This is a genomic window from Microbacterium sp. LB12, assembly GCF_037150835.1.
GTDB lineage: Bacteria > Actinomycetota > Actinomycetes > Actinomycetales > Microbacteriaceae > Microbacterium.
This window is the reverse complement of sequence record NZ_JBBCPF010000002.1, coordinates 1-56091: the sequence shown is the minus strand read 5'-3', so window position 1 is coordinate 56091 and position 56091 is coordinate 1. Positions and strand designations below refer to the sequence as shown.

Sequence of the window (56091 nt, the reverse complement as noted above, 5' to 3'; positions counted from 1 at the left end):
CGCGGGCGGGCACACGGCCCCGCGGCGCTGATTACGCTGGGGCCATGAGCACGCACATCGCCGCAGAGCCCGGTCAGATCGCCCCCATCGTCCTGTTCCCCGGCGATCCGCTGCGGGCGAAGTGGATCGCCGAGACCTTCCTCGACGACGCCGAGCTGTACTCCGAGACGCGGGGGATGCTCGGCTTCACGGGCACGTGGGAAGGGCATCGCGTCTCGGTGCAGGGCTCCGGCATGGGGCAGCCGTCGATGGCGATCTACGCCAACGAGCTCTTCGACGCGTACGGCGTGCAGACCATCGTGCGCGTCGGCTCGTGCGGCGCACTGACCGAGCGCGTGAAGATCCGCGACATCATCATCGCGAACGGTGCGAGCACCGACTCGGGCATCAACCGGGTCCGCTTCCACGGTCTCGACTACGCCCCTGTGGCCGACTTCTCGCTGCTGCGCGCCGCGGTCGAGGCGAGCGAGGCAGAGCCGACGGAGTCGACCGTGCACGTGGGTCAGCTGTTCTCGAGCGATCAGTTCTACAGCACCCGTCCCGAGCTGACGGAGCCGTTCGTGCAGCACGGCATCCTGGGCGTCGAGATGGAGGCCGCCGGTCTCTACACGCTCGCCGCGTACTACGGGCGACGCGCCCTCGCCATCTGCACGGTGTCGGACCACATCGTCACGGGCGAGGAGACCACCGCTCGGGAGCGTGAGCAGACGTTCGGCGACATGATCCGCATCGCCCTGCGCGCCGCGACCGCGTGATCGCCGGGCGATGCCGCGGGACGGGATGGGATGATCGAAGCACCATGAACTCCACACCGCGGCTCGATCCCGCCCTCGTTCCGGACGCCGCGGACCCGGACACCGTCTACCTCGCGTTCGTCGAATGGGCGGAGTCGACGGGCATCAGCCTCTACCCCACGCAGGACGAGGCGGTCATCGAGATCGTCTTGGGCAACAACCTCATCCTGTCCACGCCCACCGGCACCGGGAAGTCGCTCGTCGCGATCGGCGCGCACTTCGCCGCCCTCGTCGCAGGCCGTCGCAGCTACTACACCGCCCCGATCAAGGCGCTCGTGAGCGAGAAGTTCTTCTCCCTCGTCGATGTCTTCGGAGCCGAGAACGTGGGCATGGTCACGGGCGACTCCTCGGTCAACGCGGATGCCCCGATCATCTGCTGCACGGCCGAGATCCTGGCGAACCTGTCGCTGCGCCAGGGCACGGATGCCGACGTCGGCCAGGTGGTGATGGACGAGTTCCACTTCTACGCCGACCCCGACCGCGGGTGGGCGTGGCAGGTGCCGCTGCTCGAGCTGCCGCAGGCGCAGTTCATCCTGATGTCGGCGACGCTCGGCGACGTGACCGAGCTCGCGGCCGACCTCACCCGTCGCACCGGACGCGAGACGGCGACCGTCACCGGTGTCGAGCGACCGGTCCCGCTGCACTTCTTCTACGAGACCACGCCGATCCACGAGACGATCGACGATCTGCTGAACACGGGGCAGGCGCCGATCTACATCGTGCACTTCTCCCAGGCGGCGGCGATGGAGCGGGCGCAGGCACTGTCCAGCACCAAGGTCGCCACGCGCGAGCAGCGCGACGAGATCGCCGCGCTGATCGCCGAGTTCCGCTTCACGACCGCTTTCGGCAAGACGCTCTCACGTTTCCTTCGGGCCGGGATCGGTGTGCATCACGCCGGCATGCTGCCGAAGTACCGGCGGCTGGTCGAGCAGCTCGCCCAGCGCGGACTGCTGCGCGTCATCTGCGGCACCGACACCCTCGGCGTCGGCATCAACGTGCCGATCCGCACGGTGCTCCTCACGGCCCTCACCAAGTTCGACGGCACACGGATGCGGCAGCTGAACGCCCGCGAGTTCCACCAGATCGCCGGTCGCGCCGGGCGGGCCGGCTACGACACGGCGGGCACTGTCGTCGCCCAGGCCCCGGAGCACGAGAGCGAGAACGCCGCGGCCGTGAAGAAGGCCGGCGACGACCCGAAGAAGAAGCGCAAGATCGTGCGCAAGAAGGCACCCGATGGGTTCGTGTCGTGGGGCGAGCCCTCGTTCCGCAAGCTCATCGACGCGGTGCCGGAGACGCTGACCTCGCACATGCAGATCACGAGCGCCATGATGCTCAACGTGATCGCGCGGGGCGGCGACGTGTTCGCGAATATGCGCGCGCTGGTATACGACAACCACGAGCCGCGGAAGCGCCAGCGCGAGCTCGCCCTCCGCGCCATCGGCATCTACCGCACGCTCCGCGAATCGGGCATCGTCGAGAAGACGCCGGACGGCGGCATCCGACTCACGGTCGACCTGCAGCCGAACTTCGCGCTGAACCAGCCGCTCTCCCCCTTCGCCCTCGCCGCGTTCGAGCTGCTCGACCCGGATCCGTCCGCCGGCACCGGGACCGGCAGCTACGCGCTCGACATGATCTCGATCGTCGAGTCGACCCTCGACGATCCGCGTGCCGTGCTCAGCCAGCAGGAGTTCCTGGCGCGCGGCGAAGCGGTCGCCGCGATGAAGTCGGAGGGCATCGAGTACGACGAACGCATGGAGCTGCTCGAGCAGATCACGTATCCGAAGCCGCTCGACGAGCTGCTCACGGCCGCGTTCGAGACGTTCAGCTCCGCCCAGCCGTGGATTCGCGACTTCGAGCTGCACCCGAAGTCGGTCGTGCGCGACATGTACGAGCGGGCCATGTCGTTCGGGGAATATGTCGCGTACTACAAGATCGCGCGCTCCGAGGGCGTGGTGCTGCGCTACCTCTCCGACGCCTACCGTGCCGCGTCGCAGACCATCCCGGAGGAGCTGAAGGACGAGGACCTGCGCGACCTCATCGAATGGCTCGGCGAACTGGTCCGCCAGGTCGACTCCAGCCTGCTCGACGAGTGGGAGGAGCTGATCGCCGGCGTCGACAACGGCACGTTCGACCGGCACGGCGACGACGAGCCGATCGTGCCGCCCGCGCCGAAGCGCCTCACGAGCAACATCCGCGCGTTCCGCATCCTGGTGCGCAACGAACTGTTCCGTCGGGTGCAGCTCGCGGCGCGGGAGGATGTCGCCGCGCTGGCCGAGCTCGATACGGCATTCGGCGACTACGCGTGGTCCGATGCTCTCGACGGCTACTTCGCCGACCACGACGAGATCCTCACCGGAGCGGATGCCCGCAGCTCGAAGCTGCTGATCCTCACGGAAGGCCCGACCTCCTGGACCGCCCGGCAGATCTTCGACGACCCGGCAGGCGATCACGACTGGGGCATCTCGGCGACGATCGACCTGGCCGCATCCGACGAGGCCGGTCAGGCCGTCGTCACCGTCACCGGGGTGGATCGGCTGTAGCGCCTCAGGCCTGCATGACAGCGAGCACGTTGCCCGCCGGGTCGCGGAACCACGCGATGTCCGGACCGCGTCCGTCTCCGCGCACGATGCCGCGCGAGTCGGACGGGAACTCGTCGTCGCCGTAGATCTTCGTGTTCACGCCGCGGGCGATGAGCTCGTCCACCGCGGCGTCGACATCCGCGACCGGGAAGTTGAGGATCGTGAAGCTCGCCGGGGTGTGATTCGGTTTCGCGTACACGAGGATCGACCCGCCGCTGGGGAGCCGCAGGTCGAGGAACCCCATCGCATTGACCTCGACGTCGAGCCCGAGGGTCGTGCCGTAGAACTCTTTCGCGGCGTCGATGTCGTCGACGCTGAAACCGCTGAATGCGTTGTCCACTGTGAAGGCCGCCATGACTCCAGCATCCGCCGTCTGCGGGCGGTTGTCGAGGCCTTCACCGTGCGATGCGGATCGTCAGGCGATCGGTCACCCGCAGCGGGTCGAACAGCGCCCCCAGCCGGACCCGCACGAGCAGCGCGTGGAGCGCCAGACACGTCGCGATCACCAGCGCCGTCAGCACGATCGGTCCAACCGCCTCGACCACCGGAGTGGTCCGCCATCCCGTCGCCCGCAGCCCCGCGTCGAGGAGCGCGAGCGGCATCATGTGCAGCACGTAGATCGGCAGGGTGCGCCGACCGATCCAGCGCAGCAGACGCGCCAGCACCCCCGCGAACCGATCGACGAGCACGCTGACCGCCACCCCGAACGCCACCGCGATCAACGCCAGGACGGGCCACACCCCGGGCAGCAACCGGATGCCGAGCACTGACACCAGCGCGAGGGCACCGACGTAGACCGCGGCCAGCACGGCGGCGACGCCCGGGCGCGGCACAGCGGCGAAGCGCTCCACGATCGCGCGCAGCCGCAGCCCGACGAGGAAGAAGAACACGTTCTGCACCAGCTGCCACAGGTTGCCGAGGTCGGGGATCACCCCGGCTCCGGCGGCCGCGGCGACCACGAACGCGAGCGGCAGCACCACCGCGGTCGGCACAGCGCGGGTCAGCCGTCCGACCACGAGATACACGGCGAGCGCGAGCAGGTACCAGAGATTCGTCGGGCTGACCGTCAGTTGGGCGAGCAGCTGCCATCCGTCGCTCGCGTGCGCGGTGTCGAAATCCGGCGTCAGCGCGAGGACGGCCGTCTGGATGAGCACCCAGACCACGTAGAGCAGTGCGAGTCGGGTGGCCCGCCGCCGCCAGGAGCCGCCATCGCTGTCGAGCACCGCGCGGGCCGCGAACACCCCGGAGACGAGGAAGAACAGCGGGATGCGCAGCGGCAGCAGCTGGGCGTTCAGCATCACCCAGGCATCCGTCACCGGGCCCGCGCCCGGGCTGTGGATCGCGACCTTCGTGACCACATGCCAGAGCACCACCAGGATGATGCAGAGGCCCTTCGCCACGTCGGGCCAGCCGACGCGAGAGGGCACCCGCCCGCTCACACCGCCGCGCGCACGAGGCGCGACACCAGGTCGACATAGGTCACGCCGGCGGCCGCGAACATCCGCGGCGCCTGCGAGGCGGCCGTCAGCCCCGGCATGGTGTTGACCTCGTTCAGCACCGGCCCGCGCTCGGTGAGGAAGAAGTCCATGCGTGCCACACCGTCGCAGCCGAGCGCGTCGAACACGGCGATCGCGGCCCGTTTCAGGGCGGCGGTCTCGGCCGGGTCGAGCTGCGCCGGCACCGTGAAACGCGCACTGCCGTCGTACTTGGCGGCCGTGTCGAACAGCCCCGTCGCGTGGATCTCCAGCGGCGGCGCCGCCCACCGGATGCCGCCCTTCTCGCGCAACACCGCCACGTCGACCTCGCGCCCCCGCACGACCTCCTCCACGAGGATCCTGCGGTCGAAGCGCGCCGCCTCCCGCAGCGCCGCGAGCAGCTCCCCCTCCTCGGTGACCAGGCTCACCCCGTGGCTCGATCCGGCCGACACCGGCTTGACCACCACGGGGCCGTCGAACTCGACGTCGCCGATGTCGTCCGCCGCGATCAGCCGACCGCGGGCGGTGCCGAGTCCGACGGCCTGCGCCACCAGCTTTGTGGTCCACTTGTCCATGCCGATCGCTCCCGCGCGCAGGCCCGATCCCACCACACGCACCCCGGCGAGCGCGCACAGGGCGGCGAGGGCGCCATCCTCCCCGAGGGCACCGTGCACCGCGGGGAAGACCACGTCGGTGCGGGTGAGCAGCGGCAGCGCGAGTGCGAGCGACTCGGCGACCGATCCCCCGTGCGGGCGCCCGTCGATGCGCCACATCCCCTCGCGGTCGATCGTCGCGCAGGTGACGTCGTGGTCGCTCATGCGCAGGGCCGCGGCGACCGCGGCCGCCGACGCCAGCGACACCTCGTGCTCGGCATTCTGCCCGCCGCCGATCACCAGCACTCTCGTCGTCATGCCACGCTCCTCTGCACGCGCGGACCGATGCCGGTGACGACGGTGTGCGGGATGCTGTCCGCCCAGCGCGCCCACTCCTGCACGCTCGGCACCGCGCCGCCCTCCGGACCGAACACGGTCGCGACCGTGCCCCGCGGGAAGGCCGCCGAACCCGTGTCGACCACGATCTGATCCATCGACACCCTCCCCACGATCGGATGCCGCGTCCCCCCGATCTCGACGCCCGCTCCCGGGCGCAGCTCGCGCGGGATGCCGTCGGCGTACCCCACACCGACCACGCAGAGGTGGGTGTCGACCTCGGTGTGGTGTGTGCCCCCGTAGCCGACGGCGGTGCTCGCGGGCGCGAACGCGCTGTGCACCACGGGCGCGGTCCACCGGGCGGCACCCGTCAGCGCGGTCCGCTCGGAGGGGTCGATGCCGACGAGCCCCGCGCCGATCCGCACCATACCGAAGTGCGTCGCCGGATCGGTCAGCGCGCCCGCCGTGGCCGCGAGGTGCACGATCACCGGCCCGAGGCCTGCCCGCAGCACGGCATCCCGCCCCTGACGCATGCGCAGCACGGCCGCAGTGTTCGCCACCGGGTCCCCCTCATCCGCGCGCGGCAGGTGCCCCATCACCCCCACCACCTCGACGCGGCCCCGCCCGGCGCGGGCGAGCCGGAACAGCTCGGGCCACTCCTCGAGCGGGCAGCCGCCGCGCGCCATGCCGGTGTCCAGATGCAGGTGCACGCGCACGGGTTCATCGGCGTCCGCGATCAGCTCGCGCAGTTCCCCCGGCGAGCCGACCGCGATGTCGATGCGGTGCGCGGCCGCCGCGGCAGCGTCGACACCGGAGGGATTCAGCCACGACAGTATCGGCACGGTCAGGCCGGCATCGCGCAGCGCCACGGCCTCGGCGACCTCGGTCACCCCCAGCCATTCCGCTCCGGCGTCGACCGCGGCCTGGGCGACGGTCGCAGCGCCGTGCCCGTAGCCGTCGGCTTTGACCACGGCCATGATCGGCACCGAGACGGCCTCCTGCACGCGCCGCAGGTTCTCGGCGACGGCGGCGGGAAGGGTCTGCAGCGTCGGCGCGTGCAGCCGGGTGCGGGCGGTGCTCTCGCGGGTGAGAAGGGGGATCATCGCTTCGTCCTCGGGTCCTGGGTCGGGTCGGCGAGCATCTCGGGGCAGCCGTCGTCGACCGCCTCGGGACGCAGCTCGTAGTGCCACGATTCGTTGGCGTAGATCTGGCAGAGGCCGTAGCGCCATCCGCGCTGCACGAGCCAGTCGAGGGCGGGGAGCGGGCCGAGGTCGAACGCGTCCCCGGTGACGTGCTCGGAGGTCTCCGGGGTGGCGACCCACCGGCGCGCCTCGCTCTCGGAGCCGTACTGCACGATCGCGTCCTGCAGCATCCGCTCCTGCAGCGCCGGAGAGCGCCAGCCGCTGTTCACACGCAGGGTCACGCCGTCGCGCTCGGCGTCGGAAGCCGCGCGCTGGAGCGCGGCGAGCAGGGCCGGGTCGAGGTTGCCCACGGCGACCCTGTCGACGTCGAAGACCGTCGGCTGGTCGCCGTCGCGGATCACGCCGTCGGCCTCGCTCGGGACGCCGACGGAGCCGGAGATCCGGTCGGCCGGGGATGTGCCCGCGGCCGGGGACGGACGGCTCCCCGGGGTCGCGGCGAACGCGACGGACAGCGACTGCTGCACCGCGAACACGAGGATGACGATCGCCGCGAGCGCGACCGCGGCGATGGCGATCCGTCGTCGGCGGCGTGCTCTCGACGGGCGGGGGTGGGTGGGGGTGTTCATGCTCCCAGTGAAGGAGCGCGGCCGTTGCCGGGGCGTATGCGCTTTTTCATACGATGCCGATATACCGCTGTGCGTAGGATCACAGCCATGCGTGTACTGATCGTCGAGGACGAGCCCTACCTCGCCGAAGCGGTACGCGATGGACTGCGCCTGGAGGCGATCGCTGCCGACATCGCGGGCGACGGCGACACCGCCCTGGAACTGCTCAGCATCAACGCCTACGACATCGCCGTGCTCGACCGCGACGTGCCGGGACCCTCCGGCGACGACATCGCCCGGTGGATCGTGGCATCCGGCAGCGGCATCCCGATCCTGATGCTCACGGCAGCCGATCGCCTCGACGACAAGGCGACGGGCTTCGAGCTCGGTGCCGACGACTACCTCACCAAGCCGTTCGAGCTGCGGGAGCTGGTGCTGCGTCTGCGTGCCCTCGACCGCCGCCGTCAACGCCACAGGCCACCGGTGCTGGAGGTCGCGGGGCTCCGACTCGATCCGTTCCGCCGCGAGGTCTACCGCGACGACCGCTACGTGGCGCTCACCCGCAAGCAGTTCGCCGTGCTCGAGGTGCTGGTCGACGCGGAGGGCGGCGTGGTCAGCGCCGAGGAGCTGCTCGAGCGCGCCTGGGACGAGAACGCCGACCCGTTCACGAACGCCGTGCGCATCACGGTCTCCTCGTTGCGCAAGCGCCTGGGCGAGCCGTGGCTGATCCTCACCGTCCCCGGTGTCGGATACCGGATCGGGACGGATGCGGATGCGTAGGCGCCGCGGGATGAGCGCCCGCCTCAAGCTCACCCTCAGCTACGCCGCGGTCGTGGTGGTGTCGGGCGGGCTGCTGCTGGGCGCGGTCGCCGCCTATCTGCTGCGGTACGTGCCCGACGTGCAGATCGACGCCGGCTTCTTCGTGCCGAACCGCTCCGACCTGATCCGGGCGTTCGTGCCCGTGGCGGCGACGGTCATGGTGGTGCTGCTCGCGCTGGGCCTCGGTGCCGGATGGCTGCTCGCCGGACGGATGCTGGCGCCGCTGGAGCGCATCGGCAATGCCGCCCGACTCGCCGCGCAGGGGTCGCTGTCGCACCGGGTCGCTCTGGAGGGACCGCGCGACGAGTTCCGCGATCTCGCCGACGTGTTCGACTCGATGCTGGAGCAGCTGGAGGCGCACATCGCCGAGCAGCAGCGGTTCGCCGCGAACGCCTCGCACGAGCTGCGCACGCCCCTGGCGATCTCGCAGACGCTCCTGGAGGTCGCGCGTGACGATCCGGATCGCGACGTGGATGCGCTGATCGCCCGGCTGCGGGAGGTCAACACCCGCGCGATCGATCTGACCGAGGCGCTGCTGCTGCTGAGCCGTGCAGACCGACGCACGTTCCCGCGCGAGATCGTCGACCTCTCCCTGCTCGCCGAGGAGGCCGTCGAGGCGCTGGTGCCGCTCGCCGACCGGCGCGGGGTCGCGGTGGAGGTGGGCGGGGCGCCGGCCCCGGTGCTCGGATCGTCGGCGCTCCTGCCGCAGCTGGTCACGAACCTCGTGCTCAACGCGATCGTGCACAACCTGTCATCCGGCGGCGCCGTGGCGGTGCGCACGCACTCCATGCCGCATGCCGTGGCGCTGGTGGTCGAGAACACGGGCGAGCATCTTCCCGCGCATCGCGTGGCCACGCTCGTCGAGCCGTTCCAGCGCGGGGCCGAGCGCACCCGCGGCGACGATCATGCCGGGGCCGGACTCGGACTCGCGATCGTCGACCGCATCGCCCAGGCGCACGGCGGCACCCTGGTGCTGACCCCGCGCCAGGACGGTGGACTGATCGCGACAGTGTGGCTGCCGCATCCGTATCCGCCCGGCCTCGGTTCCTGACCCGCCTCGCCACGCCGTCGCTTGTCGGGCGGATTCCCGGATGTCGGACCGGAATGCGGTTGCTGACCCGACGCCCGTGAATCCACCCGACAGGTGAACGGGTGAATTAGGCTCGCCCCAGGAGGGGGCACCTGCGCGGCACCCGTCTCGCAGAAGGACACGACATGACCGGCCCCCTCGTGACACCCACGGTGGCACCTCGGCCGACTCGGCCACTGCCGCGGCAACGACTGCTCCCGGTCGTCGTCATCACCGTGCTGGTCTCGCTCGCGGTCATCGCCGCGCTGGTCGTCCCGGTCGTCGTGCGCGGCCTCACCCCCTCCGTCTCCGCAGAGGAGCGCACGGTCCGCCTCACGAGCGACACCGCCACGGCCACCCTGGTGCTGCCGGGCAGCTGGTCGTGGCGGAGCCACTTCGGCGATGAGTCCCGCGGGGTGGCCGGCAGCCCCGACCGTCGCATGACCGTCGAGTTCTCGCTCGTCTCCGACTCCGACGTGCAGGCCGCACTCGACCGTGTCGCGCCGGGTCCGCTCGGCCCTGTGAGCGAGGAGACATTGACCGACGGGCCGGCCGGCGTGGGGACGATCCGGCACGCGCGTGTCCTGGATCAGGACGCGCTGGTGGGCGTGATCACCGAGGGTCCGGTCATCCTCACGTTCGTCTCCTCCCCGTCGCCGCGGTACGACGCCGAACTCGCCGATCTGCTGGCGACGATCGAGGTCACCCGATGACGTCGCGCCGGACGCGCTCGGCCCGGCTGCTCGCGGGGATCCTCGGCGCGACGCTGCTGCTCTCTGCCTGCGCGCCGGACGCGGTGAGCGGGTGGAAGCCGCGGCAGTGGACCGTGAGCGGCACCATCGTGGCGACGCCGACCCCTGAAGCCCCGGGGAAGGCCGCGACGATGGACATGCGGCTCAGCAACGACGAGGTCGGCATCGATGCCCGCTGGGCGGCGCTCCCGGGAGATGCGGCGTTCACCGCGGCGGTCGAGCAGGTCGTGCGCGAGACGGTCGCCGCGCAGGCGGCACGCAGCGGTCGCAGCTACCGCCCCATGGTGCACCCGGCCGGGGCGGGTCTGGGTGCGCGCGGCTGCACCCCGGAGGCGACGAGCGCACCGGCCGCCGAGGTGCTCGACGGCCGCACAGGCACCGTCGTCGTCTGCACGGTCGTGCTGGCCCGCGGTCCGTTCTTCGCCGAGCGGCTACGCATCCTCACGGCCTCCGCCGACGGCGTCGCCTCCGACACCTCGACGACCCTGTACACGAATGTCAGCACGGGCGAGATCGCGACCGAGGCGGAGCTGTTCACCGACCCGGCGTCGCTGTGGCCCGCCTACATCGACACCCTGCGTCGGGATGCCGGCAGTCTCAGCCTGCTGCCCGTCGCCGACCCCACCGACGAACAGCTCGACGTGCTGCGCGCGGCGCTGCTCTCGGCTCATCTGACCGACGGCGAGGTGATCATCCCCGTCCCGGACGATCTGTCGGCGACCGAGCTCGACGGCTTGGCCGCGTGGCGCAAGCGCTCCCGGGAGAAGCCCGAGTCGGTCGCCCTGAGCGCGACGCAGGCGGCGGACGCGCTGACCCCGTTCGCGCAGGCGCTCCTCGCCGCGGAAGGAGACTTCACGGGAACGCCGTCGGCGGGCTCGGGGTTCGAGCACACGCCCTGCGATCTGGTGCCGTGCATGGCACTCACCCTCGACGACGGCCCGTCGAAGCTGACCCCGCAGTTCCTCGACGTGCTCCGCGACGAGCAGTCGGCGGCGACCTTCTTCATGCTCGGCAGGAACGCCCAGTCGTATCCCGACACCGTGCGCCGTGTCGCGGCGGAGGGCCACCAGATCGGCAACCACACCTGGGACCATTCGTACCTGACGAAGCTGACCCCGGAGCAGATCCAGGATCAGCTGGGCCGAACCGCGACACTGCTGCGCGACCTGTCCGGGCAGCAGGTGGGCACGTTCCGCCCTCCCGGCGGATTCGTCGATGACGAGGTGGTCGCGGCCGCCGGCGAGCCGGCGATCCTGTGGAGCGTCGACACCCGTGACTGGGCGGGCCCCGCCGATGACGACCTCGCCCGCTACGCGATCGACACCCCCGAGGTGTCGTCGATCATGCTCATGCACGACATCCAGGCGGTGTCCGCGCGGGTCTTCCCGCGGGTGGTCGCCGGTCTCCGCGACCGCGGGTTCTCGCTCGTCACGATCGACGCCCTGTTCGGCGGTGCGGTGCCCGGCGGCATCGTCCGTCACGGACCGGTGGTCTGACCCCCGGTCACCAGGGGCTGGGTTCGTAGTCCTTCAGGAAGACGCCGTGGATGTCTTCGCCGGCCTCGCCGCGCACGATCGGGTCGTACACGCGGGCGGCGCCGTCGACCAGGTCGAGCGGGGCGTGGAAGCCCTCCTCGGCGAGTCTCACCTTGGTGTAGTGCGGGCGCTCGTCGGTGATCCAGCCGGTGTCGACGGCGGTCATCAGGATGCCGTCCTTCTCGAGCATCTCGCCGGCGCTGGTGCGGGTGAGCATGTTGAGCGCGGCCTTCGCCATGTTGGTGTGCGGGTGCCCGGGCCCCTTGTAACGGCGGGAGAACTGGCCCTCCATCGCGGAGACGTTCACGACGTACTTGCGGTGCGCATCGGAGGCCGCCATCGAGGCGCGCAGACGGCTGATCAGCAGGAACGGCGCGGTCGTGTTGGCGAGCTGCACCTCGAGCATCTCGAGCGGGTCGACCTGCTCGATCGACTGCACCCAGCTGTTCACGCGGTTCACATCGGGCACGAGGCCACCGGCGTCGATCGCAGTGCCGTCGGCGTGCTTCTCCAGCGAGGAGGATCCGGGGGCCATCGCGAGGCGCGCGAGGTCTTCGGCCGTCAGCGCCTGGCCGCCCTGCTCGGCGACCGTGCCGCCGAGCGCCGCGACCGACAGCAGCGGATGCGCGTCGACCGAGGCCTGCAGCGCCTGCGGGTGCGGATCGGCCGTGTGCCCGAAGGTCTCCATCTCGGGCAAGGGGCCGTCGGGGAGCGGCTGCAGCTCGGCATCCGCGAGCAGCGAGTAGGCTCCCGGCGAGCGCCGCACGGTCTGCGCGGCGTTGTTGATGAGGATGTCGAGCGGGCCTTGAGCGGCGACCGAGTCGGCGAGGCCGATCACCTGGGCGGGGTCGCGCAGGTCGATGCCCACGACGCGGAGGCGGTGCAGCCAGTCGGCGGAGTCCCGCAGTGCCGAGAAGCGCCGGACGGCATCGCGCGGGAAGCGAGTGGTGATCGTGGTGTGTGCGCCGTCGCGCAGCAGCCGCAGTGCGATGTGCATGCCGATCTTGGCGCGGCCGCCGGTGAGCAGGGCGCGCTTGCCGGTCAGGTCGGTGCGGGCGTTGCGCTTGCCGTGGCTGAAGCGGGCGCAGTCGGGGCAGAGCTGGTGGTAGAACGCGTCGACCACCGTGTACGGCTGCTTGCAGATGTAGCAGTTGCGGGGCTTGAGCAGCTCGCCTGCGATCGGCGCATCCACGACGCTGGTGGCGAGGTCGTTGCCGCGGGTCTCGTCGTCGATGCGGTCGGGCGCTCCCGTGGCGGTGCGGGCGACGACGGCCTTGTCGGCCTCGGCGATCGCATCGCGGATCTGCTTGCGGCGCACGCGCTTCACGTCTTTGAACATCGCCGCCGTGGCCTGACGTACCGCGATGAAGTCGGGGTGCTCGTTGTCGATCCGGTGCAGCTCGCGCAGCACACGCAGCGTGGTCGCGAGATCGTCGGGGTCGATACCGGCACCCGGGTCGGCGGAATCCCCGAGTTCGTCGGGGGTCAGGGGTGCATCGGTCATTGTCCCGATTTTACGCGAGAGACCTGGGCGTTGCTCCATCCCGTGACGCGGGCCCGGCGATGGCGCAGACTGGCTCCATGACCGAACCCGATCCCCATCTGCTCGGCCCCGGGCTGCTGCCGACGCCGTTCACCGCCGACGAGATCCGCGACGCGACCGGATCGGGCAAGACGATCCACCTGCTGCTGGAGGGTCCGGACGGCCCCCTCGGCGAGCACGTCAACCGCTTCCACGACACGGATGCCGACGGGGCGACGCTCGACCGCTGGGCGGCGGAGGATCCGAGCGCGGTCGTGTCGAGTCGAGTGACCTGGGCCGAGCTCCAGGGCCATGCGGCGTTCGATGCCGACACCACGAGCGTCTCGACCGTGAGTCTCGAGACGCCGCTCGGCGCGCTCACCTGCCGGAAGTACGAGACGGGCGACGGGGTGTTCTGGTTCTCGATCGCGGATCCGGGCATGCCCGTGCAGTACGAGTCCGACGGCATCCGCACCACGGTGCTCAGCATGCAGCAGGACTGAGCCCACCCCGCCGACACAGGACGAAGGGCGGGCCCGTCGTGCGGACCCGCCCCTCGCGTGCGCTCAGTGCCCGGCCGCGCCGACCACCACGAACTCGTTGGGCGCGACGTCGAGTGTTGCCTCGGCCGACACCTCACCCGTGTGCAGGTCGATCGCGAGGATCCGGTTCTTCGCCGGCTCGGTCACGTAGGCGATGTCGCCGACCACGCGCAGGCCGGGGTGCGGCTGCTGCCATTCGGTCGGGCTCTCCCACGGGGCGATGACGGGCCACGACTCCTGTCGCACGCCCGACTCGTCGAGCACGTTCAGGGTGCCGTCGGCGCTGAGCACGATCACGTCGTCGTGGCCGCTGCGGCCGACGCCGCGCCAGGTATACTCCACGCCGTCGGGCAGTGCGACGACCGAGAGCTTCCGGGAGGCCGTGTCGATCCGCACGAGCTGCGACAGCAGGTAGCCCTCCTGGTCGGGGTCGGTCTTGTAGTCGCCGAACGCGATCGCGCTGGTGTCGGTCACGTAGGCGTTGCCGGTGCGCCCGAACTCGTCCGGCGCATCGAGCTTCGTGAACGCGCCGCTGTCGAACAGCAGCACGCCGTCTTCGCAGCCGAACATCACGACCTCGCCCTTCACCGCTCCCTCACCGTGCACGCTCGGGCACTGCTCGTCGCGGGCCAGCTCCGTGCCGTCGGCGTCGAGGTGCCGCACGCCGCTGCGCGACTCCGCGGTGCCGAGGGTCGACAGCAGCGTGCCGTCGGACAGCTCGATCGCGACGCCGTGGTGCGCGGCCTCCGAGGAGATCGTGTCGACCTCGGGCAGGGTGCCGGTGCCCACGGCATCCGTGTCGAACACCCGCACCTCACCGGTGCCGTCGTCGAACAGGGCGGTGCGTCCGGCATGGGGGGTCGCGTGCCCGGCGGCGACGGCCTCGAACAGCTCACCGGTGAGGGCGACCGTGCCGGAGGCGAGCCCGGTGTCGAGCACGTGGAAGCCGTCGGCGGCGGTGACGAAGACGTGACCGTCGTGGTCGCCGGCGTCGTTGACGCGCAGGAAGCCGTCGAGCTCGACCTGCCCGATGGTGTCGAGGGTCTCGCCGTCGAGCACGAGCACGCCGCCGTCGTGGGCGATCGCGACGCGGGTGTCGCTCTCGTGGTGGGTGTCGGCGGGCGCGTCGGTCGTCTCGGCGGAGGGCGCGGTGGGCGCGGTGGTCGCGCATCCGGTGAGCGCCACGGCGGCGAGGGCGCCGATCGCGCCGATCGCGAGGCGGCTGCGGGGTCGGGACATGGATCGTCTCTCTTTCTTCGGGGTGGGTGCGCGGGTGCGCGGTGACGACCGTGGTCGTCGAGGGTCAGCCGACCTGCTGGAGGAACCAGGGGTCGAGGTCGGGGAAGGTCCGGGTGAGGCGGCCGTCGCCGTGGTCGATCTCGTGCACGGATCCGGTCGCCGGATCGCTGACGTAGGCGTGCTGCGCATCCGCGATCAGGTGCACGCGATCACGCAGTGCCGGGTCGTGGAGGGACGCCGCGAGCAGCGGTTCCGTGCGGGCGATCACGGTGCCGTCGGGCGCGAGCACGCGCACGCGACCCTCTGCGTCGAGCGCGACGGTGCGGTTCGCATCGTCGCCGAGCGCGACGGCCCGCACGAGCGGCACGTCGGAGGGGATCAGACCCCAGCGCCGCGCGCGCACGTCGAGCAGCCATGCCCCCTGATCGCCGGCGACTCCGGCGAGGTCGGGTCGATCGGCACGGCCCGACAGCTCCGTAGCACCCTCCGCTTCCGCCGGAAGCGGGATGCTCTCCCCGGTCACCGCGCCGCCCACCTCGCGCGTGAACAGTGCGGCGCCGTCGGCGCATGTGAACACGACCCCGACGCGGGTGACGTCGGCGTCGGATGCCCCGTCACAGGGGACTTCCGCTCCGGCGACCGTCGCGCCGCCGGGGCCGATGATCGCGATCGACGCGGCTGCGGGCACGAGCAGGTGTCCGGCGAAGGACACGACGGGCCCCGCCGCATCGACCGGCATCCGCGGAGCATCGTCGAGCCCCGCATCGAGTTCGTCATGGGCGAGGACGATGACCTCACCGCCGTCGAAGCCGAGCGTCGCGCGCTGCTCGCCGCGGGCGACGGCGACGGCCCCCTGTCCCGTGAGCGTGCCCACGAGGTGCGGTTCGCCGCGGAAGGAGTGGGTGTGGTCGCCGTGCGGCACGGTCCAGCGCGCGGTGTCGAACACCTCGACCTCCGTGTGAGCGCCGGTGTGGTGGGCGCGGTAGACGAGTCGGCCGTCGCCGAAGACGGCTTCTGCGCGACCCGGCGCCAGGACGGCGCGCTCCTCGGTGTCGAGGTCGAGCAGCGTCAGCTCGCCCTGCGCGTCGGCCGTGACGAGCGCGAGCGCCGGGGAGGCGACCTCCGCGGCGGAACCCGCATCGATGCCGTGTGAGTCGGGCGCGGACTCGGACGGCCCGGGTTCGTCGGGTGTGGAAGGAGCACATGCGGCCGCCGCGAGGAGGAGAGCCAGAGCGGAGGGGAGGAGCGCAGCGCGGCGCAGCGTGGAGAGGTTCATGACTCTGTCACCTTATTGAGAATGATTCTCAATCTCAAGTCGAGGACGAGAACGCTCCTCCCGCAGTACCCACCCGAACGTCGACGCCCCGGCGTAGGGTCACACCATGAGCAGCACAGCATCCGATCGACGTCACGGAGTGGTCCCGTCCTATCTGCTCGCGCGCCTGGCCGAGTCGGGACGATTCCCCAAGGCTGCGGCCGCCGCGCGGCAGACGCTCACCGCCGGGCGCCCGCCGTTCCGCGCCCGCATCGACCTGTCCATCGACGAGAACGGCGACCTCGTCGCGCAGCTGTCCGACGCACCGAACCGCACCATCAGCGATGCCGGCAACACGCAGCAGCTGCCGGGCGCCGTCGTGCGCAGTGAAGACGACGCCCCGGTCGACGACGTCGCGGTGAACGAGGCCTTCGACGGACTCGGCGCCACGTTCGAGATGCTGCTCGCGGCCTTCGGGCGCAACTCCCTCGACGATGCCGGGGCTCCGCTCGACGCGAGCGTGCACTACGGCGTCGACTATGACAACGCGTTCTGGGACGGCGAGCGCATGGTGTTCGGCGACGGCGACGGCGAGGTGTTCCAGCACTTCACCGGGTCGCTCACCGTCATCGGGCACGAGCTCGCGCACGGCGTGGTGCAGCACACGGCGAACCTCGAGTATCAGGGGCAGCCGGGCGCGCTGAACGAGTCGATCGCCGACGTGTTCGGCGCGCTCACCGAGCAGTACGCGCTGGGGCAGAGCGCCGCGCAGGCCACCTGGCTGATCGGCGCCGAGATCTTCACCGACGCCGTGCAGGGTGCGGCACTGCGCTCGATGATCGCGCCCGGCACGGCCTATGACGACGACGAGCTCGGCAAAGACCCGCAGCCCGACCACATGAGTGGCTTCGTGCGCACGACCGAGGACAACGGCGGGGTGCACATCAACTCCGGCATCCCCAACCGCGCATTCGCCCTGTTCGCCCACGACCTCGGCGGAAACGCCTGGGAGCGCGCGGGCAGCGTCTGGTACCGGGCGCTCACGGGTGGGCTGTCGAGCACGGCCACGTTCACGCAGTTCGCCGACGCCACGGTCGCCGCGGCGGGCGGCTTCGACCGGGCGACGGTCGCCGCCGCTCGACGCGCCTGGACCACCGTGGGAGTCTATGAGGATGAGCGAGTCCCCTCCACCGACTGACGCGCAGGTGGTGATCGCGGTCGTGCGCACCGGCGGCATCGCCGGCATCCGCCGTCAGTGGCGCGTCGAGGCCGAGGCGTCCGACGCGCAGGAGTGGATCACGCTCATCGACAGCTGCCCCTGGGAGCAGGACACGGAAGCCGGCTCGGGTGCGGACCGCTTCATGTGGAGCATCCGCACCCGCACACCCTCGGAACGACGGGAGCGCGAACTGCCCGACTCGGCGCTCGACGGCCCCTGGCGGACGCTCGTCGAGGCCGTGCGCGCTGCAGCCGCCTGACCCTCACGCCTGACGACACGGCATCCGAGCAATCGGGTGTGAATCCGGCCCACCGCTGCGCGCGGGGGTTCACAATGGACTCCATGGGACTGTTCCAGCAGAAGCCTGAAGAGGAAGAGAACCAGTGGGTGCTGCCCTCTGAGCCGCTGGAGCGCGACGAGGCGGAGGTGCTCGACACCGCTCCCGTCGTCGACCCGCTGTCGATCGGCCTCGGCGCCGAGACCAGCGGCGACCTCAGCTCGATCCTGTTCCCGGTGGCCCCGCCCCCGCCCGCCGCGACCCCGATCGAGAACAGCGAACCCGACGACGACTGACCGCCACTCGGCGACAGGGCACCCGTCCGCGCGCGGCTACGGTTGAGGGATGACGATCACCGCCGCCGCAGACGGCTCCGCCCTGGGCAACCCCGGCCCCAACGGCTGGGCCTGGTACATCGACGACGCGAACTGGGCGGCCGGCGGCTCCCCGCACGGCACCAACAACCAGGGCGAGCTGCGGGCCGTGCTCGAACTGCTGCGCGCGACCGCCGGCACCGACGAGAAGCTGCTGATCGAGTGCGACAGCCGCTACGTGATCGACTCCGTGACGAAGTGGATGCCGGGGTGGAAGCGCAAGGGCTGGCGCAAGTCCGACGGCGGCCCCGTACTCAACCGCGACTTGCTGGAGGGCATCGACGAGGCGATCCGCGGTCGCGATGTGGAGTTCTCCTGGGTCAAGGGCCATGCCGGGCACCCGCTGAACGAGGCCGCCGACGAGCGCGCGAACGCCGCGGCGAAGGCCTACCAGCAGAAGCAGGAGCCGCGTCGCGGACCGGGCTTCACGCGCGCGACGAGTGCCGGAGCGACGGTGGCCGCAGCGGCCCCGATCGCCGCGGCCGCTCCGACCATGACCGCATCCGCACCCGCATCCGCACCCGCACCCGCGCCCGCCGAGCAGCAGCTGTGGGCCGAGGCCTCCGACCTGCTCGACGGCCTCGACGCTCCAGACTCGCCCGACGACGACCCGATCGAGCTGCGCATCCCGCTCTCCCCCGACGAACACGCCCGCCTGCGCGACCGGGCCGAGGCGCAGGGCGTGACCCTGGAAGAGGCGCTCCGCCGCCTGATCTGAGCGGCTCTGCCAGCGCCGCTCCGTAGACTCGGCGGATGACGGAATGGCAGGTGACGCGACGGTGAAGGCCCGTACCGTCTTCGGCCTGCTCCGTCTCAGCGCCGCCGCGCTCTGCCTGGTCGCGCTCATCCACCGGCTCGCCTGGGGTCTGGCGTCGAACACCATCGCGAGCCAGAACTTCTTCGCGTACCTGACCAACCAGTCGAACATCGCGTTCGTGGTGCTGCTGACGGTCGCCGGCATCATCGCGCTGCGCCGCGTGAAGGATCCGCGGTGGCTCACGGTCGCCCTGGCCCTGGTGCTGACCTGGACGATCACGGCGGGACTGGTGTTCGCGATCCTGGTCTGGCAGGCGGGCGTCCGCGGCATCCGCATCGATGTGCCGTGGTCGGATCAGGTGCTGCACTTCTGGCTGCCCGCGGCGACGGTGGCGGCCTGGGCACTGGCGCCGGGGCACCGCTCCGTGCCCTGGCGGGTGGTTCCGGTCACTCTCGCGTATCCGGTGCTCTGGGGCGTCTTCACGATGATCCGCGGGCCGCTGATCGGCTGGTATCCGTACTACTTCCTCGACCCGCGACAGGTGAGCGGACCGGCGGAGTTCCTCGTGTCATCCGCGATCGCGCTGGCCACATTCGCGGCGGTCGCGACGCTCCTCGTGCTGATCAGCCGGATGCCGCTGCCACGGAGGCTGCGCACGGATGCCCCCGACGCGCCCGAGCATCAGCCCGTGGAGAGTCCGGTCGACGCGCGCGTCGGTCAGAGGTAGAGCGCGAGCGAGGCGAGGGCCGCGTCGAGGGCGGCATCCTCGTCGAGGTCCGCGAACTCCACGGCGGCCGCCGCGCCGACGATCCCGACGAGCACGTTCTCTCCGGTCACGGGGCGCAGGTTGATCCAGGTCGGGATGGCCGCATCCGCACCCACCGCGTGCCAGATCGCCTCTTCGTTGTCCCAGAACGGCTCGTCCCACCGCAGCCAGATCGTCTCGATCGCTCCCATGCCGAGGGCGGCGATCGCGCCGCGGTTCGAGAACGGCAGCGGCGGGTCGAACTCGATGCCGCGGTCCTGGAGCACGCCGAGCGGGGCGGTCACGACCACGCGATCGAACGACAGCGCCTCGCCCGTGCCGAGGCGCACGCTGACTCCGGAGTCGTCATAGGCGATGCGGGCGACCGGGGAGTTGAGCCCGACCTGCACGCCTTCGAGCGCCTGCTCGACGAAGGGGGTGAGGCTGTCGCGGGCGGCCTTCGGGTCGCTCGTCGGCAGCGGTGGCGCGAACCAGCTGGAGAGTTCGTCGGCGCCGGCACCGGTGCGCGCGGCGAGGATCGCGAGCAGTGCCGCGGTCGCCGGGTCGGCGGGGTCGATGTTCGCGGCGGCGAGGGCGTCAGCCACCGAGGAGTCCATGGGCGCCGCCTGCGCCGTCGCCAGGGCGGCGTCGAAGGGGGCCGGGTCGACCGGGTCGATGTCGCCGTCCGGGGTGCGCCACAGGTCGCCGGTCAGGTCGGCGATGCCGATCTGCCCGCTGTTCAGGCGATCCAGCAGGTCCGCGTCCTCTTCGCCGAACAGCCAGGCGCCGAGCTGCACCGGCACCGGCCAGGAGTCGTCGACGCGCGAGTCCACCCGACCGCCGACGCGGTCCCTCGCCTCGAAGACCGTCACCTGCATGCCCCGCTCGACGAGCAGAGATGCGACCGTCGCGCCGGCGAGCCCCGCTCCGACCACGGCGATGCGCTCCCCGGAGGTGGCCGGGACCAGCACCTCCTCGGCTGCGCGCTCGCCCGAGCTGATCGCGCCGCGCAGGGTGCCGGGGGCGTCGGGGTCGGTCGCCTCACCCGCGAAGAACAGCCGCTTGTCGACCGGACGGGCCAACGCGGAACGCGTGTCCGACAGCACGCCGACTGGGGTGAAGCTGACGGCGCCGAGCGCGAACGGGTCCTTCGTCCAGGTGCTGCGGATGCTGTCGGCGGGTGCGGGGACACCGGGCGGCGGCTCGGGCGTGCGCGTGCGAGTCGGCGTGGGAGTCGGTGCGGGCTCCGGCGTGCAGGAGACGAGGAGCACGGAGGCGACGCCGGCTCCGGCGCCGAGGAGCAGAGTGCGTCGCGTGATCCTCATGGTGTCGCCACTTTATCCCGACCGCTCGCCTTCCGCCTCGGATGCATGCCGCCCGGTCGCCCACCCCACCCGTTCACAACTCCTCAATAACGTGGCCCGAACGCCAAGAACCGGCCGGATCCGTGCGGATCCGACCGGTTCTTCCTGAGTTGTGAACGCTCAGACGGCGAGCAGCTCCCGCTCCAGGCGGGCGAAGGAGGCCTCCATGCCGTCGGCCATGCCGGTGGCGAGGATCATGTCGCGCGTCTCCTTGTCGGGGTACTCGATGAGCAGCGTGACGAGGGTCGCGCCATCCTCCTCGTAGAGGTTGAGGTCATTCAGGGTCTCGGTCGGCAGGCCCTGCATGCGCTCGGTGCTGACCGAACGGCGCGGGGCGTCGATCAGCAGCGCCTCCCCCTCGAACCCGAACGGCTGCCCCTCGGTGTCTCCAACCGGCGCCCAGGAGTTGCGGTACGACTGGCCGACCTCGGTGGCGGCGACGCACTCCGTCATCTCCCAGCCGTCGGGACCGAGCATCCACTGCCGGATCAGCTCGGGCTCGAAATGCGCGCGCCAGACGAGCTCGCGCGGGCCCTCGACCAGCCGCGTGATGCGTACGTGCGTGTCGTCGAGCAGCTCCACCCGCGTGCCCTTGCCCTGCGCGTACTCGCGGAGGTCCTGCAGCACGGTGTCGAGCTGGCCCATCGCCATCTTGATGCCCTCGACCTGGCCCATCTCGACGACCTGCTCGAGCGCGTCGACCGAGTCGAAGTAGCTGGTCGTGACCATGCGGGTGCCCTCCGCGGTCGGTGCGAACGTGAATGACATCCGCTGCGCAGGGAAGCCGTCGATGGGGTTGCCGTCGTCGTCGACGAACGAGTCGAGTACCTCGAACCCGTTCGGGGCGTCGATGGAGAGGAACTCCCACGACCCGGACGACTTCTCCCCGCGCGGACCGTTCATCGAGTAGACGGCGCGACCGCCGACCGTGTGGTCCCAGGCGGTGAACGTGGCCGGCCATCCGGGAGGCCCCCAGAAGCGCTCGAGCTGGCGCGGGTCGCTGTAGGCGTCCCAGACGCGCTCGACGGGGGCGGCGAAGTCGGCGACCACGGTCATGGTGAGGTTGTCGGCATCGGTGATGACATCGGTGACGGGCATGTCAGTCTCCTTGTTCGGTGTTCGTGTTGTCGGTTCTGTCGGATGCGCCGGTCGAGGGCGCCTCTGCCAGCAGGTCGTCGAGTCGGGCGATGCGCGACCGCCACAGCTCTTCGTATCGGGCGAGGAGCGCCCTGGCGCGGGCGATCATCTCGGGGTTCGCGCGGACGAGCCGCTCGCGTCCCTCGGCGCGCTTGACGATGAGGTTCGCGGCCTCGAGCACGGCGACGTGCTTCTGCACCGCGGCGAAGGACATCTCGTATTCGGAGGCGAGGGTCGAGACGGACTGCTCACGCTCGATCGTCCGGCGCAGGATGTCGCGCCGGGTCGACGTCGCCAGTGCGTGGAACACACGGTCGACCTCCGCTTCGCTCAGTTCTCTTTGTGCAACCATTTGGTTGTACGTTATGCCCGGAGTGAACAGCTGTCAAGACATCCATTCACGTGAATCCACCTCGGCCTTTCGCGCGTAGGCTGGGAGGAAGGACGGACCGTCCGAGAAGATCTCCCGGCACCGCGCCCGCCCGGAAGTGGAGTCTCTCGTGGCTCAGTACGACGTCTCGAACCGCTCGGCGATCGTGACGGGAGCGGGAAGCGGAATCGGTCGCTCGACCGCGCTCCTACTGGCGAAGAACGGCGCATCCGTCGTCGTGAACGACCTGAACGCGGAACATGCGCAGGCGGTCGTCGACGAGATCCGCGCGGCCGGCGGCATCGCCGAGGCCTCGGTGGGCGACGCGACGGATGCGGCATGGATCGCGTCTTCAGTCGAGCTCGCCAACTCGCTCGCCCCGCTGCGCATCGGCGTGAACAACGCCGGCATCGGCGGCGCGACCGCCCCGACCGCCGAGTACGAGGACGAGGCGTGGGACAAGGTCATCGCGATCAACCTGAATGCGGTCTTCCGCAACATGAAGGCGCAGATCCCCTCGATCCTCGCGAACGGCGGCGGCGCGGTCGTGAACATCGCGTCGATCCTCGGCAGCGTCGGCTTCGCCGGCTCCCCCGCGTATGTCACCGCGAAGCACGGCGTGGTCGGCATGACCAAGTCGGCGGCGCTGGAGTACTCCGCGCAGGGCGTGCGCGTGAACTCGGTGGGCCCCGGCTTCATCGACACCCCGCTGCTGGCGAACATGGGCGCCGAGGCGAAGGAGTTCCTCGTGTCGAAGCACCCGATCGGCCGCCTGGGTCAGGCCGACGAGGTCGCGAACCTCGTCGCGTTCCTCGCCAGCGACGCCGCGAGCTTCATCACCGGCAGCTACCACCTGGTCGACGGCGGGTACACCGCGCTCTGACGACTACAGCCCTTCCGCGATCTCCTTGATCGCGGCGAGGCGGCGGTCCCAATCGCGGCCGATCGCGTCGAGCTTGGCCGCCGTGGCGGACAGTTCGGCGCCGACGACGCGGAAGCGCACCTCGCGGCCGACCCGCACAGGTTCCACGAGTCCGACCTCCTGCAGGACGGCGAGGTGCTTGGCGATCGCCTGCCGAGAGACCGGAAGGCGCCCGGCGAGGGCGGATGCCGACGCATCCCCCTCGCCGAGCGCCGCCAGGATGCTCCAGCGCGTCTCGTCCGCGAGCGCCGCGAACATGGGCAGCAGAGTGTCCGAGATCACGCTTCCCCTTCCACCAGGGCCACCATCTTGTCGAGCTCGAGGTCCCAGCCGGTGCGGTGCGACTCGAGGTTGGCGCGCGCATCGGATGTGCGCTCGAAACCGCTCTCGACGACCGTGAGCCGGGTGCCGCCATCGGCCTCCTCGAGCGTGAAGGTGAAGACGGTCGAGGTCGCCTCGTCGATCGCATCCGGGAGCTTCCCCAGCGCATCGTCGTTGTTCCAGCGGTAGGTGATGCGCCGCGGTTCGTCGTACTCCTCGACCCGCAGCGGGATCACGTCGTAGTCGGGGAACGTCATCGTGCCGGTCGCGCCGACTCCGACGCCGTCGAGCACCGTGCGTCCGAACCACCGGGAGACGTGCTCCGGCTCGGCGACGGCACGCCACACCTTTGCGACCGGTGCCGCGATCTGGATGCTGCGCCGCACCGAGAAGTTCTCCTCGTCGACGACGGATGCCTCGTTCTGGGTCATGTTCACCATGATGGGTCCTTTCCGGGATTCCTGCATGTCCGGTCGGCCGAGCGACCGACTGCAACTCCAGAGTTGCACATCATGGACGTTGATGCAACCAGTGAGTTGCAATTCGTCAGGCTCGGGGGCGGCGCTTCTCGAGGAACCCGGCGAGCAGCACGGCGACGACCGCGGCGACCGGAGCCACCAGCAGGCCGGCACGCAGGCTCTCGGTCTCGGCGATGTATCCGACGAACGGCGGCGATAGCAGGAACCCGAGGCGCAGGAGCCACGACACGATCGTCAGCCCCACGCCGGCGCGCAGGCCGGGCAGCTCGTCCGCGGCATGCATCGCCGCGGGGATCAGCGTCGCGATGCCGAAGCCCACCGCCGCGAACCCGAGGATCGTGCCGGGAACGCTCGGGAAGGCGAGCGCGAGCGTCATGCCCACCGCGGCGATGACGCCGCCCACCCGCGCGACCAGGCGCTGTCCGAAGCGGTCGGTGAGCGGGTCGCCGATGATCCGGCCGATGAACTGCGCGCCGACCAGGGCGATGAAGCCGAGCGGCGCGATCGCGGCGGCCGCCCCCAGCGAGTCGGCGAGGTACAGGGTCGCCCAGGAGTTGCCCGCATCCTCGGCCACGGCCCCGGCCATCGCGATGAGAGTCAGCGCGATGATCGCGATCACGGTGCGCGGGCTCACACCGCGACGCACCGCGGCGGCGAGCTCGACCGGCTCGGCGACGGCATCCTCCACCGCCTCGTCGTCGCGCCCCGGCAGGCAGAACCGCAGCGCGACCAGGGCGACCATCGCGAACAGCGCCGTGGAGATGCCCAGATGCACGGCCAGCGGCAGCTGCAGGGCGATCGCGACCGCGGCCATCGCCCCACCGAGCACGGCGCCGATCGACCAGATCGCGTGGAAGCCGTTGATGATCGAGCGTCCGTAGCGCCGCTGCACGCGGAGCCCGTGCGCGTTCTGCGCGACGTCGGTGATGGCGTCGGACGCGCCGCCGAGGAACAGGGCGATGGCGAACAGCACGCCCGACGGCGCGAGGGCGGCCGACAGCAGCCCCAGGCTCGTGAGGACCGTGCCGATCACGGCGATGCGCGCCGAGCCGAACCGCCGGATCAGGACCGCGGCGAGGAGTCCCGCGGCGATCGCACCGGCGGGGAACGCGGCGATCGCGACGCCGTAGCCGAGGTTGTCGAGTCCGAGCGCGGACTTGATCTCGGGGTACCGGGGAAGGATGTTCGCGAACAGGGCACCGTTCGTCAGGAACAGCGCCGAGACCGCGATGCGCGCCCGACGCGATGCCTGGTCCGGCACGGATCGAATCGATTCGATGGAAGCCATGCGTACGATCGTACCCGCCTGGGGGCACTGCTCCGCACGTACTGATCCGCACTCCGCTCCGCAACCCCGTTTCCCCCGTCGCACCCCCGGCATACGCTCGGGACATGACCGAGCTCACCCAGCCCACCGGCCGCGAAGACGCACTGCGCGCCATCCCCCGCGCCGACGGCAGCGCGCCGCGCGCCCTCGTGCTGGGGGCGACCGGATACATCGGCGGCCGCCTCACTCCGCGCCTGGTGAACGCCGGCTACCGGGTGCGGGTGCTGGCGAGGGATGCCGCGCGCGCCGCGTCATTCCCCTGGGGCCAGGACTGCGAGATCGTCGAGGGGTCCGCCGACGACGCGGATGCGGTCGCCACCGCCATGGACGACGTCGACGTGGTCTACTACCTGATCCACTCGATGTCCGCCGGCAAGGGCTTCGAGGAGAGCGACGAGCGCGCGGCCGAGACGGTGGCCGCTGCCGCCGTCGAGGCGGGGGTGCGGCGCATCGTGTACCTCGGCGGACTGCACCCCGACGATGTGAAGCTCTCACCCCATCTGCGCTCGCGCGTGCACGTCGGCGAGATCTTCCTGCGGTCGGGCGTGCCGACGCTCGTGCTGCAGGCCGGCGTCGTGATCGGCTCGGGGTCGGCGTCGTTCGAGATGATCCGGCACCTCACCGACGTGCTGCCCTACATGCCGGCACCTCGCTGGGTGCGCAACCGCATCCAGCCGATCGCCGTCCGCGACGTGCTGCACTACCTGCTCGGAGCCGCGCGGGTGGATGCCGCGGTGAACCGCGCCGTCGACATCGGCGGACCCGACGTGCTCCGCTATGGGCAGATGATGAACGGTTACGCGGTCGAGGCCGGACTCCCGCAGCGGGCCATCGCCGCCCTCCCCGTGCTCACGCCGGGCCTCGCCTCGCACTGGGTGAACCTCGTCACCCCCGTGCCGCGGTCGATCGCCCGCCCGCTCGTCGCGTCGCTGCAGAACGAGTGCGTCGTGAAGGACCACGCCGTCGACGAGCTGATCCCCCGCCCGGACGGCGGCCTCACGCCTTACCGGCAGGCCGTCCGCCTCGCGCTCGGGCGCGTGCACGCCGACACGATCGAGACGAGCTGGCAGGACGCCGAGGTCTCCGGCGCCCCCAGCGACCCGCTGCCGAGCGACCCCGACTGGGCCGGGCGCACGGTGTTCACCGACGCGCGTTCCATGAAGACCTCCGCCCCGGTCGACGACCTGTGGCGCGTGATCCTCGGGATCGGCGGCGAGAACGGCTGGTACTCGTCACCGCTGCTGTGGGCGGTACGCGGGTGGATGGACCGGATCGTCGGCGGCGTGGGACTGCGCCGCGGACGCCGCAGCCGCACCGCCGCACGGGTGGGCGACGCGATCGACTTCTGGAGGGTCGAGGCGGTCGATGCGACGGAAGCCGGGCACCTGCTGCGACTGCGCGCCGAGATGAAGGTGCCGGGGGAGGCGTGGCTGGAGCTGCGTGCGGTGCCCGAAGGCGACGGCGCCCGCTACGAACAGCGTGCGATCTTCTTCCCCCGCGGACTGAGCGGGCGGCTCTACTGGCTCGCCGTGCTGCCCTTCCACGGCGCGATCTTCGCCGGCATGGCGGCGCGCATCACCGCCGCAGCGGAGACGACGCGCGCTGCGGACGAGAGCTCCACCCCGCATCCCGCAGACGCTCGAACGCATCCAGCAGCAGATCGAGCGTGAACGAGAACTCGAAGTCCTCGTCGCAGCGACCTCCGGCGACGTCGTCTCCGGCGGAGTAGAGCGCGACCGTGAGGATGTGCGGGTAGGTCGCACGCACGTACTCGATCATCTGCGCGCGTTCGTCGGGATCTTCCGGCACGGGCAGCGCATCCGGATCGTCGAACGCCTCGGGGCTGAATCCCCACACGCGGTGGCCGAGCGCGTGCATCGCATGGTGGGTGAGGTCGGCGCTGAAGCCGCCGTCGAGGAAGAGACCCGTCATCTCGTTCAGATATCCGAGCACGGCCGCGGTACGGGTGCGTCGCGTCTCGATGACCGCACGCGCCCATGGATGACGCACGAGCACGGACCGCGCGGCGAGGATGCGCGTGCGGACGGCGGTGCGCCAATCCGTTGCGGCGGGTGTCTCGCCGTACTCCGCGATGAGCAGGTCGATCATCCCGCCGAGGAGATCGTCCTTGTCGGACACGTGCTTGTAGAGCGCCATCGGCACGACCCCGAGTTCGGCGGCGACGCGGCGCATGCTCACGCTGTCGATGCCCTCGGCGTCGGCGAGGGACACCGCGGCGCGCAGCACGCGGTCTCGGCTCACGCGGAGGCGGGTCTCGGCCATCCCTCCTCCTCTCCGACGGCGACCGTTGACAGGTATACAACGTACACCTAGGCTGTCGTCGAAGAAGGTGTACACCGTACACCTCATGATCGAAGGACCGCGCATGACCCCCTCCCGCCGCACCGCGCTGACCGCGGGCCTGCTCTACCTCCTCACGGTCGCCACCTCGATCCCCGCCCTGATCCTCAAGGAGCCCGTGCTGACGGACCCGGGCCTGATCGAGAGCGGCGGCGCCATCACGCTCGCGTGGGCGGGCGCGCTCGAGGTCGTCATGGCCGCCGCGTGCGTGGGCACCGCCGTCGTGCTCCTCCCGGTGCTGCGACGCACGAGCGAGGTGGCCGGACTCGGCTTCCTCGCCGCCCGGACGATCGAGGCGGGGCTCGTGATGCTGGGCGTCATCGCGATGCTCGCGCTCCCCGCACTCGACGCGGCCGCGCGCGCCGGAGCTCCCGGCGACGCCCTCCGCGCCGTGCACGACGGCGCCTTCCTGCTCGGCCCCGGACTCATCCCGGCCGCGAACGGCCTGCTGCTCGGCGTCGCACTGTACCGTGCCCGGCTCGTGCCGCGCGTCCTGCCCGTGCTCGCCTTCGTCGGGGCTCCCCTGCTGCTGGCCTCCGCGGTCGCGACGATGTTCGGCGCGGTCGATCAGGTCTCGGGACTCGCCGGAGCCGCAGCGCTCCCGATCGCCGCCTGGGAGATCGGGCTCGGGCTGTGGCTCACGCTGAAGGGGTTCTCGGCTCCTCGGAATCCGGCGGCGATGACGGGTCCTGCTGGTCCAGCGCCGCGTCGACGACCGCATCCACCTCGGCCGGCGGGATGATGTCGATCGCCTCGGTCGCGGCCTCGTACACCTCGGCGAGGCTGTCGTCGACGGTCGACTCGTCGATCCAGGCGAGGTCGTCCTCAGAGTGGTCGTATTCGACGGGCACAAGCGCGAAGTCGTCGCCGTACTCCTCGAGCCCCGCCATCACGCTGTGCCGCACCGCGGCCTTGGCGTAGCGCTCGCGGAGGATCAGCGGATCGCGCCGCAGGTCCTTCATGAACGCAATCATCATGAACGCCATGATGATCGCGAACGGCAGCGCGGCGATGATCGTCACGTTCTGCAGCGACCGCAGACCGCTCCCCTCTTCGCCGGTCACGAGCAGCACGGCCGCGATCACACCGACCAGCACGCCCCACACGACCGCCACCCAGCGCGACGGCTCGGGCCGGCCCTGCTGCGAGAGCGTGCCCATCACGAGGGAGGCGGAGTCCGCACCGGTGATGAAGAAGATCGCGATCAGGAGGATCAGCACCACGCTGGTGATGAGCGGGATCGGCAGGTTCTCGAGCACGCCGAACAGCACCTCCTCGGGCGGATCGACCGTGAGCTGCGCACCCTGCATCTGCTGCTGGATCGCCGTGGTCCCGAAGATCGCGAACCACACGAGCGAGATGGCCGACGGCACCACGATGACCACCGACACGAACTGGCGCAGGGTGCGTCCGCGGGAGATCTTCGCGATGAACATGCCCACGAACGGCGACCACGAGATCCACCATGCCCAGTAGAAGATCGTCCAGCTCGACAGGAACGCCTGCGCTGCCTCGCCCTGGGACGCCGAGCGGCCGATCATCTGCGGCAGATCGCCGAGGAACTGCACCGCCACGGACGGGATCACGTTGAGGATGAGCAGCGTCGGCCCGACGAAGAACACGAAGAACGCGAGGAGGAGCGCGACGACCGCGTTGATGTTCGACAGCGCCCGGATGCCCTTCGAGACGCCGGAGACGGCCGAGGCGATGAAGCAGGCGGTGAGCACGGCGATGACCGCGATCAGGATGCCGTTGCCGAGCTCGCCGATACCGCTGACGAGCTCGACGCCGTGGCCGATCTGCAGCGCCCCGAGCCCCAGGGAGGCGGCCGTGCCGAACAGGGTCACGATGATCGAGAAGATGTCGATCGTGCGGCCCAGGGGCCCTGCCGTGCGGCCCTCGCCGAGCAGCGGCGCGAAGATCGAGGAGATCAGCGGGGCGCGCCCACGGCGGAAGGCACCGTAGGCGATGGCACCGCCGACCAGCGCGTAGAACGCCCACGCCTGCGGACCCCAGTGGTACAGCACCTGCGCCTGGGCCGTGTGCATCGCGTCGAGCGTGTTCGCCTCGACGGTGCCCGGCGGCGGGTTCTCGAAGAACGTCAGCGGTTCGGCGGCGCCCCAGAACACCAGGCCGATGCCCATGCCCGCGGCGAACAGCATCGAGATCCACGAGAACATCGAGAACTCGGGCTCCTCGTCATCGCGGCCGAGCGGGATGCGCCCGTAGCGGCTGAAGCCGACGACCAGCATGAACACCAGGATGACCGTGGCGATGGTGGTGAAGAAGAAGCCGAAGTACTCCACGACCCAATCGAGCACAGCGCGGGTGGTGCCGGAGAGGTTGTCGCCCGCGAAGACACCCCAGGCGATGAACGCCAGTGTGAGAGTGACCGCGATGCCGAACACCAGCGGATCGGTGCGGTACGTGCGACCGGTCTCCTCCACCGAGACACCGGGCACGAGCGCAGGGTGCACGCTGCGCGGCGGCAGGGCGGCGACGTCGCGGACGATCTTGCGGGCCGTCTCCGAGGCCTTGGCGGGCAGGCGGTTCGCGCCGGTGCCCGCGGCATCCGCACGGGGGTGCGAAGCGGAGGGTCCTGCGGAGCGTGCGGGGGGCTTCTCGTCCGGGGTCTCCATGGCACCCCATCCTGTCACGCGGGGCGTCAGCGTCGACCGACCCCCGCGAACAGGGAGTGCAGCAGCGGCAGCGCCGAGACGCAGAGCAGGGTGATGCCGAGCGGCGGCACCGCGGGCACCAGCAGCGCTCCACCGATGAGCATCGCCGCGAACAGCACTCCGGAGGCGATGCGTCGGGCGATCCCCTCCAGCCGGTCGAGACGGCGCTCCAGCCGTGACGTGTCGAACGTGACGGTGCCGTCGTCGATGCGGGTGATGATCTTGTCGATGCGGCCCGGCAGGCGCCAGGTCGTGCTCATCGTTCCCATGGCCTGGCTGGCGAACGCCTGCACGATGTTGCCGCTCTCATCGCGCAGCAGCCGTCCCGCGTAGGGCTCGGCGGCGTCCCACACGTTGAACTCGGGGTCGAGGCCGCTGCACATGCCCGACGTCAACGAGACCGCACGGATGAGGAGCAGCATGTTCTCGGGCAACTGCAGTGGGAGCGAGCGCACCATGTCGCCGAACTCGTCGGCGAAGTCCTTGAACTCCCGTGGGTCGACCTTGCTGAGCTCGGCGAAGCCCATCCCCCCGAAGCGGGCGAACAGGGCGGTGAGCGCGCGTTCCAGCTCGGCGGTGTCGGCGGAAGGGAGCAGCACGCCGATCTCCTGCGCCGCCGCGACGAGGCCGTGGCTGTCGCGTCCAGCCACCGCGATGAGGAGCGTGCGCAGCCCGTCGCGGAGGTTGTCCGGCACCTCGGCCATCATCCCGAAGTCGATGAAGGTGAGACGGAACCGGTGCCCCGGCTCTCCGTCCGCCGACGGCACGGGCGTGACGAAGATGTTCCCCGGGTGCGGGTCGGCGTGCACGAAGCTGTGCGTGAACACCTGGTCGAACATGACCTCGGCGAACACCGCGGCGACCTCGGAAGGGTCGATGCCGGCGGCACGGAGCGCATCGGTGTCGTTGATCTTGATCGCCGTGACGTCCGACAGCGTCAGCACGCGGCGGGTCGACCGCTCCCACACGATCTCGGGTGTGTCGACGCGCGGGTCGTCGGCGAAGTTCTCGCGGAACCGTTCGGCGCTCGCAGCCTCGTGCAGGTAGTCGATCTCCTCGAGGCTGGTCGTGGCGAACTCCTCGACCAGCGCGGGCGCGTCGACGCGGTCGGCCACCAGCCGCACGCGGGTCAACCAGCGGGAGACGCGGCGGAGCGCGGCGAGGTCGACGGCCACGATCTGGTCGATCCCCGGCCGCTGCACCTTGACCACGACGTTCTCGAGCCCGGTGTCGGCGGCATCGAGCGCCGAGAGGCGGGCGCGATGCACCTGGCCGAGGGAGGCCGCCGCGACCGGGGTCTCATCGAACCAGGCGTACGCACGCTCGAGCGGGATGCCCAGCTCGGCCTCGGCGAGCGCACGGATCGCCGGGGTGGGCACGGCGGGGACCTCATCCTGCAGCCCCTCGAGCTCCTTCGTGATCTCGGGCGGCAGCACGTCGAGGCGGGACGACATGAACTGTCCGACCTTGATCATGAGGCCGCCGAGCTCGACCGCGAGCACGTGGAAACGCCGGGCGAACTTCTGCATCCGCTCGGCGCGGGTGCGCTCCGCGATCCCGCGCATCCCGAGTCGGGGAAGGACAAGTTCGAACCACCAGATCTTGAGGAACTCCCGGCTCGCGAACGACACGATGCGGCGGTACCTGGCGCGGTGGGCGCCCTGTGCCGCAGCATCGGTCATCGCGTGGTCCTCTCGCCGAGCCCCACTCGATGCCGCACCGCGCGCTCAGTCCTGAGCGAGGATCGAGTACAGCTTACGGCGGGCCTCGTCGAGCACCTCGATCGTCTGCTGCACCTGCTCCGGGGAGCCGCTGCGACCGACCTGCGCTGCCGCGGCGGCGAGATCGACGCCGGCCTTGGGCAGCGCGCTGAAGCGCGCGTTGTCGCGGTTGCCGTCCTTGCTCGACGACTCCCACGGGGCGGGGGTCTCGGTCGTCTCGTCGGCGACCGCACGACCGGCCTCGGTGAGCGAATAGGTCTTGCGACCGTTCTGCTCCTCGGCCTCGATCAGCCCCTCATCGGCGAGCAGCTGCAGGGTCGGGTACACGGAGCCGGCACTCGGCTTCCAGGTGCCGCCGCTGCGTTCGGCGATCTCGTTGATGATCTGGTAGCCGTGCATGGGCTTCTCGGCGAGCAGGGAGAGCACGGCGGTGCGGACGTCGCCGCGGGCCATGCGCGAGCCGCCGGAGGGGCGGGACTCGAACGACTTGCGGAGCTGGTCCATGGCCTCGAAGATCGTGGAGGCCGGACCACCGGATCCTCCGAAGCCGGATCCGCCGAAGAATCCGCCGGGTCCGCCTGAGCTCCCGGAGCCGCTGCCGCCGCCGAACGGGTGGGAGGGGAATGCGTCGTTCATGATGACCTCCAGTGGTGAGCGATACTCAACGATATATCGTTAACCCTGAGGGTGGGGTGGGAATTCTCTCGGACCGGGATGAACGCTCAGTCCCGTGCCGCGATCAGCGCAGCGCCCGTGAGTGCCGCGTCGATCCCGAGCTGCGCCGGCACCACACGCGCCGCCGACGGACCCGGCATCGCGGCCGAACGGTACGCCTCCTGCACCGCGGACAGGTAGCGTTCGCCGATCTCGGCGACACCCCCGCCGACGACGATCACTCCCGCGTCGAGCACCGCATTCGCGCTCGCGAGGCCACGCCCGAGGTACCGCGCTCCGTCAAGGATCACCCGCTCGGCCACCGCGTCTCCTCGTCGGGCTGCGGCGTCCACCTCGCGCAGCGACAACCGGGTGCCGCTCTCCTCGAAATATGTCCGTTCCAGCCCCGGCCCCGAGGCCACCGCCTCCACGTGCCCGACGCCGCCGCACGGACACCGGCGCTCCGCCAGCCGCGGAGGCAGCGAGATCTCGAGGTGACCCACGGATCCGGCTGTCCCGGTGGCGCCACGACGCACGCCGTCCGGCAGCACCATGGCTCCCCCGACACCCGTGCCCACCGCGACCATGAGCATGCCGTCGGCGGCGCGTCCGGCGCCCTGCGCGGCTTCGGCCACCGCCGCTGCGTGCACGTCGTTGATCACGGCGACGGGAAGGCCGACCGCCTCCGTCAGGGCGGCCCGCAACGGGAAGCCCGCCCAGCCGCTGATGGCATCGGTCGCGGAGGTGATCGCACCATCCGGGCCGACCACTCCCGCCGTGCCGACGCCCACCCCCTCGGGTCGCGCACCGCCGCTCATCGCACGCACGGCCTCGGCCACCGCGGCGACGATGGCATCGCCGCCCTCCCGCGCAGGGGTGGCGAAGGTACGCACCTCGGTCGTCCGCACGCACCTCCCCCGCTCGTCCCGTATGAAGCCGGCGGCCGCGATCTTGGTGCCGCCGATGTCGATGCCGATGATCACGCCGGCTCCCGCAGGGCCGGGGTGACGGCGACGAAGCGCTGCGTGATCGCGATGGGATCCGTGATGGCACCGCCGACCACCACGGCGAGCGCTCCGGCGTCGAACGCCGCTCGCACCTGGTCGGGCGTCTGATAGCGCCCCTCCGCGATCGTGGGGATGCCCGCTGCGACTAGGGCGGCGACCAGTCGCAGATCGGGCTCGCCGCCGCCAAACGACTGCGGGGTGTAGCCCGAGAGCGTGGTGCCGACGACCGCGGCTCCCGCCTCCCAGGCGCGCACGCCTTCGTCGAAGGTCGAGACGTCCGCCATGACCGGTCGGCCCGTCGCCTCGGCGATCTCCCGCAGCAGCCCGAAGTCGTCGCCGAGCTGCTCCGCCGTCGCATCCACGGCGATGATGTCCGCCCCCGCCTCGGCGAGACCGACGGCCAACGCCACCTCCGGGGTGATGACGTTGCGCACACCGCCCCACACCTTGTGCAGACCGATGATCGGCACGGTCGTCTCGGAACGCATCCGCCGGATGTCGTCCGGACCGTTCAGCCGCAGGCCACTCGCACCGCCGAGGAGGGCGGATGAGGCGAGCGCCGCGATCACCTCGGTGTCGCGCACCGGGCTCCCCGACGGCGCCTGCACGGAGGCGATCAATCGCCCGGTGATGAGTTCGAGAGGGCCGTGGGTCATTTGAGAGCTCCTGCGCTGGCACCGCCGATGAAGAACTTCTGGCCGAGGAGGAAGATCGCCACGGCTGGGAGCGTGAACATCACGCACGCGGCCATCAGCGGCCCCCAGGCCACGTCGTTCTCACCGAAGAAGGCGTACAGACCGATCGACAGCGTATAGGTCGACTGGTCGTTGAGATAGATGAGGGGATTGAGGAAGTCGGTCCACGCCCACACGAACTGGAAGATCGCGGCGGTCACGATCGCGGGTCGCGCGAGCGGCAGCACGATCGTCGCGTAGGTGCGGAACTCGCTGGCGCCATCCAGCCGCGCGGCCTCGATCAGCTCATCAGGCACGGCGAGCAGGAACTGCCGGATCATGAAGATGAAGAACGGAGTTCCGAGGAATGCGGGCACGATCAGCGGGAGGTAGGTGTTCGTCGCCTCCAGCCCGTTCCAGACGAGGAACAGCGGGATGAGGGTGACCTGCGGCGGCAGCATCATGGTCGCGAGCACGAGGATGAGCAGCGGGCGGGCACCGCGCCACCGCACCTTGGCGAGCGCGTACGCGACGAGCGGGCACGAGATGACGGTGCCGAGGATGCTCATGCCCGAGACGAAGAGCGTGTTGGCGAGGTAGCGCCACACCGGGATCTGCTCGAACGCCTCGGCGAAGTTGTCCATCGTCCAGTCGGTCGGCAGCAGCGACGGCGGCGAGGAGAACACGTCGCCGGGCGTCTTGAACGCGGTCGACAGCATCACCAGCAGGGGGAACAGGAACAGCAGGGCGAGCAGCGCGACCGAGATCTGCTGCCGGATGCGGCGTGCGGTGCGGCGGCGTGACGGCCTCCGAACGGTGGTCTCAGCGTGCGCCATCGTGCACCCACTTCCTCGAGCTCGCGAGCACGATCAGGCTCACGACCAGCGTGATGATGAACAGGGTCCAGGCCATGGCCGAGGCGTACCCCATCTTCAGGAACACGAAGGCGTTCTGATACAGGTACATCGCGTACGAGAGCATCGACTGCCCGGGGCCCGAGCCCGCCTGGTTCAGACGCTCCTGCGACAGGATGTACGGCTGGGTGAAGATCTGCAGGAACCCGATGATGCTCACGATCACCTGGAACAGGGTGACGGGCGAGACGGTCGGCCAGGTGACGCTGGTGAAGCGGCGCCACGCACCGGCCCCGTCGAGCTCGGCCGCCTCATACAGTTCCTTCGGCACCTCCTGCAGAGCGGCGAGGTAGATGATCATGGTCCCGCCGACGGTCCACAGCGACATCAGGATGATGGCGGGCTTGGTCCATTCCGGCTGCTGCAGCCAGGCGGGCCCGTCGATGCCGAACCACGACAGGAAGTAGTTGATGAACCCGTACTGCGCGTTCAGGAGCCAGCGCCACAGGTAGCCGCCGACCACCACGGGCACGATCGACGGCAGGTAGACGAGCGCGCGGTAGAGCGGCTGGCCGCGCACCGGAGTGTTCAGCAGGTGTGCGCCCGCGAGCGCGATGCCGATCGCCAGGGGCACACCGAAGAGCGTGAGGACGGCCGTGTTCGCGAGCGACTTCCAGAAGACGCCGTCGTTGAACATCTGCACGTAGTTCGCGAAGCCCACCCACTCCGGCGACTGGAACAGGTTGAAGTCGGTGAAGCTGTAGAACGCCGACGCCGCGATCGGATAGGCGAACAGGAACAGGAAGCCGACGATGAACGGCGAGGCGAAGGCGAGGCCGATCAGCGTGGACCGGCGGCTGCGCCGGCGTCGGGCGCGACCGCCGGGTCCGGCAGGAGTGCTCTCCTGCCGGACCCGGGGTGCTGTCGCAGTGGTGGTCACGGGGTCGCGATCACTTCGTGGAGTAGTTGGCCATGCGCTCTTCGACCGTCGCGATGGCCTCCTCGGGGGTGGCCGTGAGACGCACGACCTCGTCGAAGGCGGTGGCGAGGTCGGTCGCGTACTCGGCGCTGTACGGGAGGCTCGAGAGCGACTTCGCATTCGGCGATGATGCCGCGTCGGCCCACACGCTGAAGTCCTGCAGGCTGTCGAAGGCGGGGCTTCCCGCGAGCGAGGTGCGGCCGGCGAGGTTGCCGAGGGCGACGGCGAACTTCTCCATCGGCTCCTTGCTCACCAGGTAGGCGAGGAACGTGGCGGCCTCGTCCTTGTGCTTCGAGTTCGCGGGGATGAAGAGGGTGCTGGCGGTGACCTGCGTGCTGTTCCCGAGCGCGGGCGATGCGGCGGGGATCGCCGTGACACCCCACTGGAAGTCGGGTGCGACCTTGGCCGCGCTGGCCGAACGCCACTCGCCGTCGATGATCATCGCGACCTTGCCGCTGAAGAACGGATCCTGCGCGGAGAGGTACTCGCCCTGACCGGAGACGAAGGTCGCCATGGCCTCGGCGCCGACGGGCTCGATCACGTTGTCCTGGTACCACTGCAGGGCCTCGAGGTTGCCGGGGTCGGCCGGGGTCGGGCCGTCCTCGCCGTCCCAGGTGCCGCCGAACGCGTAGCCGAGGGTGGTGAGCGTGGTGCTGTCGTTGGCGGAGCCCAGGCCGAGCTGCGTGATCTTGCCGGAGTCGTCGACCTTGGTCAGCTTCGGGATCGCGGCGGCGAGCTCGTCCATGGTGGTCGGCGGGGTGATTCCCGCTTCCTCGAGCAGCTGCGTGTTGTAGAGCAGCTGGAAGCTGTGGATCGCGATCGGCAGCGAGTAGATCTTGCCGTCGTAGGTCATCTGCTCCATCGCGCTGGGCACGAAGTCGTCGACGTCGATCTTCTCGGTCTTGATCGCGTCGTCGAGCGGCGCGAGGATGCCCTTGGACGCCCACGCGCCGACCGTGTTGCCGAAGTTGTCGGAGATGTCGAACGATCCGTTCGAGGACGACATCGACGTGAGCTGCTTCTGGGTGTCGGGGCTGGATACGCCCTTGACGACGATCTCGTCCTGGCTGGCGTTGAAGTCGGCGATGATCTCCTCGAGCACCTTGGCCTCATCACCGCCCCACAGGTACGAGAACGTGATCTCGGTCGGGCCGTCGGCGTCGCCGCCGCCCGCGCCGCATCCGGTCAGGGCGATGGCCGTGGCTGTGGCCAGAGCGCCGGCGACCAGGGCGCGCCGTCGCATGTGCTGCTTCATGTGCATGGGGAATCTCCGCTCATCGTTGACCTTGCAAAAGGATTGGAATAGACCAATTCGGAACCGCTGAGAACAGACATTGACACATCCCGCGGCCATCGTCAAGATTGGGTTAGTCCAAACGAGGGGGAAGCCATGGCGGCGATCGAGGGTGTGACGAAGCACGAACGAGTGCGGCGGCATCTGGAAGAAGTCATCCAGCAGGGTCTCGCCCCGCACGAGAAGCTGCCGACCGAACGCGACCTCGCCGAGTCGCTCGAAGTCAACCGGCAGACCGTGCGGCGCGCGCTCGACGAGTTGGAGCGCGACGGACTCGTCTACCGCCTGCAGGGCGCCGGCACGTTCGTGAGCGCGTCCCGCATCAGCAAGACGTTCGAGCTGACCTCGTTCTCCGAGGACATGCACACGCGCAACATGCGTCCCGGGTCGCTGTCGGTCGACGTCACCACGGCGTCCGCGGGCCAGACCGCCGGATACGCGCTGAACCTCAGCCCGCAGTCGCCCGTCGTCCGCATCCGGCGGGTGCGCACCGCCGACGACATCCCGATCTGCCTCGAGGTCTGCTCGATCGCCGCCGACGCGGTGCCCGGCCTGGAAGACGGCATCGTCGGCGACTCGCTGTACGACGACCTGCGCACGCGCTTCGGCATCTCGGCCGTGCGCGCGGATCAGGAGATCCACGCGGTCGTGCTCGACGAAGAGCAGGCGCTCGCCCTGCAGACGCCGCCGTTCTCCCCCGCCTTCCTCGTGAAGCGCACCACCTACGACGCCCGCAGCCGTCCGATCGAGTACGCCGAATCGGTGTACCGCGGCGACCGATACTCGTACCTGGTGTCCATCTCGCGTCCCTGACACCCGCCCGCGCCCTCCCCGAACCCCCCGACGAAAGGCAGTCCTCCCGTGCCCGACACGACTGCGCGCCCGCGCATCGCCCTGCTCCCGCTCGACGACCGGCCGGTGAACGTGCGACTCCCCGGCGATGTCGCCGCAGTGGCCGGCGTCATCCTCGATGTGCCGCCCGTGGAGGTGCTTCCCTCGTATCGCGCGGCCGGCGACACGGGCGCGCTGGGCTCCTGGCTGCTCGACCGCGCCGCCGACCCCGCGACCGTGCACGTCGTGGTGTCGGTCGACATGCTGCTGTACGGCGGACTCATCGCGAGCCGGACGAGCGCGGACACGACGCGCGAGGTGCTGGAACGCCTCGATGTGCTGCGTGAGGTGCGTCGACGGCGCCCCGAACTGCCGATCTCGGCGGTGTCCCTGGTGACACGGGCGAGCAACTCCTACTCGGCGGCGGAGGAGCCGGAGTACTGGACGGCGCACGGCAAGGAGATCCATGCGCTCGGCGGCGACGCCCACCGACTGCTCGCGGAGACCGACGTGCTGCCGCTCTCGGAGCTGACGGAGGTGCCGGCCGAGATCGTCTCCGACTATTCGGCCCGGCGCCTGCGCAATCACATCGTGAACCTGTCGACGCTGGCGCTGGTCGAGGATGAGACGCTCGACTTCCTGGCGATCACGGCCGACGACACGGCCCCGTTCGCGGCCGGCAGCGCGGAGCAGGTGTGGCTGCGGCATTGGATGCGGATGCTGCCCTCGGGGCGGAATGTGCTGATGTATCCGGGGGCAGACGAGGTGGGAGCGGCCCTGGTCGCTCGGGCGCTGGCCGCGAATGCGGGGGTCACCGCGGCGTTCTCGGTCGCCTGCGCCGACGCGGCGGGGATGGAGCGCGTCCCTCCCTACGAGAACATGTCGCTCGCGGCGTCGGCGAGCCGCCAGATCAGGGCTGCCGGTGCGATCGAGGTCGCAGCGGGCGGCGATGTGACGCTGGTGCTGCATGCTCCCGACCCCGACCGCCACGACATGTTCCGCGGACGCCCCGATGCCGTGGACGCGGATGCCGTCGCCGGGACGGTCGCTCTGATCCGGGAGCGTCTGGATGCCGGCGAACTCGTCGCGCTCGCCGACGTCCGCTACCCGAACGGTGCCGATGAGGCTCTCGTGCGCGCTCTCGCCGAGGCGGGCCTGCTCGGGCGGCTCGAGGCCTTCGGCGGGTGGAACACGGCCGGCAATACGCTCGGCAGTGTGGTCGCGGTCGCGGCGGCCGGGGTCGTGGGGCGCGCGACCGGGTCGTTCGACGCTCGGGCCGCACGGATCGCCCTGCTCACCCGCCTGCTCGACGACTTCGCGTATCAGGCCGTCGTGCGCACCGACTCGGGACCGTCGCTCTTCCCCGACATCTACCCGATGGCCGACGATGCGCGGGTCGCGACGGCGGAGCGGGTCATCCGCGATGAGCTGTCGGCTGTGCTGGAAGCCGTGCTCCCGGCCGATGACGTGCGCATCGAGGAGCTGACGCTGCCGTGGCGGCGGTCGTTCGAGATCGGGCTCGTGCTCGGCTAGCGGGTCTTCCCCGGCTCCCCTTTTCAACGCTTGCCGGCCTGCTCTTCTGACCCTGCACACGCCCGGGGTCCCACGCAATCCCCGTGCCTCGCACAGGAAGTCGTGCTTGGCTCGTGGGCATTGTCGGAGAGCACAGTGCCGGGGGGCCGAATGTCTGAGATCGAATCGTCGCGGAGCACGTCGGAGCACGCGCATCGCGGGCCGCAGCACATCAGGGTGAGCGTGGTCGTGCCGGTGTTCCAACCGGGGCCGTCGTTCGACGACCTCATCGCGTCGTTGGATCGGCAGTCGCTGGCGTCTACGGCGTTCGAGGTGCTCCTGTGCGACGACGGGTCGGGCGAGCCGACGGCGTCGCGTCTCGCGGAAGTCGCGCGCACACGCCCGTTCGTGCGCGTGTTGTCGCTGCCGCATTCGGGCTGGCCGGGCACGCCCCGCAACTGCGGCGTGGACGAGGCCCGCGGGACGTACGTGCAGTTCGTCGACCAGGACGACTACCTGTTCGATGGCGCGCTCGAGGCGCTGTGCGACTATGCGGACGAGCACGGGTCGGATGTCGTGGTGGGCAGGGAGGTGGGGATCGGGCGTGAGCTTCCGAGTCGGATCTTCCGTCGTGACATCCCGCGCGCCGCGCTCGGCGAGGATCCGTTGCTGGAGATGCTGACACCGCACAAGCTCTTCCGCACGGCGTTCTTGCGCGAGAACCGCATCCGCTTCCCGGAGGGGCGCGTGCGCCTGGAGGATCACCTCTTCGTGATGCAGGCGTACTTCGCGGCATCGACGATCTCGATCCTGGCGAGCGAGCCCTGCTACGCGTGGGTCAAGCATCCGGGCAGCGCGAGCTCGTCGCGGATCGACCCCGAGACGTACTTCCCGCATCTGGAGACCGTGCTCGACGTCGTCGAGGCCCACACGGAGCCCGGCCCACTGCGGGATCGCCTGTTGCGGCACTGGTTCCGCGGGAAGATCTTGAAGCGTCTCGCGGGGAAGCGGATGCGGAAGTATCCGGCGGAGTATCGCGCGCGCCTGCTCGATGTCGTCGTACCGCTGGTGCAGCGGCGGTTCGGCCCGGGAGTGGATGCCGGGCTCGCGTTCCCGCACCGCATTCGCGCCGCACTGTTGCGCGCCGATCGCCGCGATGACCTGCTGCGGTTCGCCGAGTTCGAGGCGGGCATGGAGTGCCGTGCGACGGTGACGAAGGCACGGTGGTCGCGGGGTGGCGGGCTGTATCTCACAGTGCGCGTGCGCATCGTGGTCGACGGCGCGGATGCGCTGGTGTTCCGGCAGACGAGCGCGGGTGGCCTGGAACTCGTCTCGCTGCCGTCGGGGATGGCGGAGGGGCTGCCTGAGAAGCTGCTCGTCGCCGGGCGCGAGCTTCGCAACGATCGCCTGGAGCTGACCCTGCGCGAGCCGACCCTGCGGGATGGCGGCGCCGTGTCGCGCCGACTCACGCGCGCTCCGCTCACCAGCACCCGCGACGTCGCCCTGTCGATCGATCCCGTGAAGGTGTTCTCCCGCGACGACGCCTCCGGTGGCGGGGCGATCATCGCAACGGTCCGCCGGGCGGGCTGGACCTTCGAGGTCCCGCTCGACGCCGATCCTGAGGTGCTCGCGCGGGCCGGGCGCTCGCCCTTCCTCGCGGGCCACCCCTGCACTCTGGCCGCAACCGCGGATGGCACCGTGGAACTCCACCGCGAGTGGCCCGGCGGACGCCTGAACGACTTTGCCGCCCGCGCCACCCGCCGCATCCGGAGTCTCGCCCGGCGCAGCTGAGTCGACCCCGCCAACCGTCGCATCCGGAGTCTCGCCCGGCGCAGCCGAGTCGACCCCGCCAACCGCCGCATCCGGAGTCTCGCCCGGCGCAGCTGAGACGACCCGCGCCAACCGCCGCACAGACGCATCGACTGCACCCGCATCCGCACCAGCCGCTCGCCTCACACCCACACCCACATCCGCGCCTACCAGCACGCACACGCGGCACATCCCTGCACATCCCGGCCCACCCCTACAGCCCGAGCCGAACCCGTATCGCCCATCCCCGCATCCTGACGCTCACGCCGCAATGTCGAACCGCGCCCGTCCACCGAGCCGCGGCACACGCTCTGGATCGACGGAGCGGGGAGGGATGAACCACGGCCGCGCGCAGACTCCTGCACCGTCGATCCGAATCTCCCACCCGTTGTCGTGGATGCGATGGTGGCAGGTCTCGCAGAGCAGAATCCCGTTGGATAGATCGGTCGGCCCGTGATCTCGTTTCCACCAGCGGATGTGGTGCGCTTTCGTCATCTCCGGCGGCAACCCGCACATGGCGCAACCGCCGTCTCGCTCGACGAGCGCGAGTCTCTGCGCGCGGGTGAAGAGACGTTTCTCGCGACCCCAGTCGAGGATCTCGCTCGCTCCGCCGAGCACGCACGGAATGACCCCACCGCCCGCCGCCATCCGCCGCGCGGCGCTGACCCCGACGACCTGGTCGAGACCGTCCACCGTCGCTGATCCCTCGCCGGACTGCAGGTCGTCGAGGGAGACCCGCACGACCACGGTCGCGCCGGCCAGCGGGACGCGTCGAGCCTCGCAGCCGAGCACGTGCGAGCAGAACACCGCGAGCGCGTCGGCCTGGATCATCGCCACCGAACGCCGGTCCGAGTCGGGCGACTGTGCATCGGGGGCCTCGTTCCGTGCTGCGAAAGCTGCACTGACATAGCCGCGGAGCGCTGTCACGACGGGTGCGGCGGTCTCGGCGTCGAGCTGCGCGTTGAGGTGCACCATGCCGTCACGCTCGAAGATGGTGAGCGATCGCCGTCCGCGCTGTTCTTCCGCCCGCGGCTCGACGCCGTCGGGATCGAGCCAGGCCTCAGCCCGCAGGAGCAGCTTGCGCACGTCGTCGAGCGCCAACCCTTCCGCCGCCGCCGTCAGTGTGCGCTCGCCCTCGGCGATTCGCTCGACTCCCGCAGCAACGCGACACCGTTCGAGTAGGCCGATGATGAGCGCCGCGACCTGCGCGCTGAGGGCTCCTGCGGCGAGGGCCTCGCGCACGAGCGGATAGCGCGCCGGAAGCCGCGCCCCGATCAGGTCGCTGCGCGGCGCAGTGGCCTCGCCGACCTTGACCAGCCGCAGCGCATCGCCGGTGGAGACTCCGGTCGTCGCGGCGATGAGCTTGGCTGGCGTGCGAAAGCCCTGCTGCTTGGCGAGACTGTCGGCGCCGAGTTCGGGGCGCGACTCGTGCGAGATGCCGGCAGCGATCTCGACGTGCACGGCGTCCAGCCGACGCTGCAGCAGACCGATCGCATCATTGACGGCGATCAGCTGCGTGCGAGAGAGATCCGCGGAGTCGGCTGCGCTCGACCAGGCATCGTCGAGGCGGTTCATCGCCTCGTGCAGCCCGGTCAATTTCGTCATGCTTCATTCTAACCTGAGAGCGATGCGAGATTCGAAGCTTTGTTCCCATTGGATTCCAACATTCCGCGAAATGTCGAGAGATCTCGCCTAGCGTCGTTTCCATGCAGTTTCGAATTTATAGACAACACGCATCAGCGCCCGGCGAGCAACCCACGGAGTCGTTCCGCCTCGCCGTCCGCCATTGCGTACCCGTGCTCGACGGACGGGTACATCCCACCACGCACGTCCGACACGTAGGTCTCGACCCCGGCGATGGCCGCTGTCCGCAGATCGGCGTAGCGCTTCACGAACTTCGCCGCACCGCCGTCATAGATGCCGAGGAGATCGTGGAACACGAGCACCTGTCCGTCGGCATCGGCCCCCGCGCCGATCCCGATGACGGGAATCTCCAGCTGCGAGACGAGCAGCGCGGTCACGTCAGGCGGCACCGCCTCCACGACGAGCATCGAGCATCCCGCCTCCTGCAGGGCGAGGGCGTCGTCGATCACAGCGAGTGCGGCGTCGGCCGTGCGGCCCTGCGCGCGATAGCCGCCGAGCGCGGTGGCGGTCTGCGGGGTGAGCCCGACGTGTCCGACCACCGGGATGCCCGCCTGCACGAGCGCCCGCGCGCGGTCGACGGTGGTCCCGCCGCGCTCGATCTTCACCAGGTCGCAGCCCGCCTCCTTGACGAAGCGCTGCGCTGTCGCGACCGCGAGCTCATCGGAGGCCTCGTAGGATCCGAACGGCAGATCGCCCACGAGCAACGGGACCGACAGCCCGCGGCGCACCGCCTTCGTGAGCATGAGCATCTCGTCCACCGTGACCGGCACGGTGCTGTCGTAGCCGAGCACGGTCATCGCGGCGGAGTCGCCCACGAGCACGACGTCGACCCCTGCCGCCTCGACGATCTGCGCCCCGGGATGGTCGTAGGCGGTGACCATGACGATGGGCTCGCTGCCCTTCTTCTTCGCGACGAGAGAAGCGAGCGTGACCCGCCGGCGCGGAGCCTGCTGCGCGCTCATGCGGGAGTCTCGGTCCGGAGTCCGTGGGTTTTCGTCATAGGGGGTCGCATCAGACGTCATCCCTCTCATCAGCGAGTGGCGACGCGGCGGCGACGCTCAGAAGGTGATTGTCGATCAGCCGTGCTGCGCCGACATGCGCGGCGACGGCCAGGAGTGCGTCGCCATCGACGCGGGCCACCGGCCTCAGCGTCGCGGCGTCACGGAGCTCGAGGTACTCCGGATCGATTCCGGCGTCGCCGAGCACGCGGCGCGCGGCAGTGAGGATGCTTCCCGTGTCGCGCGCGCCGGCCTCGAACACCTGCTCCGCCGCATCGAGCGCGCGGTTGAGCGCCGTGGCTTGTGCCCGCGCGCCCGCATCGAGGTAGACGTTCCGCGAGCTCATGGCGAGTCCGTCAGCCTCGCGCACGATCGGACACGCGACGATGCGCACGTCGAGGTCGAGATCGCGCACGACGCGGCGCACGACCAGCACCTGTTGCGCATCCTTCTGCCCGAAGTACGCCGCATCCGGACGCACGATGCCGAACAGTTTCGTGACGACAGTCGCGACGCCGTCGAAGTGGTGGGCGCCGCGGCTGGAACCGTCGAGCACGTCGGTGAGTCCCGCGACGTGGATGTTCGTCGCGAATCCGTCGGGGTAGATCTCGGACGCGGTGGGTGCGAAGAGGATGTCAACGCCTTCCGCCTCGGCGAGCGCCGCGTCGCGAGCCTCATCGCGCGGGTAGGTGCTGAGGTCTTCGTTCGCCCCGAACTGCGTCGGATTGACGAACAACGACACGACGACGAGGTCGGATGCGGCGCGCGCCGCACGCATGAGGGAGAGGTGTCCGTCGTGGAAAGCGCCCATGGTGGGGACGAGGCCGACGGTCGCGCCCGTCGAGCGTGCCGTACGGACGGCGGCGCGGACCTCGGGGATGGTACGGAGGATTCTCATGCTCGGCTCTCCTGCGACTCGGCGATACCTGCAAAAGAACGGGCCGCGATCGCACGCGTGGCCAGGGCGAGGCTGTCGAACAGCTCCTGGAGGTCGAGCTGCTCGGCCGCCGCCCGCTGCCGCGCGACCGTCGCCTCGTCGCCGCGAGCAATCGGCCCGGTGAGCACGGCGTCCGCTCCATGCTCCGCCCAGTTGTCGACCGTCCGGCGCACGAGCGGTGCGAAAAGCGTCCTGGCATCTTCGGCGCCGATACCCGCGGCCGCGGCCAGCTGCTCTGCGGCGTCGAGCACGGCGAGGACAAAGTTCGACGAGAAGGAGGCGGCGGCGTGATAGCTCGCACGATGGGCATCGTCAATCCGGAACGGGCGGGCCCCGAGCACACAGGCGAGCTGTTCCGCGATCGCCAGGGCCTCGTCGGTGCGTCCCGCGATGGCGGCACCGATGCCGTGGAACGCTTCGGGAGACTCGGCGCCGGTGAAGGTCTGCAGCGGGTGGATGCTGAAGTCGACGTCGGCGAGCGGCGAGGCGCCCGAGACATGTCCGAGGAATCGTGCATGCGGGCGGGCCGCCGCGGCGACCTCGACGATGCTGGCATCCGGCACGCACAGCACGATGATGTCGACGTCCGGGATCCGGCCATCACGCCCGAGCGGACCCTGCACCTCGATGCCGGAGGCCCGCAAAGCCTGCGCGAGCACGCGTCCGAGACGACCGGCACCGATGACGGCGATGGTCGTTCCTGACGCGAGGGAAGTGGGGGTCTGCATGTCGATTCCGGTGCAGTGTCGGGGCGGCGCGGATGCGAGAAGTATCCGCCCGCCGCGGCATCCACTCCAAATCTGGGAGCAACGTGCATGCCACGCGCGGACGTTTGCTTGCATATTTGTCAATCGGTTTGGCTTTGCGATGCGCACATCGCCCTCCGTGCCGAAATGGGCTAAGGCAGGTGCAGGCTCACTCCACGCCGAGGATCTCGGTCAGCTTGCCTTCGATGCGGATGATGTCGTGGGCTCGAGGATCCGGCCCACCCCAGACCAGCTGCACGTTGAGCAGATCCTCGGCATCGCCGCGGGTCACCTGTAGCGCTCGATCGTGACCGATCATCGTTCCGCCGATCACCCACTCATCCGAGTCCCGGAGCGACGCCATCGATAGCCCCAAGCGCTTGGCCACCGACGACTCGTCGGGTTCCGCGGCGAGGACCACATCGATCGGTATCGTCGCGAGCGTCAGCCGGCCACCGCGATGGCGGTGTCGGCGAGACTCCGGCGTCTCTGGAATCACCGCAGTAGCCACGCCGTGCACCACCCGATTGCGCGCCAGGACGGCGGGAGGCGTGAGGACGGTCTGGTTGTCGACAGGGACTGCGCGACGGTACTCACGACGCCACTCCGCTGCATCTCGGGGCTTCACTGCGACCAAGAGCGGCGTGAGGTCGATGGCGCGCCGCCACGGGACGACGGCGCCGATCTCCTCGGGCAACGAGGTACGTCGGCGCGGAAGCAGGTAGACGTCCGCGCCCAGCGTCGCCGCATCGACCGCCGCCGGGGAGTCCTCGGCTGGATTGACGATCAGCACGACAGGCGGCCGATCCGTCGACATCTCAGCCAGCGATTGCGCGAGGTGACGGTCCGCGACCGCCGATGGGAACCTCGATTCCTCCGCCACCCGTCGGGACGCGCCTCGCGGGTTCTCGATCAGGTCGGCATTCCAGCGCCGGGCCCGCGGGATGCCGAGTTCGGCCATCATGTCGCGAAGGACTCCGGAGCTGCTGTCGGTCTCATCCACGACGAGGGAGCCTCGCCCCGTCGCGAGGTCGGCGCGGATGCGCGCGGCTGCCTGATCCACTCGGATGGCAACGGTCGACCGGCTGAACCGCCCGGGCACGACCTCCAAGGCCCTGCCACCGGTCATTCCTCCACCATCCAATCGGACGACTGGAAATGACTCGACACGGCCCCGGAGGACATCGGCGGACCATCGCCATCGAAGATCGCGATCGACACCGGCCGCCGGATGAGCTCCGCTGCGCGCGTCCTCCAGAGGCTGAGATGCACGAACTTCGTCTCTGTCAGCTCCTTCCTGAAGAAGTTGTAGTGCGGGTGCGCGGCGTGGATGTCGGTGAGCGAGAGACCGAGGTCGTTCGCCATCGCCTCGATCATCGACCGTGCGGCATGACTGGAGATCTGAAAGTCGAGATCGCTGGCTTCCGCCGCAGCACCGATCACGAACAGCGCATCGAACGGCCGCTGAGTCGGCCCCGGCGCACTCCACCGCGATGCGAGATGCTGCTCCATCCGATCCGCCTCGTAGTCACTCGGCATCCGCCGATAGTGACTGAGGAACTCTCGGACGAGCTCCGCCCTGCTGTACAGCATCGGCTTCAAAGGCGAGGAGAAGAACCGAGCCGCGCTGCCCTGCAGGCGCACGTCCGCGTCGTCTATCCCCTCTTTCTCCAAGGCCTGGAAGAGCGTCTTGCACAGGTACCGATAGTCATCGTGAGACACCCGCAGTGGTGCGTCACCGCTCGCCCAGGAAGCGAACTCGGCGTCCGAGATCTTCAGGAAATCGAGGTCGTCCGCGTCGATCTGATACCCACCCTGATCAGTGACGGCATGCGCGACGGTCATGCCGCGAATCTATCGGATGGCTGGCGTCCACCACTCTCAAGGCAGCGTCCCGCCCAAGCGGCCGACCGACTAGCGCAGCACCGAATCCAACAGCCCCGGGAAGAGTGCATCGAGGTCGTCGCGCCGGAGCGTCAGCATCCGTCGACGCCCGTTGGGTTCGTTACGGATGACGCCCGCCTCGCGGAGCACCTTCATGAAGTGCGACTTGGTCGACTTCGGCAGGTTCGGGTCGGTGGCGTGACAGGCGGCCATGTCGAGGGGGCCATCGGCGAGCTGGCGCGTGATCGCGAGGCGCTCGGGGTCGCTGAGCGCGAAGAGCACGTCGGTGAGTTGGATCTCGGAGCGCTCGGGGTGCGGAAGATCGCCGGGCATGGTTCGATAATAGTTGAACAATTGATGGATGGCGAGTACGCTCCGATAGTTCGATGATTCTCGAACCTTACGAGGAGCTGCCATGACCACCACCGAGCCGATCGTTCGTCCCTCGGCCGTCACGCCCCGTTCGACGAGCACGCCGTCCCGTACCCGGTTCGGGTTCGTCCTCGCGATCGTGACGCAGATCCTGATGATGGTCGGGGCGAGCGCGCCATCGCCGTTCTATCCGGTGCTCGCACACGACATCGGGTTCGCGCCCGTGGTGATCAGCGCGGTGTTCGCGGTCTACGCCGTCGCACTGCTGCTCACGCTGCTGACGGCTGGCTCACTATCCGACCATGTCGGCCGTCGGCCCGTGGTGATCGCGGGTCTGCTGCTGCTGGCGGGCAGCATGTTCCTGTTCTGGCACGCGGATGCCGTTGCGATGCTGTTCCTCGCGCGCATCCTGCAGGGCGTCGCGAGTGGTCTGCTCATCTCGGCGCTGTCGGCGACCGTGCTCGACTTCGCACCGGGCGGGCGCGCGGGGGTCGCGGCGTTGTGGAACGCGCTCAGCCCGGGGATCGGTCTGGCGCTCGGGGCACTCGTGTCGGGAGTGATGCTCGACGTGAGCGGCGAGGCGCTGCTCGATGTGTTCGCGCCCCTCACCTCGGCCTACATCGTGCTCGCGGCACTGTTCGTCCTGGTGCCCGAGACGGCGCCACGGAAGCCGGGGGTGTGGGCGTCGCTGAGCTTCCGGCTATCGATTCCGTCGGCGATCCGGACCGACTTCTGGCGTGGGGCGCCGGCCGTGATCGCCGGGTGGGCGACGGGCGGACTGTTCCTGTCGCTCGGTGCGAACATCGTGCACGGGGAGCTCGGCGGGCAAGCGCACGTGTGGCAGGGTCTCGGCGTGGTGCTGCTCGCCGGGGTCGGGGCGCTGACCGCGTTCGTGCTGCGTCGGATCGCGGCGCGGTCGATGGTGCTGTTCGGCACATCGGCGCTCGCGATCGGGACGCTGCTCTCGCTGGTCGCGCTCGGCCTCGGGTCGCTGCCGTTCTACCTCGTCGCTGCGGCGGTCACCGGGATGGGCTTCGGCACCGCGTTCTCGGGAGTTGTCGCGTCACTGGCACCGCGTATCCCGGCGACACAGCGCGCCGATACCTTCGCCGTGCTGTACGTGCTGGCATACCTGGCGTTCGGCGTGCCCGCGGTGATCGCGGGAGCGTTGGTCGGGGTCGTCGGACTCGAGGCGGTTTGTGTGGGGTACGGGGTTGTGGTGATCGCGCTGGCGGCGGTCGCGTTCGGGTTGCGGGTGCGGGCGGGGCGGTCGGGGCGACCTACTTCTCGAGCTCGTTGAGAGCGAGGATGTCGGCACGTGAGTAAGTGCCGAGCGGCACTCCGTCGGCACGCAGAGTCTCGATCGAGTCGATCGCGGGACGCACCCTGTTTCCGAGCTCGTTGTTGAACGCGACGGGTGTCGCGGCGAAATTCGCGAGGTTCTCGAACGGGTTAAAGGCGTCGAAGTCCTGCTGCGTGACGCCCGCGGCGGCGGGATCGAAGGTGACGCGCACGACGCCGTCGGCGAACGTCACCTCGGTGACCGCCTTGCCGAGCATTACGCCGGCGGTGGCGCGTTCCGCGAAGAACTCGTTGAACGCCGCCAGCACCTCGGCGTCATCGACAGCCGTGTCGGTCGGCACCGTTGCAGCGGTCGGTTCGGGTGATGACGTCGCCACCCGTTCGATCTGCACGGTCGGGGTCGGCGTCGCCAGGACCTCCGGCGCATTGGCTCGTTCGAGCGCCGCGCCGGTGACGATGATGCCCACGAGAACAGCCGCGGCGGCACCCCCGATGATCCATGCCTTGAGAGAGATCCTCTTCTTCGGGCGACGGAACGTCATCGTCGAGCGAATCGCGGAGCGTGCCTTGATCTCGACGAACTCCCACCCGTCAGCCTCGGCTTTCGCGCGTGCGCGATCCTCCGTGCCGCGGAGGGCGTGGACGTCCTTCGTCTCATACTGAACATCGTTCTCCGCCATCGATCGTCCTCACTGCGCGCCGCCGAGCCCCGCGCCCGATCGCTCCTGAGAGTAGCGGAGCAGTGACAACCCTGGCTGCCGCTGTCTTCGTTACCCACCCACGTCAGGAAAATCGATAGTGTTCGGCGAGGACCCGAGTACAAGGACGGCAACGATGCCTCAAGCAGCACCCCAGGGGTGGTACCCCGATCCCCAGCAGCCCGCACAGCAGCGCTGGTGGGATGGCGATCAATGGACGGCCAATACAGCCCCGCTGGATAGCGCACCGATGGCGGCCACGGCAGTGGCACCCGCCCAGGCGAAGTCGTCATCGAAGCTTAGGGTGGTTCTCATCGTGGGAGCTGTGGTTCTGGCGATCACACTGCTCACTCGCAGCCTCGGTGTGCTCCTCCTTCTCGCCGGGTGCTTCCTCTTCTTCGTCGCGGTCTACGCGATCGTGCGCGGCTCGGCCGTACTCTTCCGTGTGCGCTCGCGCGGTGCCGGCTGGGCCGCGCTCGGCATCGCCTTCGCGTTGATGTTCGTCGGCACAGGGGCGAATGCCGCGCTCGGCGGTCCGGGCTCGGATGCGGCGCCCTCGTCGTCGGAGGCGAGCCCGTTTGTCGCGACACAGACGCCGACACCTACCCCTTCACCGAAACCGACCACGTTCGCGGACATCGACGAGTCGACGCCCATCCCTTTCGATCGCACCACGGTCGCCGACGCGCAAATCGACGTCGGGCAGACTGTGATCACGACCCCCGGGGTGGCGGGCACCAAGGTCACGACGTATCGCGTGACATACATCGACGGGGTGGAGGCCTCGCGCGATGTCGTGAGTGAGACTGTGACCCTGGCACCGGTGGCAGAGGTCACTTCGATCGGAACACGCCAGCCCGCACCGGTCGCGCCCGCGCCGGTGCCGCTCGCTCAGCCTGCAGCCGAATGCCATTCCAGTTACGCCGGGGTATGTGTGCCGATCGCCTCGGATGTCGACTGCGCGGGAGGAAGTGGCAACGGCCCGGCCTACGTCCGCGGACCCCTGCGGGTCGTCGGCCCTGACGTCTATGACCTCGATCGAGACGGCGACGGGATCGCCTGCGACTGACGGGTCCGAGGAGCATAAGCGAGACGCTTGATCTGAGCTTCGCCACCCGTCGTCCACCAAAGCGCAAGCATCAAGATTGTGCCGTTCACGCTCGCACTCACGATGCCTGCTTCTGCGGGCTAGTCCTTGTACCGGCGAACTGCCTCGCGGATGCCTTCAGCGTGCGAGTAGATCTCGTCGAGCTCCTCGATCGCGTGGCGCGTCTCGACCTTGTCCTCATCCAACAGCCCGAGGTACTTCTGCTTCCCGTTGAAGTGAAGGCGCGCTACGGGCTTCCGGTTGTTGTCATCGATCAGCACGGCGAAGTAGCTCTTGGCGTCGCGATGCGTGACGCGCTGCGGCTTAACCTCGCCACAGGCGATCGCCTTCACGATCTGGTAGCCCTCGAGCTCTTCAAGAGTGGTCTCGATCTCGGTGTCGCGATCGAGGTCCGCTTCCGCGACCTCTGCACTCGTTGCCGGCGACAGGTCCGAAGTGTGCGTGATTCCGCTCACGCCGAGGGCAGTCTTCAGACGATCGTTCACTCGCTCATTCAGGAACTGATGTGCCGCCTTACCGACCAGCCCCGTGAACTGCTGACGAACCTTCTGCGTGTAGGAACCTTCGTACACGCGCGTTGCGAAGAACTTGATCCACTCGTCCGTCGGTTCGCGGAACTGGCTCGCGATCTCTCGCTTGAGGGCACCGATGTACTTGAGCTCCTCCGCCGCGCTGATGATCGAGTCGAGGTCGAAACTCTCCTTACTCAGCTTCTGAATTTCCGGAATCAGGGTCTCATCGATGTCGAGCAGATCGAGGACGAGGAACGGCTTTGCATCCATCCGGTTCGGAGCATCGAGGTCCGTGTAGAAATGCCAAACAACGCCATTCGTCAGCACTGCGATGCGCGCGTTCGTCACCGCAAAGTAGCGGAAGAGCTGGGAAGCGTGCTCGATCTTGAGCGAGCCCATCGACGGCTTGCACTCGATGAGGATCTGGACTTCACTGTCGCGCATGATGGCGTAGTCAATCTTCTCCCCCTTCTTCGTGCCGACATCGGCCGTGAACTCGGGCACGACCTCCAGCGGGTCGAAGACGTCGTAGCCAAGAATCGTCGAGATGAACGGCATGACGAACGCATTCTTCGTCGCCTCCTCGGTCCCGATCGCCGTCGCCTGGTTCTTCACCTTCGTCGCGAGGGAATCGAGACGCTCTGAAAACTCCACCGTCACTCCGTTCTTCGTTGAACACGTATTCATCAAGACGATAGCGGAAGCCGGCGGAGGGTTCAGGGTGCGCGGCATAGCAAGCGCGGGGCCTCACCAGCGAGGGTCGATAAATGCGGCATATCGATATGCTGCGTCGCGTGAGCACCACGACCCCGGCCCAACTCTCGCTCGAACTCAACATCGATCAGAAGCGCATCCGCGGCTTCCTCCGAGATCTCTACGGAACGCTTCCTGAAGGCGTCACCCGTTGGGAGCTTGAGGACTCGGGGGCCGAAGCCGTGCGGACCGAGTTTGCAAACCCGTTGCGAGCAATCGACCCAACGCTCTGGACGCTGGAGCCCGGTGACACGGTGTTGCGCCGAGAGGTCCATGCCGCATACGGAGGCCAACAACAGGGAGGGATCATCACTCCCAAGTCGATCCCCGACATCCTGGTTATCACGAGCCCGGAGAGCGGCGCGAGGCATGGGTACGACACCTTCGAAGGGCTTCAGGAAGACGGATCGTTCCATTACACGGGTGAGGGGCAGTACGGATCGCAGGTGTTCGCTCGTGGGAATGCCGCACTTCGCGACGCCGCTCAAAGAGGCCGCCCAATTCGGCTCTTCACCAAGCGAGGCAAGTTCGTCACCTACGTGGGGGAATTCACGACCGGCGACCCGGCGTTCAGAATCGAAATGATTCCTGACTCGAAGGGGGACCTCCGCGAAGGCATCATTTTCAATCTCGTCCCAGTCAATGCCGACGCCGAGGCGCTCGATGTTCGATCCGAGCCCCTCGTGGGCGACGCGCAGGTTCTCGCATGGACTCCTCCCCAATCGTCTTCCTACGTGGTTGGTGCTCCACTGGCGCCCACGGAACGTGTCGCATCCCGAATCGAGTTCGAGTTGCAGAGAGATTTCGGAAGATGGATCACCGATCGGGGCGAAACTCCGCAACGCCTGCGTCTGGACTCCGCAGGCGTCACGGTAGAGCCCGACTTGTTCATCGAAGAATCGGGCTGGGTCGTCGAGGCGAAGAAGTCGCCAGCCCGCGGGTACGTCCGAACGGCGATTGGCCAGGTCCTGGACTACACGCTGCTAGCTCGCAAGGCAGGCCACGCCGCTGCTCCAGTCATTCTCTTGCCCAGTCGGCCGATTGCTCATCTGGAGGCCTTGCTCTCTGAATTGGGAATCACTCTGATCGTTCGCGCTGAAGAGGGATTCCTGGTCATCGAGTAGCCGCAGTGCGCGCCAACTCTCTAACCGCTGGCAAATCAGGAGTAGCCCACTCCAGGTTTGGCAACTCACGAGCGCCAATCCAGCGGAGCTCATCGTGGTCGAGACTCTCTGTCGGGGGCTCACCGAGCAAACGAGCGCGAAAGCAGGTAAGCCGGATGACTTCTTCACCCACGGCAGTGTCATCAGTCCGAAGCATGCCCGTAATTTCGATCGAGGCGCCGAGTTCTTCCTGAATCTCTCGCACAAGAGCGTCAGCGTGCGTCTCACCCGGTTCAACTTTCCCGCCCGGAAACTCCCATTTGCCTCCAGCCGCTTTCTCCGCACGGCGACGACAAGTAAGAATGAGGGCCTCACGCTCCACAACGGCAGCAACGACCTCGATAATGCGGCTCTGACTCACGGGGATGCCTCCGCAAGCACGCTAACAGGGAATCGACGTCCCGGTCCCACTCCCGTCCGAGGCGAGCTGGACAAGCTGCTGCTAGCGTCGCATCATGCTGTCGCCGCAGACCATCGCCGCCCTTCGCGCCTTCGTCGCCGAAAGGGACTGGGACCAGTTCCACTCGCCGGAGAACCTCGCCAAGAGCATCTCGATCGAGGCTGGCGAGCTCCTCGAGTGCTTCCAGTGGTCCCCGGACTTCGACCAGGAACAGGTCGAAGCGGAGCTCGCCGATGTCGTCACCTACTGTATTCACCTCGCGAACAAGATCGGCGTTGACTTGGACGAGATCGTCATGAAGAAATTGGAGTCAACGGAGGCGAAGTACCCCGTCGAGCTCTCCAAGGGCCGGATGACGAAGTACACCAAGCTTTCCGAGGCTCCAGAGTGACAGAGTTCAGCATTCAACAGCTTCCGTTCCGTCGTGACGCCGTCGACATGTGGGCGCGCGACGATACCCGGCACACCAACTGGCCCGTCGTCTACGTCATCGAAGGCGACGCCCAGCGCAGCTCGCCCGGGCTCTATGTCGGTGAAACAGTGAGCGCCGCTACCCGCCTGCGTCAGCACCTCGCCGGCTCAAAGAAGAACGAATCCCTGGAGTCGATCCGCGTGGTCGTGGATCACACGTTCAACAAGTCAGTCTGTCTCGACCTCGAATCGCATCTCATCCGATGGTTTTCGGGCGACGGTCGATATCGCATCCTCAACGGCAACGACGGGCTGACGGACGCGCAGTACTACGACCGCGACCTCTATCGCGAGTCTTTCCGTGATGTGTTCGAGGCGCTCCGAGCAGAGGGTCTCTTCTCGCGAAGCATTCCGCAGATCGAAAACTCCGACCTGTTCAAGCTCTCACCCTTCAAAGCTCTGACGGATGACCAGGGCATCGCAATCATGGACATCCTGGAGGGACTACTCGAAGATCTTCACAACCCCGGCGCTCGATCAACCCTCGTCGTGCAGGGCAACCCGGGAACAGGGAAGACGATCATCGCGATCTTCCTGATGAAGCTGCTCGCCGACATCCGCGATTACGACGACCGCGACGGCGTCGAACCGGACTCAATGTTCTCGGAGTTCTTCGTCCCTGAGAATCGCGAGCGGCTCAAGTCACTTCGTATGGCGCTCGTGATCCCGCAACAGTCTCTGCGGATGTCGGTGAAAAAGGTGTTCAAGAAGACGCCCAAGCTTGACGCTGCAATGGTGATGTCGCCATTTCAACTCGGCGAATCGGACGAGGATTATGACCTCGTTCTCGTCGACGAAACCCACCGGCTCGGGCAGCGAGCCAATCAGGCGTCGGGGGTGCAGAACAAGAAGTTCCGCGAGATCAACGAGACTCTGTTCGGAAGGGACGACCCGCGCTACACCCAGCTCGACTGGATCAAGGCTCGCAGCAAGCATCAGCTCCTGCTCGTCGACGGGGAACAGAGCGTGCGGCCCCATGATCTTTCTCCCGCGACACTTCGCGCCGAGATCACTGAGTCCAAGGATGCGCATCGCTTCTTCCGCCTGACGACCTGGGCCGACCCCGTGATGTAGGTCCAGTCGTTGTGTGAGTCGTCTTGATGCTCGCTGCTGCGGGCAGGAAGACTGGTCTCATCATGACGAACACGAGGAAGCGGCACACGCCTGAGCAGGTCGTGCG

At 69.3% G+C, this 56091-nt stretch carries 56 protein-coding genes; 23 read left to right on the top strand and 33 right to left on the bottom strand.

The annotated features are described in order from the left end of the window. Positions 1–44: 44 nt before the first annotated feature. Both deoD and WFM69_RS04780 read left to right on the top strand, forming a co-directional pair. Positions 45–755 (top strand): purine-nucleoside phosphorylase, encoded by a 711-nt coding sequence (gene deoD / locus WFM69_RS04785; RefSeq protein WP_337002222.1) that lies wholly within the window; start codon positions 45–47, stop codon positions 753–755. 44 nt (positions 756–799) lie between these two features. Continuing rightward, complete coding sequence (locus WFM69_RS04780) at positions 800–3334, top strand: DEAD/DEAH box helicase (protein WP_337002220.1); 2535 nt, start codon at positions 800–802, stop codon at positions 3332–3334. Positions 3335–3338: 4 nt separating this feature from the next. On the opposite strand, the gene WFM69_RS04775 is transcribed toward WFM69_RS04780, so the two are convergent. The 5 genes from WFM69_RS04775 to WFM69_RS04755 are packed head-to-tail and all read right to left on the bottom strand — an operon-like array spanning position 3339 to position 7545. Then, a complete protein-coding gene (locus tag WFM69_RS04775) occupies positions 3339–3728 on the bottom strand; it encodes a VOC family protein (RefSeq protein WP_337002218.1) in 390 nt (129 codons plus the stop codon). Positions 3729–3768: 40 nt separating this feature from the next. Continuing rightward, positions 3769–4800, bottom strand: coding sequence for an acyltransferase family protein (locus tag WFM69_RS04770; protein ID WP_337002216.1), 1032 nt, complete (start codon positions 4798–4800; stop codon positions 3769–3771). Positions 4801–4808: 8 nt separating this feature from the next. Continuing rightward, positions 4809–5759: a D-alanine--D-alanine ligase family protein gene (locus tag WFM69_RS04765; protein WP_337002214.1), complete on the bottom strand. Its 951-nt coding sequence runs from the start codon at positions 5757–5759 to the stop codon at positions 4809–4811. Beyond that, positions 5756–6880, bottom strand: a complete 1125-nt coding sequence (gene alr, locus WFM69_RS04760; RefSeq protein ID WP_337002212.1) for an alanine racemase — start codon at positions 6878–6880, stop codon at positions 5756–5758. The genes WFM69_RS04765 and alr overlap by 4 nt, the downstream gene beginning before the upstream one ends. Next, entirely contained in the window at positions 6877–7545 is a 669-nt protein-coding gene (locus tag WFM69_RS04755; protein WP_337002209.1) for a M15 family metallopeptidase, read from the bottom strand. Before WFM69_RS04755 ends, alr begins: the two co-directional genes overlap by 4 nt. A gap of 87 nt (positions 7546–7632) precedes the next feature. Between WFM69_RS04755 and WFM69_RS04750 the strand changes: the two genes are divergently transcribed. The 4 genes from WFM69_RS04750 (at position 7633) to WFM69_RS04735 (ending at position 11660) form a co-directional block, all read left to right on the top strand. After that, entirely contained in the window at positions 7633–8304 is a 672-nt protein-coding gene (locus tag WFM69_RS04750; protein ID WP_337002207.1) for a response regulator transcription factor, read from the top strand. 10 nt (positions 8305–8314) lie between these two features. Next, positions 8315–9394 (top strand): sensor histidine kinase, encoded by a 1080-nt coding sequence (locus WFM69_RS04745; protein WP_337002205.1) that lies wholly within the window; start codon positions 8315–8317, stop codon positions 9392–9394. A gap of 164 nt (positions 9395–9558) precedes the next feature. Continuing rightward, a complete protein-coding gene (locus tag WFM69_RS04740; protein ID WP_337002203.1) occupies positions 9559–10125 on the top strand; it encodes a hypothetical protein in 567 nt (188 codons plus the stop codon). Further along, on the top strand, positions 10122–11660 hold the full coding sequence (locus WFM69_RS04735) for a polysaccharide deacetylase family protein (protein WP_337002201.1): 1539 nt from the start codon (positions 10122–10124) through the stop codon (positions 11658–11660). Before WFM69_RS04740 ends, WFM69_RS04735 begins: the two co-directional genes overlap by 4 nt. A gap of 7 nt (positions 11661–11667) precedes the next feature. Here WFM69_RS04735 and WFM69_RS04730 read toward each other — a convergent pair whose 3' ends face one another. Then, on the bottom strand, positions 11668–13203 hold the full coding sequence (locus tag WFM69_RS04730; protein WP_337002200.1) for an SDR family NAD(P)-dependent oxidoreductase: 1536 nt from the start codon (positions 13201–13203) through the stop codon (positions 11668–11670). 77 nt (positions 13204–13280) lie between these two features. On the opposite strand from WFM69_RS04730, the gene WFM69_RS04725 reads away from it, so the two are divergent. Then, positions 13281–13724: a hypothetical protein gene (locus WFM69_RS04725; protein WP_337002198.1), complete on the top strand. Its 444-nt coding sequence runs from the start codon at positions 13281–13283 to the stop codon at positions 13722–13724. Between the two features lie 63 nt (positions 13725–13787). Here the strand turns inward: WFM69_RS04725 and WFM69_RS04720 are convergent, their stop codons facing one another. Together WFM69_RS04720 and WFM69_RS04715 are read right to left on the bottom strand one after the other, a co-directional pair. Continuing rightward, entirely contained in the window at positions 13788–15002 is a 1215-nt protein-coding gene (locus tag WFM69_RS04720; RefSeq protein ID WP_337002196.1) for a hypothetical protein, read from the bottom strand. Between the two features lie 64 nt (positions 15003–15066). Then, positions 15067–16278, bottom strand: a complete 1212-nt coding sequence (locus WFM69_RS04715; RefSeq protein WP_337002194.1) for a hypothetical protein — start codon at positions 16276–16278, stop codon at positions 15067–15069. Positions 16279–16384: 106 nt separating this feature from the next. On the opposite strand from WFM69_RS04715, the gene WFM69_RS04710 reads away from it, so the two are divergent. The 5 genes from WFM69_RS04710 (at position 16385) to WFM69_RS04690 (ending at position 19611) form a co-directional block, all read left to right on the top strand. Beyond that, the gene (locus WFM69_RS04710; protein WP_337002192.1) at positions 16385–17455 is read left to right on the top strand and encodes a M4 family metallopeptidase; all 1071 of its coding nucleotides are present in this window, start codon (positions 16385–16387) and stop codon (positions 17453–17455) included. Then, the gene (locus WFM69_RS04705; RefSeq protein WP_337002190.1) at positions 17430–17735 is read left to right on the top strand and encodes a protealysin inhibitor emfourin; all 306 of its coding nucleotides are present in this window, start codon (positions 17430–17432) and stop codon (positions 17733–17735) included. Before WFM69_RS04710 ends, WFM69_RS04705 begins: the two co-directional genes overlap by 26 nt. An 83-nt stretch (positions 17736–17818) precedes the next feature. Continuing rightward, positions 17819–18049 (top strand): hypothetical protein, encoded by a 231-nt coding sequence (locus tag WFM69_RS04700; RefSeq protein WP_337002188.1) that lies wholly within the window; start codon positions 17819–17821, stop codon positions 18047–18049. 49 nt (positions 18050–18098) lie between these two features. Then, on the top strand, positions 18099–18845 hold the full coding sequence (locus WFM69_RS04695; protein ID WP_337002186.1) for a ribonuclease H family protein: 747 nt from the start codon (positions 18099–18101) through the stop codon (positions 18843–18845). A 43-nt stretch (positions 18846–18888) separates the two neighbouring features. Then, positions 18889–19611: a Pr6Pr family membrane protein gene (locus WFM69_RS04690; RefSeq protein ID WP_337002185.1), complete on the top strand. Its 723-nt coding sequence runs from the start codon at positions 18889–18891 to the stop codon at positions 19609–19611. On the opposite strand, the gene WFM69_RS04685 is transcribed toward WFM69_RS04690, so the two are convergent. The 3 genes from WFM69_RS04685 to WFM69_RS04675 form a co-directional block, all read right to left on the bottom strand. Further along, the gene (locus WFM69_RS04685) at positions 19602–20954 is read right to left on the bottom strand and encodes a flavin monoamine oxidase family protein (RefSeq protein WP_337002182.1); all 1353 of its coding nucleotides are present in this window, start codon (positions 20952–20954) and stop codon (positions 19602–19604) included. The genes WFM69_RS04690 and WFM69_RS04685 overlap by 10 nt on opposite strands. Positions 20955–21113: 159 nt before the next feature. Beyond that, positions 21114–22091, bottom strand: a complete 978-nt coding sequence (locus WFM69_RS04680; protein ID WP_337002180.1) for an SRPBCC family protein — start codon at positions 22089–22091, stop codon at positions 21114–21116. A gap of 1 nt (position 22092) precedes the next feature. Then, a complete protein-coding gene (locus tag WFM69_RS04675) occupies positions 22093–22482 on the bottom strand; it encodes an ArsR/SmtB family transcription factor (RefSeq protein WP_337002178.1) in 390 nt (129 codons plus the stop codon). A gap of 148 nt (positions 22483–22630) precedes the next feature. On the opposite strand from WFM69_RS04675, the gene WFM69_RS04670 reads away from it, so the two are divergent. Further along, complete coding sequence (locus WFM69_RS04670) at positions 22631–23383, top strand: SDR family NAD(P)-dependent oxidoreductase (RefSeq protein ID WP_337002176.1); 753 nt, start codon at positions 22631–22633, stop codon at positions 23381–23383. A 3-nt stretch (positions 23384–23386) separates the two neighbouring features. Here WFM69_RS04670 and WFM69_RS04665 read toward each other — a convergent pair whose 3' ends face one another. From WFM69_RS04665 to WFM69_RS04655, 3 genes are all read right to left on the bottom strand, one after another. Beyond that, positions 23387–23704 carry an ArsR/SmtB family transcription factor gene (locus WFM69_RS04665; RefSeq protein ID WP_442928384.1) on the bottom strand — a complete coding sequence of 106 codons (318 nt, stop codon included), beginning with the start codon at positions 23702–23704 and terminating at the stop codon, positions 23387–23389. Further along, positions 23701–24183 (bottom strand): SRPBCC family protein, encoded by a 483-nt coding sequence (locus tag WFM69_RS04660; protein ID WP_337002175.1) that lies wholly within the window; start codon positions 24181–24183, stop codon positions 23701–23703. The genes WFM69_RS04665 and WFM69_RS04660 overlap by 4 nt, the downstream gene beginning before the upstream one ends. Positions 24184–24289: 106 nt before the next feature. After that, positions 24290–25510, bottom strand: coding sequence for an MFS transporter (locus WFM69_RS04655; protein ID WP_337002173.1), 1221 nt, complete (start codon positions 25508–25510; stop codon positions 24290–24292). Between the two features lie 104 nt (positions 25511–25614). On the opposite strand from WFM69_RS04655, the gene WFM69_RS04650 reads away from it, so the two are divergent. Continuing rightward, positions 25615–27219 (top strand): SDR family oxidoreductase, encoded by a 1605-nt coding sequence (locus tag WFM69_RS04650; RefSeq protein ID WP_337002171.1) that lies wholly within the window; start codon positions 25615–25617, stop codon positions 27217–27219. Here the strand turns inward: WFM69_RS04650 and WFM69_RS04645 are convergent. After that, entirely contained in the window at positions 27125–27832 is a 708-nt protein-coding gene (locus tag WFM69_RS04645) for a TetR/AcrR family transcriptional regulator (RefSeq protein WP_337002169.1), read from the bottom strand. The genes WFM69_RS04650 and WFM69_RS04645 overlap by 95 nt on opposite strands. A 103-nt stretch (positions 27833–27935) precedes the next feature. Here WFM69_RS04645 and WFM69_RS04640 point away from each other — a divergent pair, with 103 nt between their 5' ends. Next, complete coding sequence (locus tag WFM69_RS04640; RefSeq protein ID WP_337002167.1) at positions 27936–28652, top strand: DUF4386 domain-containing protein; 717 nt, start codon at positions 27936–27938, stop codon at positions 28650–28652. On the opposite strand, the gene WFM69_RS04635 is transcribed toward WFM69_RS04640, so the two are convergent. The 8 genes from WFM69_RS04635 to WFM69_RS04600 all read right to left on the bottom strand — a co-directional run bounded on the left by WFM69_RS04635 (position 28549) and on the right by WFM69_RS04600 (position 37738). After that, on the bottom strand, positions 28549–30549 hold the full coding sequence (locus WFM69_RS04635) for a BCCT family transporter (RefSeq protein WP_337002165.1): 2001 nt from the start codon (positions 30547–30549) through the stop codon (positions 28549–28551). The two genes, WFM69_RS04640 and WFM69_RS04635, sit on opposite strands and share 104 nt — an antisense overlap. A 26-nt stretch (positions 30550–30575) precedes the next feature. Further along, positions 30576–32270: an ABC1 kinase family protein gene (locus WFM69_RS04630; protein ID WP_337002163.1), complete on the bottom strand. Its 1695-nt coding sequence runs from the start codon at positions 32268–32270 to the stop codon at positions 30576–30578. Positions 32271–32315: 45 nt separating this feature from the next. Beyond that, positions 32316–32945 (bottom strand): PadR family transcriptional regulator, encoded by a 630-nt coding sequence (locus tag WFM69_RS04625; RefSeq protein WP_337002161.1) that lies wholly within the window; start codon positions 32943–32945, stop codon positions 32316–32318. 86 nt (positions 32946–33031) lie between these two features. Beyond that, the gene (locus WFM69_RS04620) at positions 33032–33946 is read right to left on the bottom strand and encodes an ROK family protein (RefSeq protein ID WP_337002160.1); all 915 of its coding nucleotides are present in this window, start codon (positions 33944–33946) and stop codon (positions 33032–33034) included. Next, positions 33943–34626 carry an N-acetylmannosamine-6-phosphate 2-epimerase gene (locus WFM69_RS04615; protein ID WP_337002158.1) on the bottom strand — a complete coding sequence of 228 codons (684 nt, stop codon included), beginning with the start codon at positions 34624–34626 and terminating at the stop codon, positions 33943–33945. Before WFM69_RS04615 ends, WFM69_RS04620 begins: the two co-directional genes overlap by 4 nt. Next, complete coding sequence (locus WFM69_RS04610; RefSeq protein ID WP_337002156.1) at positions 34623–35480, bottom strand: carbohydrate ABC transporter permease; 858 nt, start codon at positions 35478–35480, stop codon at positions 34623–34625. The genes WFM69_RS04615 and WFM69_RS04610 overlap by 4 nt, the downstream gene beginning before the upstream one ends. Next, positions 35467–36438, bottom strand: coding sequence for a carbohydrate ABC transporter permease (locus tag WFM69_RS04605; protein ID WP_337002154.1), 972 nt, complete (start codon positions 36436–36438; stop codon positions 35467–35469). The genes WFM69_RS04610 and WFM69_RS04605 overlap by 14 nt, the downstream gene beginning before the upstream one ends. 10 nt (positions 36439–36448) lie before the next feature. Further along, entirely contained in the window at positions 36449–37738 is a 1290-nt protein-coding gene (locus WFM69_RS04600) for an ABC transporter substrate-binding protein (protein ID WP_337002152.1), read from the bottom strand. 129 nt (positions 37739–37867) lie between these two features. Here WFM69_RS04600 and WFM69_RS04595 point away from each other — a divergent pair, with 129 nt between their 5' ends. The 3 genes from WFM69_RS04595 to WFM69_RS04585 all read left to right on the top strand — a co-directional run bounded on the left by WFM69_RS04595 (position 37868) and on the right by WFM69_RS04585 (position 41905). Further along, positions 37868–38584 carry a GntR family transcriptional regulator gene (locus WFM69_RS04595; RefSeq protein ID WP_337002150.1) on the top strand — a complete coding sequence of 239 codons (717 nt, stop codon included), beginning with the start codon at positions 37868–37870 and terminating at the stop codon, positions 38582–38584. 48 nt (positions 38585–38632) lie between these two features. Beyond that, positions 38633–40135 carry a DUF4127 family protein gene (locus WFM69_RS04590; protein WP_337002146.1) on the top strand — a complete coding sequence of 501 codons (1503 nt, stop codon included), beginning with the start codon at positions 38633–38635 and terminating at the stop codon, positions 40133–40135. A 150-nt stretch (positions 40136–40285) separates the two neighbouring features. Beyond that, positions 40286–41905, top strand: coding sequence for a glycosyltransferase family A protein (locus WFM69_RS04585; protein WP_337002144.1), 1620 nt, complete (start codon positions 40286–40288; stop codon positions 41903–41905). Between the two features lie 279 nt (positions 41906–42184). Here WFM69_RS04585 and WFM69_RS04580 read toward each other — a convergent pair whose 3' ends face one another. The 7 genes from WFM69_RS04580 to WFM69_RS04550 all read right to left on the bottom strand — a co-directional run bounded on the left by WFM69_RS04580 (position 42185) and on the right by WFM69_RS04550 (position 48465). Next, positions 42185–43528, bottom strand: a complete 1344-nt coding sequence (locus tag WFM69_RS04580; RefSeq protein WP_337002142.1) for a DUF222 domain-containing protein — start codon at positions 43526–43528, stop codon at positions 42185–42187. A 131-nt stretch (positions 43529–43659) separates the two neighbouring features. After that, complete coding sequence (gene panB, locus WFM69_RS04575; protein ID WP_337002140.1) at positions 43660–44529, bottom strand: 3-methyl-2-oxobutanoate hydroxymethyltransferase; 870 nt, start codon at positions 44527–44529, stop codon at positions 43660–43662. Positions 44530–44578: 49 nt separating this feature from the next. Continuing rightward, positions 44579–45463: a pantoate--beta-alanine ligase gene (gene panC, locus WFM69_RS04570; RefSeq protein ID WP_337002138.1), complete on the bottom strand. Its 885-nt coding sequence runs from the start codon at positions 45461–45463 to the stop codon at positions 44579–44581. Continuing rightward, a complete protein-coding gene (locus WFM69_RS04565) occupies positions 45460–46230 on the bottom strand; it encodes a DUF2520 domain-containing protein (protein WP_337002136.1) in 771 nt (256 codons plus the stop codon). Before WFM69_RS04565 ends, panC begins: the two co-directional genes overlap by 4 nt. A 187-nt stretch (positions 46231–46417) precedes the next feature. After that, positions 46418–47377, bottom strand: coding sequence for a hypothetical protein (locus WFM69_RS04560; protein ID WP_337002134.1), 960 nt, complete (start codon positions 47375–47377; stop codon positions 46418–46420). Further along, entirely contained in the window at positions 47374–48093 is a 720-nt protein-coding gene (locus WFM69_RS04555) for a hypothetical protein (RefSeq protein WP_337002132.1), read from the bottom strand. Before WFM69_RS04555 ends, WFM69_RS04560 begins: the two co-directional genes overlap by 4 nt. A 69-nt stretch (positions 48094–48162) precedes the next feature. After that, positions 48163–48465, bottom strand: coding sequence for an ArsR/SmtB family transcription factor (locus WFM69_RS04550; RefSeq protein WP_337002130.1), 303 nt, complete (start codon positions 48463–48465; stop codon positions 48163–48165). Positions 48466–48547: 82 nt separating this feature from the next. On the opposite strand from WFM69_RS04550, the gene WFM69_RS04545 reads away from it, so the two are divergent. Further along, a complete protein-coding gene (locus WFM69_RS04545) occupies positions 48548–49804 on the top strand; it encodes an MFS transporter (protein ID WP_337002128.1) in 1257 nt (418 codons plus the stop codon). Here the strand turns inward: WFM69_RS04545 and WFM69_RS04540 are convergent. Continuing rightward, the gene (locus WFM69_RS04540) at positions 49785–50486 is read right to left on the bottom strand and encodes a hypothetical protein (RefSeq protein ID WP_337002126.1); all 702 of its coding nucleotides are present in this window, start codon (positions 50484–50486) and stop codon (positions 49785–49787) included. The two genes, WFM69_RS04545 and WFM69_RS04540, sit on opposite strands and share 20 nt — an antisense overlap. 118 nt (positions 50487–50604) lie before the next feature. On the opposite strand from WFM69_RS04540, the gene WFM69_RS04535 reads away from it, so the two are divergent. Next, positions 50605–51573 carry a G5 domain-containing protein gene (locus tag WFM69_RS04535; RefSeq protein WP_337002124.1) on the top strand — a complete coding sequence of 323 codons (969 nt, stop codon included), beginning with the start codon at positions 50605–50607 and terminating at the stop codon, positions 51571–51573. Positions 51574–51692: 119 nt separating this feature from the next. Here WFM69_RS04535 and WFM69_RS04530 read toward each other — a convergent pair whose 3' ends face one another. Beyond that, positions 51693–52778, bottom strand: coding sequence for a type I restriction endonuclease (locus tag WFM69_RS04530; RefSeq protein ID WP_337003036.1), 1086 nt, complete (start codon positions 52776–52778; stop codon positions 51693–51695). A gap of 140 nt (positions 52779–52918) precedes the next feature. On the opposite strand from WFM69_RS04530, the gene WFM69_RS04525 reads away from it, so the two are divergent. Beyond that, positions 52919–54001 carry a hypothetical protein gene (locus WFM69_RS04525; RefSeq protein ID WP_337002122.1) on the top strand — a complete coding sequence of 361 codons (1083 nt, stop codon included), beginning with the start codon at positions 52919–52921 and terminating at the stop codon, positions 53999–54001. On the opposite strand, the gene WFM69_RS04520 is transcribed toward WFM69_RS04525, so the two are convergent. Further along, positions 53991–54401 (bottom strand): (deoxy)nucleoside triphosphate pyrophosphohydrolase, encoded by a 411-nt coding sequence (locus tag WFM69_RS04520; protein ID WP_337002120.1) that lies wholly within the window; start codon positions 54399–54401, stop codon positions 53991–53993. The two genes, WFM69_RS04525 and WFM69_RS04520, sit on opposite strands and share 11 nt — an antisense overlap. A gap of 94 nt (positions 54402–54495) precedes the next feature. Here WFM69_RS04520 and WFM69_RS04515 point away from each other — a divergent pair, with 94 nt between their 5' ends. Continuing rightward, positions 54496–54831, top strand: coding sequence for a nucleotide pyrophosphohydrolase (locus WFM69_RS04515; protein ID WP_337002117.1), 336 nt, complete (start codon positions 54496–54498; stop codon positions 54829–54831). Then, a complete protein-coding gene (locus WFM69_RS04510; protein ID WP_337002115.1) occupies positions 54828–55985 on the top strand; it encodes a DUF2075 domain-containing protein in 1158 nt (385 codons plus the stop codon). Before WFM69_RS04515 ends, WFM69_RS04510 begins: the two co-directional genes overlap by 4 nt. Positions 55986–56091: the final 106 nt, after the last annotated feature.

Coding starts and splice junctions, on each gene's coding strand:
- deoD (WP_337002222.1), top strand. CDS start 45: ATGAGCACGCACATCGCCGCAGAGCCCGGTCAGATCGCCCCCATCGTC.
- WFM69_RS04780 (WP_337002220.1), top strand. CDS start 800: ATGAACTCCACACCGCGGCTCGATCCCGCCCTCGTTCCGGACGCCGCG.
- WFM69_RS04775 (WP_337002218.1), bottom strand. CDS start 3,728: ATGGCGGCCTTCACAGTGGACAACGCATTCAGCGGTTTCAGCGTCGAC.
- WFM69_RS04765 (WP_337002214.1), bottom strand. CDS start 5,759: ATGACGACGAGAGTGCTGGTGATCGGCGGCGGGCAGAATGCCGAGCAC.
- alr (WP_337002212.1), bottom strand. CDS start 6,880: ATGATCCCCCTTCTCACCCGCGAGAGCACCGCCCGCACCCGGCTGCAC.
- WFM69_RS04755 (WP_337002209.1), bottom strand. CDS start 7,545: ATGAACACCCCCACCCACCCCCGCCCGTCGAGAGCACGCCGCCGACGA.
- WFM69_RS04750 (WP_337002207.1), top strand. CDS start 7,633: ATGCGTGTACTGATCGTCGAGGACGAGCCCTACCTCGCCGAAGCGGTA.
- WFM69_RS04745 (WP_337002205.1), top strand. CDS start 8,315: ATGAGCGCCCGCCTCAAGCTCACCCTCAGCTACGCCGCGGTCGTGGTG.
- WFM69_RS04740 (WP_337002203.1), top strand. CDS start 9,559: ATGACCGGCCCCCTCGTGACACCCACGGTGGCACCTCGGCCGACTCGG.
- WFM69_RS04735 (WP_337002201.1), top strand. CDS start 10,122: ATGACGTCGCGCCGGACGCGCTCGGCCCGGCTGCTCGCGGGGATCCTC.
- WFM69_RS04730 (WP_337002200.1), bottom strand. CDS start 13,203: ATGACCGATGCACCCCTGACCCCCGACGAACTCGGGGATTCCGCCGAC.
- WFM69_RS04725 (WP_337002198.1), top strand. CDS start 13,281: ATGACCGAACCCGATCCCCATCTGCTCGGCCCCGGGCTGCTGCCGACG.
- WFM69_RS04720 (WP_337002196.1), bottom strand. CDS start 15,002: ATGTCCCGACCCCGCAGCCGCCTCGCGATCGGCGCGATCGGCGCCCTC.
- WFM69_RS04715 (WP_337002194.1), bottom strand. CDS start 16,278: ATGAACCTCTCCACGCTGCGCCGCGCTGCGCTCCTCCCCTCCGCTCTG.
- WFM69_RS04710 (WP_337002192.1), top strand. CDS start 16,385: ATGAGCAGCACAGCATCCGATCGACGTCACGGAGTGGTCCCGTCCTAT.
- WFM69_RS04705 (WP_337002190.1), top strand. CDS start 17,430: ATGAGCGAGTCCCCTCCACCGACTGACGCGCAGGTGGTGATCGCGGTC.
- WFM69_RS04700 (WP_337002188.1), top strand. CDS start 17,819: ATGGGACTGTTCCAGCAGAAGCCTGAAGAGGAAGAGAACCAGTGGGTG.
- WFM69_RS04695 (WP_337002186.1), top strand. CDS start 18,099: ATGACGATCACCGCCGCCGCAGACGGCTCCGCCCTGGGCAACCCCGGC.
- WFM69_RS04690 (WP_337002185.1), top strand. CDS start 18,889: ATGGCAGGTGACGCGACGGTGAAGGCCCGTACCGTCTTCGGCCTGCTC.
- WFM69_RS04685 (WP_337002182.1), bottom strand. CDS start 20,954: ATGAGGATCACGCGACGCACTCTGCTCCTCGGCGCCGGAGCCGGCGTC.
- WFM69_RS04680 (WP_337002180.1), bottom strand. CDS start 22,091: ATGCCCGTCACCGATGTCATCACCGATGCCGACAACCTCACCATGACC.
- WFM69_RS04675 (WP_337002178.1), bottom strand. CDS start 22,482: ATGGTTGCACAAAGAGAACTGAGCGAAGCGGAGGTCGACCGTGTGTTC.
- WFM69_RS04660 (WP_337002175.1), bottom strand. CDS start 24,183: ATGGTGAACATGACCCAGAACGAGGCATCCGTCGTCGACGAGGAGAAC.
- WFM69_RS04655 (WP_337002173.1), bottom strand. CDS start 25,510: ATGGCTTCCATCGAATCGATTCGATCCGTGCCGGACCAGGCATCGCGT.
- WFM69_RS04650 (WP_337002171.1), top strand. CDS start 25,615: ATGACCGAGCTCACCCAGCCCACCGGCCGCGAAGACGCACTGCGCGCC.
- WFM69_RS04645 (WP_337002169.1), bottom strand. CDS start 27,832: ATGGCCGAGACCCGCCTCCGCGTGAGCCGAGACCGCGTGCTGCGCGCC.
- WFM69_RS04640 (WP_337002167.1), top strand. CDS start 27,936: ATGACCCCCTCCCGCCGCACCGCGCTGACCGCGGGCCTGCTCTACCTC.
- WFM69_RS04635 (WP_337002165.1), bottom strand. CDS start 30,549: ATGGAGACCCCGGACGAGAAGCCCCCCGCACGCTCCGCAGGACCCTCC.
- WFM69_RS04630 (WP_337002163.1), bottom strand. CDS start 32,270: ATGACCGATGCTGCGGCACAGGGCGCCCACCGCGCCAGGTACCGCCGC.
- WFM69_RS04625 (WP_337002161.1), bottom strand. CDS start 32,945: ATGAACGACGCATTCCCCTCCCACCCGTTCGGCGGCGGCAGCGGCTCC.
- WFM69_RS04615 (WP_337002158.1), bottom strand. CDS start 34,626: ATGACCCACGGCCCTCTCGAACTCATCACCGGGCGATTGATCGCCTCC.
- WFM69_RS04610 (WP_337002156.1), bottom strand. CDS start 35,480: ATGGCGCACGCTGAGACCACCGTTCGGAGGCCGTCACGCCGCCGCACC.
- WFM69_RS04600 (WP_337002152.1), bottom strand. CDS start 37,738: ATGCACATGAAGCAGCACATGCGACGGCGCGCCCTGGTCGCCGGCGCT.
- WFM69_RS04595 (WP_337002150.1), top strand. CDS start 37,868: ATGGCGGCGATCGAGGGTGTGACGAAGCACGAACGAGTGCGGCGGCAT.
- WFM69_RS04585 (WP_337002144.1), top strand. CDS start 40,286: ATGTCTGAGATCGAATCGTCGCGGAGCACGTCGGAGCACGCGCATCGC.
- WFM69_RS04580 (WP_337002142.1), bottom strand. CDS start 43,528: ATGACGAAATTGACCGGGCTGCACGAGGCGATGAACCGCCTCGACGAT.
- panB (WP_337002140.1), bottom strand. CDS start 44,529: ATGAGCGCGCAGCAGGCTCCGCGCCGGCGGGTCACGCTCGCTTCTCTC.
- panC (WP_337002138.1), bottom strand. CDS start 45,463: ATGAGAATCCTCCGTACCATCCCCGAGGTCCGCGCCGCCGTCCGTACG.
- WFM69_RS04565 (WP_337002136.1), bottom strand. CDS start 46,230: ATGCAGACCCCCACTTCCCTCGCGTCAGGAACGACCATCGCCGTCATC.
- WFM69_RS04560 (WP_337002134.1), bottom strand. CDS start 47,377: ATGACCGGTGGCAGGGCCTTGGAGGTCGTGCCCGGGCGGTTCAGCCGG.
- WFM69_RS04555 (WP_337002132.1), bottom strand. CDS start 48,093: ATGACCGTCGCGCATGCCGTCACTGATCAGGGTGGGTATCAGATCGAC.
- WFM69_RS04550 (WP_337002130.1), bottom strand. CDS start 48,465: ATGCCCGGCGATCTTCCGCACCCCGAGCGCTCCGAGATCCAACTCACC.
- WFM69_RS04545 (WP_337002128.1), top strand. CDS start 48,548: ATGACCACCACCGAGCCGATCGTTCGTCCCTCGGCCGTCACGCCCCGT.
- WFM69_RS04540 (WP_337002126.1), bottom strand. CDS start 50,486: ATGGCGGAGAACGATGTTCAGTATGAGACGAAGGACGTCCACGCCCTC.
- WFM69_RS04515 (WP_337002117.1), top strand. CDS start 54,496: ATGCTGTCGCCGCAGACCATCGCCGCCCTTCGCGCCTTCGTCGCCGAA.